The sequence below is a fragment of the uncultured Pelagimonas sp. genome (assembly GCF_947498515.1).
Lineage (GTDB): Bacteria > Pseudomonadota > Alphaproteobacteria > Rhodobacterales > Rhodobacteraceae > Pelagimonas.
This window is the reverse complement of sequence record NZ_CANMKO010000013.1, coordinates 57672-114681: the sequence shown is the minus strand read 5'-3', so window position 1 is coordinate 114681 and position 57010 is coordinate 57672. Positions and strand designations below refer to the sequence as shown.

General features: G+C 55.4%; 52 protein-coding genes, 1 tRNA gene and 1 pseudogene (1 of these 54 running past the window's edge). 37 read left to right on the top strand and 17 right to left on the bottom strand.

From position 1 onward, the window contains the following. Nucleotides 1-409: 409 nt before the first annotated feature. The 3 genes from Q1A43_RS20330 to Q1A43_RS20320 all read left to right on the top strand — a co-directional run bounded on the left by Q1A43_RS20330 (nt 410) and on the right by Q1A43_RS20320 (nt 3270). Nucleotides 410-1591: an aspartate aminotransferase family protein gene (locus tag Q1A43_RS20330; RefSeq protein ID WP_299927188.1), complete on the top strand. Its 1182-nt coding sequence runs from the start codon at nt 410-412 to the stop codon at nt 1589-1591. Between the two features lie 91 nt (nt 1592-1682). Continuing rightward, nucleotides 1683-2609, top strand: coding sequence for an ornithine carbamoyltransferase (gene argF / locus Q1A43_RS20325; protein WP_299927185.1), 927 nt, complete (start codon nt 1683-1685; stop codon nt 2607-2609). 109 nt (nt 2610-2718) lie between these two features. Next, entirely contained in the window at nt 2719-3270 is a 552-nt protein-coding gene (locus Q1A43_RS20320) for an isochorismatase family protein (protein WP_299938305.1), read from the top strand. On the opposite strand, the gene hrpB is transcribed toward Q1A43_RS20320, so the two are convergent. Then, on the bottom strand, nt 3267-5729 hold the full coding sequence (hrpB, locus tag Q1A43_RS20315; protein ID WP_299938302.1) for an ATP-dependent helicase HrpB: 2463 nt from the start codon (nt 5727-5729) through the stop codon (nt 3267-3269). The genes Q1A43_RS20320 and hrpB overlap by 4 nt on opposite strands. Nucleotides 5730-5782: 53 nt before the next feature. Continuing rightward, a complete protein-coding gene (locus Q1A43_RS20310; protein WP_299938299.1) occupies nt 5783-8020 on the bottom strand; it encodes a calcium-binding protein in 2238 nt (745 codons plus the stop codon). A 216-nt stretch (nt 8021-8236) separates the two neighbouring features. Here Q1A43_RS20310 and meaB point away from each other — a divergent pair, with 216 nt between their 5' ends. From meaB to Q1A43_RS20275, 7 genes are all read left to right on the top strand, one after another. After that, nucleotides 8237-9220 carry a methylmalonyl Co-A mutase-associated GTPase MeaB gene (meaB, locus tag Q1A43_RS20305; RefSeq protein ID WP_299938296.1) on the top strand — a complete coding sequence of 328 codons (984 nt, stop codon included), beginning with the start codon at nt 8237-8239 and terminating at the stop codon, nt 9218-9220. A 192-nt stretch (nt 9221-9412) separates the two neighbouring features. Continuing rightward, the gene (gene rpmB, locus Q1A43_RS20300; protein ID WP_299927176.1) at nt 9413-9703 is read left to right on the top strand and encodes a 50S ribosomal protein L28; all 291 of its coding nucleotides are present in this window, start codon (nt 9413-9415) and stop codon (nt 9701-9703) included. A 167-nt stretch (nt 9704-9870) separates the two neighbouring features. After that, nucleotides 9871-10368: a lactoylglutathione lyase family protein gene (locus tag Q1A43_RS20295; RefSeq protein ID WP_299927174.1), complete on the top strand. Its 498-nt coding sequence runs from the start codon at nt 9871-9873 to the stop codon at nt 10366-10368. Nucleotides 10369-10446: 78 nt separating this feature from the next. After that, nucleotides 10447-11337 carry an NAD(P)-dependent oxidoreductase gene (locus Q1A43_RS20290; protein ID WP_299938293.1) on the top strand — a complete coding sequence of 297 codons (891 nt, stop codon included), beginning with the start codon at nt 10447-10449 and terminating at the stop codon, nt 11335-11337. Nucleotides 11338-11431: 94 nt separating this feature from the next. After that, on the top strand, nt 11432-11776 hold the full coding sequence (locus Q1A43_RS20285; RefSeq protein ID WP_299927170.1) for a hypothetical protein: 345 nt from the start codon (nt 11432-11434) through the stop codon (nt 11774-11776). A 51-nt stretch (nt 11777-11827) separates the two neighbouring features. Beyond that, complete coding sequence (locus Q1A43_RS20280) at nt 11828-12313, top strand: copper chaperone PCu(A)C (RefSeq protein WP_299938290.1); 486 nt, start codon at nt 11828-11830, stop codon at nt 12311-12313. Nucleotides 12314-12456: 143 nt separating this feature from the next. After that, nucleotides 12457-12906 (top strand): low molecular weight protein-tyrosine-phosphatase, encoded by a 450-nt coding sequence (locus Q1A43_RS20275; protein WP_299938288.1) that lies wholly within the window; start codon nt 12457-12459, stop codon nt 12904-12906. On the opposite strand, the gene Q1A43_RS20270 is transcribed toward Q1A43_RS20275, so the two are convergent. Beyond that, nucleotides 12897-13076, bottom strand: a complete 180-nt coding sequence (locus tag Q1A43_RS20270) for a CTP synthetase (RefSeq protein ID WP_299927163.1) — start codon at nt 13074-13076, stop codon at nt 12897-12899. The two genes, Q1A43_RS20275 and Q1A43_RS20270, sit on opposite strands and share 10 nt — an antisense overlap. A 227-nt stretch (nt 13077-13303) precedes the next feature. On the opposite strand from Q1A43_RS20270, the gene Q1A43_RS20265 reads away from it, so the two are divergent. Both Q1A43_RS20265 and Q1A43_RS20260 read left to right on the top strand, forming a co-directional pair. Then, nucleotides 13304-14110, top strand: a complete 807-nt coding sequence (locus Q1A43_RS20265) for a DUF1353 domain-containing protein (RefSeq protein WP_299927160.1) — start codon at nt 13304-13306, stop codon at nt 14108-14110. Between the two features lie 205 nt (nt 14111-14315). Then, nucleotides 14316-14732: a hypothetical protein gene (locus tag Q1A43_RS20260; protein WP_299938284.1), complete on the top strand. Its 417-nt coding sequence runs from the start codon at nt 14316-14318 to the stop codon at nt 14730-14732. Nucleotides 14733-14859: 127 nt separating this feature from the next. Here the strand turns inward: Q1A43_RS20260 and Q1A43_RS20255 are convergent, their stop codons facing one another. Both Q1A43_RS20255 and lepA read right to left on the bottom strand, forming a co-directional pair. Continuing rightward, complete coding sequence (locus tag Q1A43_RS20255) at nt 14860-15693, bottom strand: DUF3800 domain-containing protein (protein WP_299938281.1); 834 nt, start codon at nt 15691-15693, stop codon at nt 14860-14862. A 296-nt stretch (nt 15694-15989) separates the two neighbouring features. After that, complete coding sequence (gene lepA / locus Q1A43_RS20250) at nt 15990-17792, bottom strand: translation elongation factor 4 (protein WP_299927151.1); 1803 nt, start codon at nt 17790-17792, stop codon at nt 15990-15992. Nucleotides 17793-18090: 298 nt separating this feature from the next. On the opposite strand from lepA, the gene Q1A43_RS20245 reads away from it, so the two are divergent. The 3 genes from Q1A43_RS20245 to Q1A43_RS20235 all read left to right on the top strand — a co-directional run bounded on the left by Q1A43_RS20245 (nt 18091) and on the right by Q1A43_RS20235 (nt 21577). After that, entirely contained in the window at nt 18091-18624 is a 534-nt protein-coding gene (locus tag Q1A43_RS20245; protein ID WP_299938278.1) for a hypothetical protein, read from the top strand. A 227-nt stretch (nt 18625-18851) separates the two neighbouring features. Further along, on the top strand, nt 18852-20297 hold the full coding sequence (gene xylB, locus Q1A43_RS20240; protein WP_299938276.1) for a xylulokinase: 1446 nt from the start codon (nt 18852-18854) through the stop codon (nt 20295-20297). 44 nt (nt 20298-20341) lie between these two features. Further along, nucleotides 20342-21577: a cytochrome c peroxidase gene (locus Q1A43_RS20235; RefSeq protein ID WP_299938367.1), complete on the top strand. Its 1236-nt coding sequence runs from the start codon at nt 20342-20344 to the stop codon at nt 21575-21577. 90 nt (nt 21578-21667) lie between these two features. Here Q1A43_RS20235 and Q1A43_RS20230 read toward each other — a convergent pair whose 3' ends face one another. Both Q1A43_RS20230 and Q1A43_RS20225 read right to left on the bottom strand, forming a co-directional pair. After that, nucleotides 21668-23173, bottom strand: coding sequence for a CRTAC1 family protein (locus tag Q1A43_RS20230; protein ID WP_299938274.1), 1506 nt, complete (start codon nt 23171-23173; stop codon nt 21668-21670). Then, the gene (locus tag Q1A43_RS20225; RefSeq protein WP_299927140.1) at nt 23166-24407 is read right to left on the bottom strand and encodes an ROK family transcriptional regulator; all 1242 of its coding nucleotides are present in this window, start codon (nt 24405-24407) and stop codon (nt 23166-23168) included. The genes Q1A43_RS20230 and Q1A43_RS20225 overlap by 8 nt, the downstream gene beginning before the upstream one ends. 201 nt (nt 24408-24608) lie before the next feature. Here Q1A43_RS20225 and xylF point away from each other — a divergent pair, with 201 nt between their 5' ends. From xylF to Q1A43_RS20200, 5 genes are all read left to right on the top strand, one after another. Next, a complete protein-coding gene (gene xylF, locus Q1A43_RS20220) occupies nt 24609-25622 on the top strand; it encodes a D-xylose ABC transporter substrate-binding protein (protein WP_299927138.1) in 1014 nt (337 codons plus the stop codon). A 159-nt stretch (nt 25623-25781) separates the two neighbouring features. Further along, complete coding sequence (locus Q1A43_RS20215) at nt 25782-27047, top strand: sugar ABC transporter permease (protein ID WP_299927136.1); 1266 nt, start codon at nt 25782-25784, stop codon at nt 27045-27047. A gap of 11 nt (nt 27048-27058) precedes the next feature. Then, nucleotides 27059-27817 carry an ATP-binding cassette domain-containing protein gene (locus tag Q1A43_RS20210; protein WP_299927134.1) on the top strand — a complete coding sequence of 253 codons (759 nt, stop codon included), beginning with the start codon at nt 27059-27061 and terminating at the stop codon, nt 27815-27817. A 60-nt stretch (nt 27818-27877) separates the two neighbouring features. Continuing rightward, the gene (gene xylA, locus Q1A43_RS20205) at nt 27878-29185 is read left to right on the top strand and encodes a xylose isomerase (RefSeq protein ID WP_299938272.1); all 1308 of its coding nucleotides are present in this window, start codon (nt 27878-27880) and stop codon (nt 29183-29185) included. A 222-nt stretch (nt 29186-29407) separates the two neighbouring features. Next, nucleotides 29408-29767, top strand: a complete 360-nt coding sequence (locus Q1A43_RS20200) for an arginine transporter (protein ID WP_299927131.1) — start codon at nt 29408-29410, stop codon at nt 29765-29767. A gap of 176 nt (nt 29768-29943) precedes the next feature. Here the strand turns inward: Q1A43_RS20200 and hisD are convergent, their stop codons facing one another. Further along, complete coding sequence (gene hisD, locus Q1A43_RS20195) at nt 29944-31239, bottom strand: histidinol dehydrogenase (protein WP_299927129.1); 1296 nt, start codon at nt 31237-31239, stop codon at nt 29944-29946. A 74-nt stretch (nt 31240-31313) separates the two neighbouring features. Between hisD and Q1A43_RS20190 the strand changes: the two genes are divergently transcribed. Then, nucleotides 31314-32279, top strand: coding sequence for a LysR family transcriptional regulator (locus tag Q1A43_RS20190; protein ID WP_299927128.1), 966 nt, complete (start codon nt 31314-31316; stop codon nt 32277-32279). Nucleotides 32280-32420: 141 nt separating this feature from the next. Here Q1A43_RS20190 and Q1A43_RS20185 read toward each other — a convergent pair whose 3' ends face one another. Genes Q1A43_RS20185 through Q1A43_RS20175 form a run of 3 tightly spaced genes read right to left on the bottom strand, consistent with a single transcriptional unit; the run spans nt 32421 to nt 34294 of the window. Further along, on the bottom strand, nt 32421-33179 hold the full coding sequence (locus Q1A43_RS20185) for an alpha/beta fold hydrolase (RefSeq protein ID WP_299938270.1): 759 nt from the start codon (nt 33177-33179) through the stop codon (nt 32421-32423). A 5-nt stretch (nt 33180-33184) separates the two neighbouring features. Then, nucleotides 33185-33886, bottom strand: a complete 702-nt coding sequence (locus tag Q1A43_RS20180) for an NUDIX hydrolase (protein ID WP_299927123.1) — start codon at nt 33884-33886, stop codon at nt 33185-33187. Between the two features lie 18 nt (nt 33887-33904). Then, on the bottom strand, nt 33905-34294 hold the full coding sequence (locus tag Q1A43_RS20175; RefSeq protein WP_299938269.1) for a DUF983 domain-containing protein: 390 nt from the start codon (nt 34292-34294) through the stop codon (nt 33905-33907). A 238-nt stretch (nt 34295-34532) separates the two neighbouring features. Here Q1A43_RS20175 and Q1A43_RS20170 point away from each other — a divergent pair, with 238 nt between their 5' ends. The 4 genes from Q1A43_RS20170 to Q1A43_RS20155 all read left to right on the top strand — a co-directional run bounded on the left by Q1A43_RS20170 (nt 34533) and on the right by Q1A43_RS20155 (nt 36649). After that, nucleotides 34533-35108, top strand: a complete 576-nt coding sequence (locus Q1A43_RS20170; RefSeq protein WP_299927118.1) for an EF-hand domain-containing protein — start codon at nt 34533-34535, stop codon at nt 35106-35108. 84 nt (nt 35109-35192) lie between these two features. Next, nucleotides 35193-35786, top strand: a complete 594-nt coding sequence (locus Q1A43_RS20165) for an RNA polymerase sigma factor (protein WP_299927116.1) — start codon at nt 35193-35195, stop codon at nt 35784-35786. Then, nucleotides 35770-36144 (top strand): hypothetical protein, encoded by a 375-nt coding sequence (locus Q1A43_RS20160; RefSeq protein WP_299938267.1) that lies wholly within the window; start codon nt 35770-35772, stop codon nt 36142-36144. Before Q1A43_RS20165 ends, Q1A43_RS20160 begins: the two co-directional genes overlap by 17 nt. Before the next feature lies 1 nt (nt 36145). Then, a complete protein-coding gene (locus Q1A43_RS20155) occupies nt 36146-36649 on the top strand; it encodes a periplasmic heavy metal sensor (protein ID WP_299927112.1) in 504 nt (167 codons plus the stop codon). 147 nt (nt 36650-36796) lie between these two features. On the opposite strand, the gene Q1A43_RS20150 is transcribed toward Q1A43_RS20155, so the two are convergent. Next, nucleotides 36797-38263 carry a diguanylate cyclase gene (locus tag Q1A43_RS20150; protein ID WP_299938265.1) on the bottom strand — a complete coding sequence of 489 codons (1467 nt, stop codon included), beginning with the start codon at nt 38261-38263 and terminating at the stop codon, nt 36797-36799. Nucleotides 38264-38369: 106 nt separating this feature from the next. Between Q1A43_RS20150 and Q1A43_RS20145 the strand changes: the two genes are divergently transcribed. The 7 genes from Q1A43_RS20145 to Q1A43_RS20115 all read left to right on the top strand — a co-directional run bounded on the left by Q1A43_RS20145 (nt 38370) and on the right by Q1A43_RS20115 (nt 44647). Next, on the top strand, nt 38370-38654 hold the full coding sequence (locus tag Q1A43_RS20145; RefSeq protein ID WP_299927108.1) for a DUF3572 domain-containing protein: 285 nt from the start codon (nt 38370-38372) through the stop codon (nt 38652-38654). Then, nucleotides 38651-39349, top strand: coding sequence for an HAD family hydrolase (locus tag Q1A43_RS20140; RefSeq protein WP_299938262.1), 699 nt, complete (start codon nt 38651-38653; stop codon nt 39347-39349). Before Q1A43_RS20145 ends, Q1A43_RS20140 begins: the two co-directional genes overlap by 4 nt. Nucleotides 39350-39447: 98 nt before the next feature. Next, nucleotides 39448-41016, top strand: a complete 1569-nt coding sequence (locus tag Q1A43_RS20135; RefSeq protein WP_299938260.1) for a trimethylamine methyltransferase family protein — start codon at nt 39448-39450, stop codon at nt 41014-41016. A 92-nt stretch (nt 41017-41108) separates the two neighbouring features. Then, the gene (locus Q1A43_RS20130) at nt 41109-42827 is read left to right on the top strand and encodes a DUF4153 domain-containing protein (RefSeq protein ID WP_299938258.1); all 1719 of its coding nucleotides are present in this window, start codon (nt 41109-41111) and stop codon (nt 42825-42827) included. Between the two features lie 66 nt (nt 42828-42893). After that, nucleotides 42894-43499: a heme NO-binding domain-containing protein gene (locus Q1A43_RS20125; protein WP_299927100.1), complete on the top strand. Its 606-nt coding sequence runs from the start codon at nt 42894-42896 to the stop codon at nt 43497-43499. Beyond that, complete coding sequence (locus Q1A43_RS20120; RefSeq protein ID WP_299927098.1) at nt 43496-44503, top strand: diguanylate cyclase; 1008 nt, start codon at nt 43496-43498, stop codon at nt 44501-44503. The genes Q1A43_RS20125 and Q1A43_RS20120 overlap by 4 nt, the downstream gene beginning before the upstream one ends. Nucleotides 44504-44572: 69 nt before the next feature. Beyond that, nucleotides 44573-44647 (top strand) — tRNA-Gln (locus Q1A43_RS20115). Between the two features lie 194 nt (nt 44648-44841). On the opposite strand, the pseudogene Q1A43_RS20110 reads toward Q1A43_RS20115, so the two are convergent. From Q1A43_RS20110 to Q1A43_RS20095, 4 genes and pseudogenes are all read right to left on the bottom strand, one after another. Continuing rightward, nucleotides 44842-44970: pseudogene (locus Q1A43_RS20110) on the bottom strand (IS30 family transposase); the annotation flags it as partial. A gap of 60 nt (nt 44971-45030) precedes the next feature. Beyond that, nucleotides 45031-46734 (bottom strand): hypothetical protein, encoded by a 1704-nt coding sequence (locus Q1A43_RS20105; RefSeq protein ID WP_299938256.1) that lies wholly within the window; start codon nt 46732-46734, stop codon nt 45031-45033. A 187-nt stretch (nt 46735-46921) separates the two neighbouring features. Further along, nucleotides 46922-50776 carry a hypothetical protein gene (locus tag Q1A43_RS20100; protein ID WP_299938254.1) on the bottom strand — a complete coding sequence of 1285 codons (3855 nt, stop codon included), beginning with the start codon at nt 50774-50776 and terminating at the stop codon, nt 46922-46924. Between the two features lie 154 nt (nt 50777-50930). Further along, complete coding sequence (locus Q1A43_RS20095; RefSeq protein WP_299938252.1) at nt 50931-52343, bottom strand: HET domain-containing protein; 1413 nt, start codon at nt 52341-52343, stop codon at nt 50931-50933. Nucleotides 52344-52543: 200 nt separating this feature from the next. Between Q1A43_RS20095 and Q1A43_RS20090 the strand changes: the two genes are divergently transcribed. The 5 genes from Q1A43_RS20090 (at nt 52544) to Q1A43_RS20070 (ending at nt 56232) form a co-directional block, all read left to right on the top strand. Continuing rightward, nucleotides 52544-53155, top strand: a complete 612-nt coding sequence (locus Q1A43_RS20090) for a TIR domain-containing protein (protein ID WP_299938249.1) — start codon at nt 52544-52546, stop codon at nt 53153-53155. Beyond that, nucleotides 53152-54312: a toll/interleukin-1 receptor domain-containing protein gene (locus Q1A43_RS20085; protein ID WP_299938247.1), complete on the top strand. Its 1161-nt coding sequence runs from the start codon at nt 53152-53154 to the stop codon at nt 54310-54312. The genes Q1A43_RS20090 and Q1A43_RS20085 overlap by 4 nt, the downstream gene beginning before the upstream one ends. Next, entirely contained in the window at nt 54312-54977 is a 666-nt protein-coding gene (locus Q1A43_RS20080; RefSeq protein WP_299938245.1) for a hypothetical protein, read from the top strand. The genes Q1A43_RS20085 and Q1A43_RS20080 overlap by 1 nt, the downstream gene beginning before the upstream one ends. A gap of 5 nt (nt 54978-54982) precedes the next feature. Next, nucleotides 54983-55609, top strand: a complete 627-nt coding sequence (locus Q1A43_RS20075) for a hypothetical protein (RefSeq protein WP_299938243.1) — start codon at nt 54983-54985, stop codon at nt 55607-55609. A 125-nt stretch (nt 55610-55734) separates the two neighbouring features. Further along, nucleotides 55735-56232 carry a TIR domain-containing protein gene (locus Q1A43_RS20070; protein ID WP_299938240.1) on the top strand — a complete coding sequence of 166 codons (498 nt, stop codon included), beginning with the start codon at nt 55735-55737 and terminating at the stop codon, nt 56230-56232. A gap of 441 nt (nt 56233-56673) precedes the next feature. Here Q1A43_RS20070 and Q1A43_RS20065 read toward each other — a convergent pair whose 3' ends face one another. Continuing rightward, a protein-coding gene (locus Q1A43_RS20065; protein ID WP_299938237.1) for a M35 family metallo-endopeptidase crosses the window boundary here: on the bottom strand, nt 56674-57010 show its 3' portion. The gene runs 263 nt beyond the window's last position; 337 of the gene's 600 nt are visible here — the last part of the coding sequence; its start codon lies off the right edge, out of view; it ends in the stop codon at nt 56674-56676.

Sequence of the window (57010 nt, the reverse complement as noted above, 5' to 3'; positions counted from 1 at the left end):
CGTGTTTACCCTGCAAACCGCCCAACGTTTGCAAAAACAGGCCCATCGATGCGTGCAAACGCATTGGGTGCACCTTTCTGAAATAACCTCGATGCGCAAAATGCGCATAGTGGAACATATTGTGTGACCCAAATACCCTTGGTCAGGCCGCAGATAGATCAACTTGTGCAATGCCATTGCACATATTTCGCTTGATTAACCCGCAAAACCCGCCTAAACGGCCCCTCATGATGATCAAAGCGACACTCCGACGAGCCTAACTTGCTCTTTTCCTGCGTGCCCCCAAAGGCGCGCCTTGCCTCTTTGCGTCACACCCACCCCAACATAACTTGACAGGCCTCTGCCAGCTTGCCACCAATCGGCTTTCGCCCTGTGTGGCCCCTGCATGCCTCAGACTAAGGACAAGGACATGATCTCTTCCGTCTTGCCGACATACAACCGCGCCCCTTTGCAATTCACCAAGGGTGAGGGCAGCTGGCTGACCACGGCAGATGGCCGACGCTTGCTTGATCTGGGCTCTGGCATTGCTGTGAATGTGCTTGGTCACGCCCATCCCGCGTTAGTCGAGGCCCTGACCAATCAGGCACAAAACCTGTGGCATGTGTCAAACCTCTATGACATCCCGCAACAACAAGCGCTGGCCGACAAGCTGGTCGAGACCAGCTTTGCCGACACGGTGTTTTTCACCAATTCGGGCACCGAGGCCTGCGAACTGGCCATCAAAATGGCGCGCAAATATTGGCACGATCAAGGCCAGCCGGAAAAGACCGACATCATCACCTTTGAAGGTGCGTTTCATGGCCGGTCATCCGCAGCGATTGCCGCGGTGAATACGCCGAAAATGGTCGACGGGTTTGGCCCGCTTTTGCCGGGGTTCGTCCAAGTCCCTTGGGCCGATTCCGAGGCGCTCAAGTCGGCGATCACCGAGACAACCGGTGCCATCATGATTGAACCGGTCCAAGGCGAAGGCGGCATTCGCGCCGTTCCTGACAACTGTCTAAAAGCACTACGCGACTTGTGCGATGAGAAGGGCATATTGCTCATTCTGGACGAGGTGCAATGCGGCGTGGGCCGGACCGGAAAGCTCTTTGCCCATGAATGGGCGGGCATCACGCCTGACATCATGATGGTCGCCAAAGGTATCGGTGGCGGTTTCCCTCTGGGCGCCGTTCTCGCCACTGAAAACGCCGCCAGCGGCATGGTTGCAGGCACCCATGGGTCAACCTACGGGGGCAATCCGCTGGGCTGCGCCGTGGGCAAAGCCGTGCTCGACATCGTCGCCGAACCCGCTTTCCTTGAGGACGTCAATGCGCAGGCAGGCCTGCTGCGTCAAAAGCTTGAAGGGTTGGTTGCCTCGCATCCGACGATCTTTGAAAGCGTGCGTGGCTCGGGCCTCATGCTTGGCCTTCGGTGTGTCGTTCCGGCGGGCGAGGTCGTGCAAGCCGGATATGATCAAGACGTCATCACCGTGCCCGCCGCCGACAATGTCGCGCGCCTTTTGCCCGCCCTTAACATCACCAAAGAAGACATCAACGAAGCCATCACACGTTTGGACGCCGCCGCAACCCAGCTTGAAACCACGGCCGCTTAAGGCTTCTTCTTTCCACAAATATCCCGGGGGAGTCTTTGGGATCAAAGACGGGGGCAGCGCCCCCATCCCCCCTCACAAAAAGCACATCGTCATGAACCATTTCCTAGATATCCACAAAACCGACAAAGCCGCTCTGCGTGGCATCATCGATCAGGCAGGGGCCATGAAACAAGCGCGCCTTGGCCGCCCCAAAGCGATGCCCGATGATGAAAAGCCTCTGGATGGGCGCATGGTTGCTTTGATCTTTGAAAAGCCATCGACTCGAACCCGTGTGTCTTTCGATGTGGGCGTGCGCCAAATGGGTGGGCAAACCATGGTTCTGTCGGGCAACGATATGCAGCTGGGACACGGTGAAACCATCGCCGATACGGCCCGCGTGTTGTCGCGCTATGTCGATATGATCATGATCCGCACCTTTGATGAAAGCGTGCTTGAGGAAATGGCCGAATTTGCCAGTGTACCCGTGATTAACGGTCTGACCGATCGCACCCACCCTTGCCAAATCATGGCTGATATTCTGACGTACGAAGAACATCGTGGGCCGATCAAAGGGAAAAAGGTTGTTTGGTGTGGCGACGGCAATAATGTATGCGCCTCCTTCCTTCACGCAGCTGGGCAATTTGGCTTTGACCTGACCTTCACCGGCCCGGTTCAACTTGATCCGGAAATGGAGTTTGTTGGTTTGGCGCGCAATGAAGGCAGCTCAATTACAATAGAACGGGATGCGTTCAAGGCCGTCGAAGGGGCCGATTTGATTGTCGCGGATACCTGGGTGTCGATGCACGATGCCCAATCGGCGCGGGAACGCCGCCACAACATGTTGCGCCCGTTTCAGGTTAATCAAAAGCTGATGGATGCAGCCAAACCTGACGCTCTCTTTATGCACTGTTTGCCAGCGCACCGCGAAGAAGAGGTGACGTCCGAAGTCATGGATGGTCCGAATTCGGTGATCTGGGACGAGGCCGAAAACCGTCTGCACGCGCAAAAAGCCGTGATGCGCTACTGCTTGAACGTCTAATCACCGGACGGGCGCGCCGCCCAAATTCCGTGCACGGAATTTGCAAAACCCTTGCAAGGGTTTTGGTGCGCTCTACCTGTCGGTTTGGTGTTTCATCGGGGGGTTAGACATGACCAAAACCGCGCTGCTATTGATCGATCTTCAAGAAGAGATGAACACCCGGATCACGGCAGGGCGCTCCGTTGTGTATCCAGATTTCGCTGATCAAGTTGCAAAACTTGTCACAGCGTTTCGTTCTAGAAATGCTCCCGTTGTTCATGTGTTGCACCATGAGCAAAGCGATCCGAATGTTCCCTTTCGCAAGGATCAACCCGGCGGTCAGCCCATGGTGTGCGCCATGCCGCTAGACGGGGAGGCGGTCTTCTGGAAACCTGGGTCATCAGGGTTTATTGGCACCGGGCTCGAGGCGCATTTGCGTGACGAAGGCATCAGTGATCTCATTGTTGCCGGTGGCGTGGCGGCGTTCTGTGTCGCCTCAACTGTGCGCATTGCCGCCAATCTGGGGTTCAACGTCACCGTGGCAGAGGACGCCTTGATCGCTTTTCCTCTGCCTGACCGGGATGGTGGTGGCATCGCTGCGGACCTTGCGCTCAAAGTCACCTTGGCAACCCTCGCGGCGGATTTCGCAGAGGTCAAAACCACGGCTGAAATCCTGTCTTAGCGTCCACGCGGTTTCGCGCGAAGGGTGGGATCAGCCTGCGTCGGGTCCTCGGGCCACGGGTGTTTGGGATAGCGGGCACGCATATCTTTGCGCACATCTGCATAGGAGCCAGACCAAAAACCCGGCAAGTCCATGGTGGTCTGAACCGGCTTACGTGCCGGTGATAGTAGGGTCACGCGCAAGGGGGTTTTGCCCACCATTGGGTGGGATGTTTGCCCAAATAGCTCTTGGAGGCGGAGCTGAATTTCCGGGTGTTCGCACGAGTAATCAATCGGGATATCATGCCCCAATGGAGTGGTGAATTTGCCCGGAATGCTGCTATCTAAGGCTTGCATTTGCCCCCAGTCTAGGCGGGCGCGCAAAGCGGGCAAAAGGTCAAATCGCTTCCATGCCTCGGCGGTTTTCACTCCGGCCAGATAGGGGAGAAGCCAGTCTTCGACCTCATCAATCAAACAGTCGAGCGACATATCGGGAAGGCCCAAGCCACCGTCGCGACCAAGCGCGACACGGGCGCAGAAGCGCCGGCCGGCGTCCGAAAGAGTGATGCCAAGGTCGCGCACCCCATCCAGCATTGCCCGTGCGATAGCATCCTCTGGGGCGTCCTTCCAAATGCGATCCTCAAGTGCGATAGCCCCAAACATCTCCTGCCTACGGGCTACAACACGGCGTTCTCGTTTACTCCAAGAGCAGCTTTCATGCCATTGAATTTGATCGTTAAACAGGTTTCGAACCTCCGCCTGAGAGATTGTGATCGCCTGCCTAATTTTTGCTTCTCGAGGGTTGCCGTCAGTGTCTGTAACCACGATCAAACGTTGATTGGCCAGCGGGTCGGCTTCGTCCATTATCGCGCCTTTGCCACCGGAGAGCTGAAATCGTGGGGCGTCACCCTTACGTCTTAGTCCAATGCGATCCGGGTAAGCCATGGCTGCCATTTCAGCATGGTTAACAAAGTGTTGGGAATTGTTCTTTACGCTGTCCCTAACAAGAGAGGTTAGCCGTCTCGCTTCTTGTTTGATGCGCTCTAGGGCCGGTCGGTTTACGCCATATTGTCGAGATTGTGTAAATTGTTTGACGTTGCGGATGACCTCTATTCGCAGTGCTAGATCTGTGGGTGCAGATATGATTGGATCGCGATCGGATAAAAGTGAGGCCAATGTTGCCCCTTCTGATCCAGATTTAAGTATCATATGTGCAAGTCTTGGGTGGGTAGGTAGGCGTGAAATACGCTTTCCGTGCTCTGTGATTTGGTTTGATTTGTCCAAAGCGCCCAGCATTTGCAGCAAAGCACAAGATTCTGCGTAAGTTCCTTCCGGAGGTGGCGTCAAAAAGGGTAGCTGTTCCGGGGTCGCCCCCCAAACCGCCAATTCCAAGGCAAGTCCTGAAAGATCCGCAGCCTCAATTTCCGCAGGGGGGTAAGGGCTTAGCGCCCCTTCTTCACCTTTTGTCCAGAGCTTGTAGGCGATGCCCGGTGCAACCCGTCCGGCGCGCCCAGCCCGTTGAGTTGCCTCAGCTCGGGTCACCCGTTCGGTGACCAGCCGCGACATTCCAGACCCGGGATCAAATCGAGCGCGGCGGGCCTTGCCGCCATCCACCACAACACGGATGTCTTCGATGGTCAGCGAGGTTTCTGCGATGGAGGTCGCCAGAACCAACTTGCGCCCATCACCTTCGGGACGGATGGCGGCGCGCTGAGCACCGATCTCCATCGCTCCAAATAACGGTCGCAGGTGAACATCCTCGGGGAGGCGTTTTTTCAGCTGTCCTTCGACGCGACGAATTTCACCTTCACCGGGCAGGAAGGCAAGGACCCCGCCTTCGGTTTCGGTGAGGGCAGTGAGGATCAGATCCGTCATCGCGTCTTCGAACCTGGCGCGCTTGGGCAGCGGGGCCGGGAGCCAGCGATCAGTGACGGGGAAGCTGCGACCTTGGGATGTGATGATTGGGGCGCTCATCAGCTCGGCCACAGGACCAGCATCCAACGTGGCGGACATGGCGAGCAGGATCAGATCATCGCGCAATGCGTCGGCGATTTCCAAGCACAAAGCCAAACCAAGATCAGCGTTGAGAGAGCGTTCATGAAATTCATCAAACAGAACCGCGCCGATCCCGGTGAGTTCGGGATCGGATTGGATCATCCGGGTTAGAATACCTTCGGTGACGACTTCGATGCGTGTTGCGCCCGAGACCTTGCTGTCGCCCCGCATGCGGTAGCCGACGGTTTGGCCGGGCTTTTCACCGAAGTGCTCGGCCAGCCGCGTGGCGGCGGCACGGGTGGCAAGTCGGCGCGGCTCGAGCATCAGGATCTTGCCATCCGTCAAACCGGCCTCGAGCAGGGCGATTGGAACGCGCGTGGTTTTCCCGGCACCGGGCGGCGCTTGGAGCACGGCACGGCCAGAAGCGCGAAGCGCGGCGACAAGTTCGGGCAGGGCGTCATCGATGGGCAAGGTAAATGCAGTCATGCGCCCCTTATTGCTAAGGAGCGCATGCAGGTCCATGCTAGATTGTGATCGACTTACAAGATGAAGTCGTCGCTATCGAGAGTCACGACATCGCGCATTTCCACGATCATGTCAGCGGCTCCATTGCCGTCTTGGTCGATCTCAAGCAATCCGCCTTGGAAGCGCACTTGACCCTCTCCGTTGTCGTCAAAGGCGGCGTCGCCATTGAAGCTAAGGTTGCCAAAACTGGACAGATCAATTTGATCTTCGCCGCTTTGGAAGTTGTAAACAATATCCATATCGGCAAACGTCGCGCCGCTGTCGCCTTCGTTAAAGATAAACACGTCGCGAACGCTTTCGTCGTCGGCAGCGTCCATACGATCAGCCCCGGCACCACCTTCAAAGACATCACGACCGGCACCGCCATAAAGCGTATCGTTGCCCGCTCCGCCGTCTAGAAGGTCGTTGCCATCGCTTGCGCTCAGACGATCGGCCCCGCCGTCGCCATATAGACTGTCGTTGCCTTGGCTGCCCCAGATCATATCGTCGTCGGCACCGCCGTGGATTTCATCATCACCATCATTGCCGCGCAAGGCGTCCATGCCAGACCCGCCAAACAGGCTATCGTCGCCATCCTGACCGACGAGATAGTCATTCCCAGCGCCGCCTTCGATTTCGTCGTGGCCGTCCTGACCAAAGGCAGTGTCATTGCCGCCACCGGTGGACATGACGTCATTTCCGTCGCCACCACGCATCACGTCGACATCATCGCCCGACACGATGGTGTCATCACCATCATAGCCGGCAAGGTCATTCATCCCGTCGCCGCCGTTCAAACTGTCATCGCCTCGACCACCGTTTAGCCGGTCATCCCCGTCGCCGCCGAGAAGCGTGTCGTTGTCATCCCCCCCTGATAGATAGTCATCCCCGGTGCCGCCTTCGAGAAGATCATGGCCGTCTTGACCATAAAGCGTATCGGCCCCTGCGCCGCCATCAAATGTATCATTGCCATCACCGGCAAGAAGGCGTTCGTCGCCCGCTCCGGCGTCGCCAACGTCATTGCCATCGCCGCCACGCAGAGTATCGACACCATCGCCGCCAATCAGCGTATCATGGCCGCTTCCGCCCGAAAGGTAGTCGCCACCGCCGCCGCCTTCGAGGGCATCATTGCCGTTGCCGCCAATCATGCGGTCGCTGTCGTCGCCACCGTTTAGGTCATCGTTGCCCTCACCACCGGATAGGTAGTCTTCACCGTCGCCACCGCTGATTTCATCGGCATCGTCACCACCGGACATACGGTCCGCACCGGCACCACCAATCAAAGTGTCCTCTCCGGAGTGGCCATAAAGGCTGTCATTCCCGGCACCGCCTTCTGCAAGGTCGTCACCGTCGCCGCCTGATGCCCTGTCGTTTCCGGCTCCGCCATCAATGTCGTCGTTCCCGTCTTGTCCATAAAGACGGTCGGCATCCGCGCCGCCAAACAAGCTGTCGTTGCCTTCACTGCCAAGCAGCAGGTCTTCTCCGTCGCCGCCATAGGCGACATCATCGCCCTCACCGCCACGCAGCTTGTCTTCGCCTGTTCCGCCCTCGAGCGTGTCATCGCCATCGCCACCAGACAGATAGTCGTTTCCGGCCCCCCCCGACATGTCATCATCACCATCGTGGCCCATGGCGTGGTCATTGCCGTCTCCGGCGTCGATGGTATCGTTGCCATCACGGGCCCAGATTGAATCATTTCCGTCGCCGGCAATGAACAACTCGTTTGCGGCATCGGGAATGGTAAAGGAATAATTGCCGCTTTTCAGGCGATCCGCCTCTTCGGTTCCGAACACGATGTTCTCTTCGTTGATGAAGTAGTTCAGCCACCCGGCAACTTCGGCTGTTGTTTGGTTGGCGTTGCCATCTTCGTTCACAAAGCGCCCGTCGGAATAATTGAACCCGATATGGTAGATTGAGTCAGCAATCTTATCGATAAAGTTGCGCCCCTGAAACCGAAGGGCCGAACCGTCGTTCTGGACCAGATGAAATCCGGTTTCTTCTTCACCCTCATCATCGCCATGGGCGACGATGAACTCTTCCAAAAGTTCCGCGTCGGCGCGAATGAAATCGCTGATCGCTTCGACATCTGCGGCCGTGATCCGCCCATCTTCGTTCAGCTCAAGCGAGGTGATGGCTTGGGCAATAATGGCGTTGATCGCTTCGGCGGCCCGGGCGGCTTCTTCGATTTGCTCGGGGTGCACATTGATGGCGAGGCCGGGATCGGTACGAATCCAGGTTGCGATGGTCGACAGCTGTTCTTGAACGGTGGGCATGCGGGCCTCCTTGGCAGACATGAAAAAGCTAGGTTCACCACTTGGGATGCGCCGCGAATGTGGCGCCAATACGACGTTTTCAATTGTCCGTTTTGATCCACAAACTGTTTCCCAGAGCCTAAAATTTTCGACGAACACGACAGGCTGCGGCGGGGCGTCACTGGACAAAAGGGGCGGGTTGCGGGCACAACACGGCGCGAAGACGGGAGGCGCATCATGCAGGATACAAAAGCCATGGCCGAACAGGTGCTGGCGGGCAACCGACGGGCGCTGGCGCGGGCCATTACATTGGTCGAGAGCGGCCGGGACGATCACCGTGTACAGGCGCTGGCATTGCTGGAAGCCCTGCGCGGTCACAATCGCACGGCGCTGCGAATTGGTCTGTCGGGTACGCCGGGGGTCGGCAAGTCGACCTTTATCGAGGCCTTTGGCATGATGCTGACAGGGCAGGGGCTTCGGGTCGCTGTTCTGGCGGTTGATCCCAGTTCGGCACGTTCTGGTGGCTCGATCCTTGGCGACAAGACCCGGATGGAGCGGCTAAGCCGCGATAAGAACGCCTTTATTCGCCCTTCACCATCGCAAACTCAGCTTGGCGGTGTGGCGCGGCGCACCCGCGAAGCGATTGATCTTTGCGAAGCCGCCGGATTTGACGTGATCCTGATCGAAACCGTGGGTGTGGGGCAATCCGAAACCATGGTGTCGGAAATGTCGGACTTGTTCTTGTTGCTGCTGGCCCCCGCCGGCGGTGATGAGTTGCAAGGGGTCAAGCGCGGCATCATGGAGATGGCCGACATCTTGTTGGTCAACAAGGCGGATGGCGATCTCAAACACACCGCCATGCGCACCTGTGCCGATTATGCCGGGGCGTTGCGTTTGTTGCGTAAGCGCCCGCAGGACCCTCAGGAGTTCCCCAAGGCTTTGACCGTCTCCGCCGTCGAGCAGAATGGCCTTGATACGGCGTGGGAGGCGATGACCGAGCTCAACAGCTGGCGTCAAGAGAACGGCCATTTCTCGGCCCGTCGGGCGGCCCAAGCGCGCCATTGGTTTGAGGCCGAGGTGCGCGAACGTTTGTTGGCGCGATTGGCCAAGGAACCAATCCGTGGGATCATGACGGACCTTGGGTCACAGGTGGAAAATGGCCGGTTAACACCCTCTGCTGCGGCGCAGGCCCTGTTGAAAGAACATCTTTATCTGGAATAGCCCCGCATGCCCTTGACGTGGGGCGGGCGTGAGTCTATGCCACCCCGACCAGATTCCGGGTGCCACCTCGGGCAGGGTGTTTTGGGGAATCACTTTGGGCTATGCCCGGTGACCTTGATACTTTTGCTTCGAATGGCGCCCTTTGACATTGGCAAGGCCGCATCCTTGCCCTGATACGATGAGGATGAACCCATGTCGCGCGTTTGCGAATTGACCGGTAAGGGCCCGATGTCGGGCAACAACGTAAGCCACGCTAACAACAAAACAAAGCGTCGCTTTCTGCCCAACTTGAATGACGTAACTCTGCAGTCCGAGACATTGGGCCGTGGCGTTAAGCTGCGCATCTCTGCGCACGCTCTGCGTTCTGTTGACCACCGTGGTGGCTTGGACAAGTTCCTGGCCAAAGCCAAGGACGTTGAACTGTCCGACCGCGCTCTGAAGGTCAAAAAAGAGATCGCCAAGGCCCAGACCGCCGCAGCCTAAGCTGTTGCTCTGAGACCCTGCCAGATCGGCACTAGATTTGTGAAACCCCTGCCAAGGCACCTTGGCGGGGGTTTTGCGTTGCACACGTGCCGCCGTGGGTTTGGAAAAGGGGCGGTGCGCGCTACATCTTCAATCAAGCCGTTGTTTTATAGCTGATTGGAGCTCTCGTGACGCAATACCCCAGAACGTTCTCACATATTGGTCTTTCGGTTCCCGACGTGGACAAGGCCGTTAAGTTTTATTCTGACGTGATGGGGTTTTACACCATTATGGCACCGACTGATGTGGTCGAAGACGACAGCGACATCGGCACAATGTGTACGGATGTTTTCGGGCCAGATTGGAAGAAGTTGCGCATTGCGCATATGGCAACCGCTGACCGTATCGGGATTGAGCTTTTTGAGTTTGATGGAAATTACGCACCCGACAACAACATTGATTTCAGACGCAACGGCACGTTTCATTTTTGCATTCAAGACCCCGATGTCGAGGGACTGGTTGCAAAGATCGTCGCGGCGGGCGGCAAACAACGTATGCCCATTCGCCATTATTATCCCGGCGAAAAACCCTATCGCATGGTCTATGTCGAAGACCCCTTTGGCATAGTTTTTGAACTCTACAGCCACTCTTACGAACTGACCTATTCATCCGGAGCTTATAGTTAAGCGCGAAATTCGGGCCGCAATGCATTTACTTTGTGATGTGATCAGGTCAGCCTGACCCAGCGTTTTGGGGAGGGAAAGATGACAGAGGCAATTGGATTTTTTGGCGTCGGCCTAATGGGGCACGGCATGGCCAAGAACATCATGGCCAAGGGCTATGACCTAACGATTTTGGGCCACCGCAATCGCGAACCGGTCGATGACCTTGTTGCGCTTGGCGCATCCGAAGCCGGCTCGGTGGTCGATCTCGCCAAGGCGAGCGACATTGTTTTTTTGTGTCTGCCCGGATCGCCTCAGGTCGAAGCTGTGGTGTCGAACTTGGTCAAAGGTTTGCCCGACGGGGCGATCATTGTGGATTGCTCAACCTCGGACCCGGTCTCGACCTTGAAACTCGGCGAAACGCTTGAGGGCAAAGGGTTTCATCTTGTCGATGCGCCATTGGGTGGAACGCCCATTCAGGCCGAGGCGGGCAAGCTGACGGCGCTGATTGGGGCGACGGATGTGGTGTTCAATCGTCTCAAACCGGTGGTCGATGCTTGGGCCGAAACGGTTGTCCATGTTGGCGGGCCGGGGGATGGCCACAAGATGAAGCTGCTCAACAACTTCTTGTCCTTGGGCTACGCGGCGCTTTACTCCGAGGCGCTGGCCTTGGGGGAAAAGGTCGGAATTTCGACGCAAGTTTTCGACAACGCTATCCGAGGTAGCCGCATGGATTGCGGGTTTTACCAGACCTTTATGGGGTATGCGCTTGAGGGCAACCGCGAGTCGCACAAGTTCACACTGACCAATGCACTCAAGGACCTGCGCTATCTCGAAAGCATGGCGGATGCCGCTGGCATGGCCAACCCGATCGGCAATGCCGCCAAGAACAGCTTTGCCATGGCCTGTTCTGCCGGGGGCGACGGGGATCAGGACTACATCCCTCATCTGGTTGATTTTGTTGCCAAGCGTAATGGTGTGACGCGCACATAGGTCGGGTTTCGGCAAAGATCGGCAGGATAAAAACCTGCCGCCATTTGTCACTTTTACGTGCCGTCTATTGGGCCTATACCAGCGGGTGATGAATGTGATCCTACGATCTCTGAGCGCGCTTGCGCTGGTCCTGATCCTTGCGTTGACCAGCCAGACAATGGTTGTCGCGCAGGGGCAGGCTATGGCCGTTGGCGAGATCGAGATTTGTCATGGGCTTGGCGTTGTATCACAGCCTGTGGACGCCGAAGGCAACCCAACCGGCCCGCCGGTGATTTGCCCCGATTTCGCCACAGCAATCAGCCTTGAAGGCGAGAGCGCCGCGCGCGTTCCGCTCCTGGCGCGTCTTTGGATCACCTCGGTATATGTCCTTGAAACAACAAGAGCATATGGGCGCTCGGCCCCTGCGGCAAGCGCCCGCGGGCCTCCGGTTCTGGTCTGAACCTAGCCGAAATCCGACATTCACGATCTCAAGACCAAGGAAGTTTTTCCAATGAAACTCAATGCGATTCTCGCAAGCGCAACTGCGTTTGCCCTCCTGTCCTCCGCTGCTTTTGCTGACATCATGGTTATGGACTCTTATGCGCGCTCAGCAGGTAAATCCGCCAAAGCTGGCGCGGCCTTTATGGTGATCGAAAACACTGGCGACGAGGGCGACCGTCTGGTCTCCGCTGCCTCTGATATTGCCAAAAAAGTCGAACTGCACACCCACAAAGACATGGGCGATGGCGTCATGAAAATGATGCATGTCGAAGAGGGTTTTGAAATCCCTGCGGGTGGCAAACATATGTTGATGCGCGGTGGTGACCACGTGATGTTCATGGGGCTAAACGGCCCAATGGAAGAGGGCGCGACCGTCAAGGTGACCCTGACCTTTGAAAAGGCCGGTGACATTGTCGTCGACATTCCCGTGGACCTGAAACGCCAAGACAAACATGGCGGTATGGGCCACGGCATGATGAAGAAAAAAGACAACTAGTGCTTTGGGCGAAACTCTTGGTATCCTTGGGTTTCGCCCTCACGTCTCTGTTCGGATCGGCCGGCTCTAAACGCCATGCGTCGCGATCCGTTTCACCCTAGGCCCATCTTGTGTCGTCGGCCCCTGCGCGGTAGGCAAGGGGTATGACCACACGTATCCTCTTTGTCTGTTTGGGAAATATTTGCCGCTCGCCCTCGGCCGAAGCAGTCACGCGACGCATGGCGGAAAAACGCGGTGTAGATATCGACATCGACAGCGCCGGTACCGGGGCTTGGCATGTCGGTGAGCCGCCCTACGGGGCCATGCAGCAAGCCGCATTGGCGCGCGGATACGATATGTCATCCTTGCGCGCCCGGCAGGTGAACAAGGCGGACTTCACTGATTTTGATTTGATTGTCGCGATGGATGCAGACAACCTTGCCAACCTTCGGCATGAGCAGCCACCCGGCGCAACGGCAGAGCTTGTTTTATTCACCGATCACGTGCCGCAAACAGGGGCAGACCATGTGCCTGACCCCTATTACACGCGTGATTTTGACGGGGCACTTGATCTTATCGAACAATGCGCCGTCGCGTTTCTAGATCAGTTGTAGATTGCTTTGGTGACGAACCAGGTCGCCGGCAGCGCCAAAACAAATCCAACCAAAGCAGCCGCTAGGATGGGCGTGAGCGTGTCATGCCCTGCAACCAAAACCGCGACGATGAATGTGCCAGCCAAGCTGGTTGAAATCAATGAATACAAGATACCGGCCAAGCGCAGCATTGTGATTTCTCCTTAAGAATAACGCTGTAGATCACATATTTTGATTTAGCTATGTGATCTTTGATCTGGGTCAGAAACCGAGCAGGTTTGCCCATTTCTCCACCATCTGGTAAAATTGACAGGCTCCTCTGGGGGGAGTCGCGCAGTTCATCAACCAAGTGCACTTGATTGGTGTTTTGGATTTCTTTTAAGTCTGGCGCGTATTTTAGTCTTTTTGGGATCAAATGATGTTGAGATTTGGAATCTTTGGGGCCTGCGCATTGGCATTGAGCGCATGTGACCCCATTGCGGTGCTGCAAAAAGCGCAGAACACCGACCTGCCGGAAGTGTCCTGTTTCACCCGCCCAGAAGGGGGATGTAGCTTTGATCAGGATCCGCTGCGGGTTGAACCAAAGCCGGTGACAATTCAACGCCGCCCCTACAAGTTCTTCCCAACCGCGGCGACAATGAATTTCGTTGATTCTCAAGGGCGTAACTGGGTAGCGCCGCGCGGAACCTTGACCGATGGCGCATCTATTCCCGAGATTTTCACCACGATTGTGGGCAAGCCGACATCGCCGGAATACGTCAATGCGGCGGCGGTTCATGATGCTTATTGCGGGATCGGCAATGAGGCCGGTACGCGGTGGCATGATGGCCGTTGGGAAGACGTGCACCGGATGTTCTATGACGGGTTGATTGTCGGTGGAACACCAGAGTTTCGCGCCAAGTTGATGTATGCCGCCGTCTGGCTTGGCGGTCCTCGTTGGGAAATCACCAACCGTTGGGACGAGGTGGACACGGCGGAACTTCAAACCGCAATGCGTGCGACAAAGTCTTATATTTCAACGTCTAAGCCGACGTTGCCGCAGTTGGATGCCTATTTGCGCAAATGGGAATTCCATTTGCTGACAACCATTCCGCGTCTTGAAGATAACCCATCAGAAGCGGTGGAAGAACCGCATGACTACTTCGAAGAGCCCTATGAACCCTATGACCCTTACGATCCCTATGATCCAGTAGATCCAGGGTGTGGAACGGCCTGTCAGATCTGACCTTGCAGAATTTGTTAATGGAACGCCCGGTGGATTAACCTCTGGGCGTTTACCATTGCGTAAGGTGCAATCTGTCCGAAACAGGGTTTGTTTGGGGGAGATTGCATCGGGGTTCGCGGAGGGAACTGGGGCCCCGGATCACGCAATCTGTCTGATTCTAGCCCTGTTTCGGACAGATCGGGAATAGACATCTGGGGCTGCCACCATGGAGCATGAATATCAGCGTATCGCCATCTCACAGTTTCGTGAGGAGGCGGGAAAGCGGCTGAAATGGGTCGAAGAGCAGGGCGGGCATTTGTGGCTCACCCGGCATGGCAAACATGTGGCGGCGGTGATCCCGTTTTATCAACTCAAAATGCTGGAGGCTTTGTTGGGCAAGGTCGAGACGCAAAAAGCCAATGAGTTGGAACGGGAATACTCGCGCTGGCGCGCGGCGAAATCGGTGCAAGCGGCTGAGGAGTTGGCGCGGTTGACTGCGGGGCAATCGGTGGGCGGTGAGGATCGGACGGATCGGGTTTTGGACCAAGCGGCCCGCGGGCGTGACCCATGGGCGGACGATCCGGTGCTGATCACAACACAGCCGTGGAAGTTTTCGAAGCGGTTTAAGGTGGAGCGGGAGTGACGCGGCACTAGGAAGACCAGTGTCATTGGTGCGGCGATGTGGTTAGGGCAAACCCCGGCCGCGGGTGGGGGAGAAGCCCCCGCCCATGGGGGCGGTCGGGGGCTGCCCGGCTTTGCCGGGCGGAGCACTAATTTGTGGGCTTGTTTTCACGGTAGAACTTCAAAACAAATTCGAGGTGGCTGCCTTTGAGAGCCATTTGATATGGGCCCTTAATAAACTTGATTCCATGGTTTGCAATTTTCCCAGTTTCGGGGCATTTGTAGAACTTACCCTTGAGCTCCCTAAGGTACCGTTGTTCGGTCAACTGAAGGCGATTGTTTTCAGAGCAAATTGCCTTATGTAGCCCATATGCGACGCAATCTGCGATTGCCAAAAGAGGCTCTGCATCTTTTGGTTTTGCATCAATTATAAATGGCGAAAGATGGTTTAACTTAGCTGCTCTCTTGTCAATTGGTTTGTTTGCAACAGCGTTTAGATAGCGAGCTTGCCTTTGATAGTCATGCCCTCTCTTTTCCTCAAATACAATTGAGATGTCTGAGGATTTAATATCATTCAGTGCCATGAAGCCACAAACTAGTTCGAATAGATATTGGCTGCACTTGTTGTAATAATCCTGTGCCTGTGCGGTTTCCGACAACTCGTCTTTGTAACTGCCCAGAGTCAATTTTTTGGAAACAACTCCAAAGCATAGCATTCGCAGTTTAGCTATTTCTTTTGCCAGATAGGAAATTTGAGAATGGTTTAAGTCGACACAGTGGAGTTCCTTGGCCCCAATAGTGTCGGAGATAGCACTTAGTGTCTCCCGAAAGCTATCTAGAAAATCGGTGGGTACTAGGGTGGCTCCCATGGTCAAATAGGATGACGCACCATAAGGGTTTCCATCAGTCATAACTCTTTCAAGACCTTGGTCACCGCTTTCATCGATGAGAAGCACGTATTTTTTGGGACTGTAATCTGACATTGAAACAACTTAGTTCTTGTTATTTGACCGGGTTCCCCCCCCGGAAGAGTGCAAAAGCGACTTATCGCTCCGAAGCTAAGTGTTGGATGTGACGCTGTCTAGCGACAAATGATAGGGTGCGAGCGCCCACCCAGGGTCGGGCGCGCGCCTTTATCGTTGATCTTAAAAGAAAAGCCCCGCTGTTGGCGGGGCTTGGGGGCGTATAGTAGACGTTTATGCAAGTGCCTCACCGGGTGGGCACGCAGAGTTTGCAGGCAAACTCGCTTTCGCCCACGCGTGCTCGAAAATGAACAGCTTTAGCTGTCCATTTTGAGGGCGGAAATAAACGCTTCTTGTGGGATGTCGACTTTGCCGAATTGGCGCATCTTTTTCTTACCGGCTTTCTGCTTTTCGAGCAGTTTCTTTTTCCGGGTTGCGTCGCCGCCATAGCATTTCGCGGTCACGTCTTTGCGCATCGCGCTCAACGTTTCACGCGCGATGACTTTGCCGCCAATCGCCGCTTGGATCGGGATTTTAAACATGTGGCGCGGGATTAGGTCCTTGAGCTTTTCAACCATGGCGCGGCCCCGCATTTCGGCGCGGTCGCGGTGGACCATGGTCGAGAGCGCGTCGACCGGTTCTTCGTTCACAAGGATCGACATTTTCACGAGGTTATCCTCGCGGTAGCCTTCCATGGAATAGTCGAAGGAGGCGTAACCCTTTGTTACCGATTTCAGGCGATCATAGAAGTCAAACACCACCTCGTTCAGAGGCAGGTCATAGACAACCATGGCGCGCGACCCGGCATAGGTGAGGTCAAGCTGGATGCCGCGACGGTCTTGGCAGAGCTTGAGCACGTCACCGAGGTATTCATCGGGTACAAGGATCGTCGCCTTGATGCGCGGCTCTTCCAAATGGTCGATGGTCGAGGGGTCGGGCATGTCGGCGGGGTTGTGCAGCTCGTGCTTGGTGCCGTCACGTTGGTAGATGTGATAGATCACCGAGGGTGCGGTGGTGATCAGGTCGATGTTGTATTCACGCTCAACACGGTCGCGAATGACCTCAAGGTGCAAGAGGCCAAGGAAGCCGCAGCGGAAGCCAAAGCCAAGTGCGGCCGAGGTTTCCATTTCATAGCTAAACGAGGCGTCATTCAGCGCCAGTTTTTCAATCGCTTCGCGCAGGTCTTCGAACTGGGCGCTATCGACGGGGAACAAGCCACAGAAGACAACCGGCTGGCTGGGCTTAAAGCCCGGCAGCGGCTGATCGGTGCCCTTTTTCTCGTGGGTGATGGTGTCGCCAACCTTGGTGTCGCGGACCTGTTTGATCTGTGCGGTGATAAAGCCGATTTCACCGGGGCCAAGGGCGGGGACATTTTCCATCTGGGGACGGAAAACGCCAATGCGATCAACGCTGTATTTGGCGTCGGTCTGTAGCATCTTGATGTTATCACCCTTTTTCAGAGTGCCGTCCATAATCCGCACAAGAACCACAACACCGAGATAGGGGTCATACCAGCTGTCCACCAGCATCGCCTTGAGTGGCGCGTCAGGATCGCCGGAATGTGGCGAGGGCAGGCGGGTTACGATCGCCTCAAGCACATCGGGGATACCGATGCCGGTTTTGGCGGAAATCAGGCAGGCATCAGAGGCATCGATACCAATAACGTCTTCGATCTGTTCGGCCACCCGTTCGGGTTCGGCGGCGGGCAGGTCGACCTTGTTCAAGACCGGCACGATTTCGTGGTCGGCCTCGATGGCGGTGTAAACATTGGCCAGCGTCTGCGCCTCAACCCCTTGGGAAGCGTCAACAACCAGCAAAGAGCCTTCGACCGCACGCATCGAGCGGGAAACCTCATAGGCGAAATCCACGTGACCGGGGGTGTCGATTAGGTTCAAGACGTAATCAAGCCCGTCATTCGCGGTGTAATCGATGCGAACGGTGTTGGCCTTGATGGTGATCCCGCGTTCGCGTTCGATATCCATACTGTCGAGCAGCTGCGCCTGCATGTCCCGCTCGGCGACGGTGTTCGTGGATTGAATCAACCGGTCGGCCAGGGTGGATTTCCCGTGGTCGATATGGGCGACGATGGAGAAGTTGCGGATGCGATCTAATGGGGTCATGGATGGCATATGCGGTGGAATCTTGGGGTGGTCAAGATGAGTTGTGTGCTTAAGGTATATAGCGCTGGGTCATAGGGCGAAAAGGAAGCTGTTTTGCAGTGGTTTTAGTGGCGGTTGTGTTTGTTTCGCATCCCATAGCCGATTCTCGAAGAGCGGTGGAGTTTGTGGTGCTATGACCAGTTAGGGTTTGGGTTGCTAACCAGAGAGCGCTTGGTGGGAGGATAGCGAGTTGAGGCAGGTAGCAAGCCGGATTTTTTACGATTTTGACAGTGTCGCCAAGGCTTTGTTTGCTTTGGTTGTGATCGTTATTTTTGGAGCGCCGGTACTCTTACTGATTTTGGCACTGGTTTTGGCGCAGTTTCCCAATGATTCTGACAACGACATTTTCACTTTAGAGTTGATGCGGTCTCTGGGGGACAAGGGTGCAATCCCAATGGAAACACTGCTCTCACCATCGATGGAAATCATGTGTCTTCTTCCTCAATACGCGATCCTTCCAAGGGATATAGCCAAGGTCACAGAGTTTGATTTGATGACCGGCGAGGATTTTTTCTTTGTTGGAGAACATGGAATCCTGCTGATGTATTTTGATAGCGAAGGGCAGAACGTTGGTTCTGACCCAATGCGTTCAAGTACAAACCGGACAGAGCCTCATAGCTCACGGAATGGAGTTGTCAGGTCTGTTGCGGCGGAGTTGAACGGCTGTGCGCTCGTTGAGGAGGTGACATTTGTGTTCGAACATGTCCCAAGAGAGACATGGTGGGGACGCGACGAGACCCATGTTTGGTTTACTGTTCCCAAGGCGGATCTGGACACCCTGTCGACCAATTAGAGTATTAGGGTTTCAATGGCTTGGCGCAGGTTTAGCGATGCGTGCTGTCATTCAGAAAACCGAGATCGGAGCGTGGGAGTGCGCGGGTGCTCTGGAACGAGTGACGCAGGTTCTCACCGAAATCCCAACCTAGAAAACCTTTTGACAGAGCTCGCTCCGCCGATTAATTTCTATCAATAAAATAAATGGCGATGGGAGTCGCCGCTGACTTTCCGTGGGAGGAAATCATGTATCTTGGGCTTGATCTGGGCACATCGGGGCTGCGCGCCCTTTTGGTGGATGAAAACGGTGCGCCGGTGGGGTCATCTGAGGCGCATTATGATGTTTCGCACCCGCATTCTGGCTGGAGCGAGCAGGACCCGGCGGATTGGGTAACCGCTTGTAAAACAGTGATTTCAGAGCTTAAATCCACCCAAAGCGCCGCATTTGCCAAGCTAAGTGGCATCGGGATCAGTGGCCATATGCATGGCGCGGTTCTGCTTGGGACCGACAATCAGGTTTTGCGCCCCTGTATCTTGTGGAATGACACACGCTGTGCCGATGAAGCGGCGGTGTTGGATGCGACGCCGGGGGTGCGCGAGCTATCGGGGAATATCGTCTTTCCGGGCTTTACGGCACCCAAATTGCTCTGGGTTGAAACCCATGAGCCAGAGATTTTTGCGCAGGTCGCCAAGGTTGTGCTTCCCAAGGATTATTTGCGGCTGTGGCTGACCGGTGAAGTGGTAGGCGACATGTCGGATATGGCTGGCTCGAGCTGGCTTGATGTTGGCGCGCGGGATTGGTCAGACGACTTGTTGGCACAGGGGCATATGCGCCGCGATCAGATGGCCCGCCTTGTCGAAGGCTCTGACATTTCGGGATATTTACGCGATGATCTGCGCGCGGATTGGGGCGTTGACGAGGTCGCGGTGGCCGGTGGTGGCGGTGACAATGCCGTGGCGGCCTGTGGTGTTGGCTGTTTCAAAGAGGGGCAGGGGTTTGTGTCGCTGGGCACGTCCGGCGTTCTCTTGGCGGCGAAGGATAGCTTTGCACCCGATCCGGCGACGGCGGTGCATACGTTTTGCCACGCGGTGCCCGGACGCTGGTATCAGATGGGCGTGATTTTGGCGGCCACCGATGCGTTGAATTGGCTTTCGGGGCGGTTGAAACAAAGCCCGGCGGAGTTATCGGCACTGGTGAGCGAGGTCGCGGGGCCGGGACAAGCGATGTTTTTGCCGTATCTGTCGGGCGAGCGCACGCCGCACAATGACGCCGACATGCGCGGCGCGTTTGTGGGATTGGACGTTGGCGGCGGCGATGCAGCCCTTGTTCAAGCGGTGATGGAGGGCGTGTGTTTTGCCCTGCGCGATTGTCTAGAGGCATTGCGCGCCACAGGAACCGAGTTGGAGGAGGTTTTGGCCATTGGCGGCGGCACCAAAAGCCGGGTTTGGACCGAAATGCTGGCCACTGTTTTGGGCCTGCCTTTGGCGCTCCCCAAGGATGGGGAGTTTGGCGCGGCATTGGGCGCGGCACGCTTGGCGATGGTGGCGCGCGGTGCGGATGTTGAAACGGTGATGACCCAGCCAGACATTGGTGAGATGATTGCGCCAAAAGCAGAGTTGGTGGCGGCATATGAAGCGGCATATCAGCGGTACCGGAAACTCTATCCGGCGATCAAAGGGGCGCTTGCATGAGGTTGATATGGCTCGGATTTTTACCCGTCGCCGCAGCAGCCGAGATGGCGGAACCGGTGTTCGAGGCACCGGATGCCGCGCGGGTAAAGCTTGGCTGGAAGTTGTTTTACGATCCGATCCTGTCGGGCAACCGCAACATCAGTTGCGCCAGTTGCCATCACCCGAAAATGGGCACGGCGGACGGTGTGTCGCTAAGCCTTGGTGAGGGGGCGATGGGCTTGGGGCGTGATCGCAAGGTTGGGGCCGAGAACCTGCCCGAACAACGCATTCCCCGCAACGCCCCGGCGCTTTTCAACCTTGGAGCAAGCGAGTTTACGGTGATGTTTCATGACGGGCGTCTTGAGGCGGATGCCGATGAACCCGACGGGATGCGCACCCCCTTGGGGGCCGAAATGTTGTCGGGGTTTGATGGGGTCTTATCGGCGCAGGCGATGTTTCCAGTGTTGTCGGGCGATGAAATGGCCGGGCATTACAGCGAGAATGAGGTCGCACAGGCGGTGCGCCTTGGGTTTTTGTCAAGCGAAGGCGGAGCCTGGGACCGGATTGCGGCGCGGGTGGCCGAGGTGCCAGAATACCGCGCGGCGTTTGACAGTGTTGCTCCGGGAGAGCCGATTACCTTTCCACAGATTGCCAATGTGATTGCCGATTTCATTGCGGTGGAATGGCGCGCCGACGATAGCCCGTTTGATCGGTATCTGCGTGATGCCACGCCATTGGACGCAGGAGCCGAGCGCGGTCGGGAGCTGTTTTACGGTGTGGCGGGTTGTTCGGGGTGTCATTCCGGCTGGTTCCAGAGCGATCATGATTTTCACGCCATTGCCATGCCGCAAATCGGGCCGGGCAAGGCGGCGCGGTTTGAAAACCATGCCCGTGACGTTGGCCGCATGCGGGTCACCGGTCTGGCCAAAGACGCCTATGCCTTTCGCACGCCGTCGCTACGCAATGTGACAGAAACCGCGCCCTATGGGCACAACGGGGCCTATGCGACTTTGGAAGCAGTGGTGCGCCATCACCTTGATCCAATTGCATCTTTGCAAGGTTATGACCGTCGTCAGGCGGTGTTCCTTGGGTTAGACGGGGCGGCGGATTGGACCGCCACGGATGACCCCAACGAAACGGCTCGGATTGCTGCGGCGAACAGTTTGGAACCGGTGGCGTTGCGTGATGATCAAGTGGAGGATTTGCTGAGCTTTCTAGAGGCGTTGACCGATAGCAGTTGGAAGGCCGGCCGGCTGGGAGTGCCCGAAACGGTGCCAAGTGGATTGCCGGTGGATCGATAGGAAGACGGGACCCGTTGGCAAACACCCGTCCCCGGTTGATCTCTCACGCCGCTTGTTGGCAAGGAAAACCCCGCCCAAAAGCCAGCCGACCTATCGGTTGACTATGACCTTTTCGTTTACGGAAACGTCCTGCCAATCGGTTTTTGACAAGTCCGGCCAAATCACCTGCAGCCGTGCGGCACTCAAATCGCCCAAACCAAAATGATGGTTGCCGAGAATGCCACCGGCATGTCCACCGCCAACCGTGACTTCGCGGGTCTGGCAGTCGGTGCCATGGGGGGCGCAGACCTCAATATGGGCGCCGATGGCCGAGGTGTTTGGGTGTGCGCCAGTCAGTTGCACCGAAAGCCAGTTGCCGCCATCCGTGACGTTTTCGTAGATTTCCATCGGCACACGGCGGTTGACGACGGCGAGATCAAGCAACCCGTCGCGGTTGAAATCCGCCAAGGCCGCGCCTCGGCTACGCGCCATCGACGCGAGGCCAGCCGGGCCAGCCATTTCGGTAAATACTCCATCGATCCCTTGGATCAAAAGCGTGTTGGGGTCTTGCATCGCGGCATCGGGCATTTGTTCGACGTTGCCCTTGGCGACAAACACATCGTCGCGCCCATCGTTGTTCACATCGCCAAAAGCGGCGTGCCAGCCGGTCGAGGGGCGGCCATCTTCGCCCAGGTGCGGGCGATGGGCGGTGGTGCCGCGGGCATAGGTGGCGTCGACATAGGTGGGGCCGCCGGTTTCGGGATCGAAATATTGGAACTTCTGATCGCCCATCGAGGTCAGATAGACATCGGAAAACCCGTCGCCATTCATATCGCGCGACGCGATGCCCATGCCCCAAATGCTATAGGGTTTCCAGCCCTCTTCGGCGGTGTAAAGGCGCGGGGTGTCCTCCATCGCCCACATCTGTTCTTGGCCGCCGCGCACATAATAATGCCGGTCGTTTGAGACGCGCAGATCGGCGCGCCCATCGCGGGACCAATCGGAAAACAACATGGAAAGCGCGCAATATCCGGGGCTTAGCGTCTCGGGCGTGCCATAGACATCGCCATCGGGGCGGTAAAGCAGCGTGTCATCACAAGTCTGAAACGGCCCCTTGGGGTCGGCGCGATCGACATAGGTGCCAAAGGCCAGCGTCGGAAGGGTTTGACCCGTTTCCCATGTGGCGGAAAAGGCGGTTGTCCAGTGATCGCCGCTTTGAAAACCAAGATCGAAGGGCTCGAATTGGCAATCGCCAATGCCGCGCATTATCGCATCCGGCCCAACGCGCAATATCACCAAATCCGCGTGTGTATCACCATCAATATTGAGCGGATAAGCGCCAATAACCCCAGTCAAAGCCAGCGTATCCGGGGTGTCGGCGACAAAGCTTACCGAGGGTGAGGAGGTGTTGCGCATCAATTGCGCCGGGTTGTCTCCACCGGCGACATAGAGGTCGGGCAGGGCGTCAGCGTTGCAATCAATGGTCGCGACACCGCCGCCGACAAAATGTTCCCAACCACCGGAATAGACGTGATGAGGCGCGTCGCGCGGTTCAAAACGCGGGTCACCGGCGATGGCCGTGCTGCCAAGCAGGCAAAGGATCAGAGCGCTACGCATCAACGGGGACCTCACGGACAGATAGGGCAGAGACTTGTTCGATGGCATAGGCGGCGGCGCCTTTGGCCCACATGTGATCGCCCCAGGCGTGGACGCGCACGTCGGGCAAGGGTGCGTCGACCTGAACCACCGATTGACGCATTGATTCGAGGACGGTGTCCGCATGCAAATAGTCAAAAGACAGCCGTTCCCCGGCCAGAATAATAAGTTTTGGATCAAAAATATTAACCAGATTCGCCAGCCCCATGGCAAACATCCGCCCGGCGCGGTCAAAGATGGACCGGGCCATGGTGTCGCCCGATTGGGCGCGTTTGAACAGGGTAGGGACATCGGTCAAAGGCGTTTCGCGATCCATGATATTGGCCTCGCGCAGGAGCGCGTAATTGCCAACGTAAGCTTCGAGGCAGCCACGTTGACCACATTGGCAAAGCGCGCCTTCGAGCTGTACTTTGGTGTGGCCAAATTCCGCGCCACAGCCACGGGTGCCGCGATAGATTTCGCCGTCGATGACGATACCCATACCAACGCCGTGTTCGATGGTGACCACGATGAAATCGTCGATATTGCGGCCTTCGCCAAAGAGGTGCTCGGCCTTGGCAACAAGGTTGGCATCGTTGTCCAAAAACACCGGACAGGGCATGGCAGCGTCCAGCGCCGCGCCAAGATTGACGTTGCGATCAGTGAGCGATGAGGACCAATAGATAAAGCGGCGCTTGGCATCGACAAGACCGGCCAGAGCAACACCAATTCCGGATAAGTCATTGATAGATAAGCCACCTTTGGCGCAGGCTTGGTTGACAGCCTCATACATGGTGTCGCAAAAATGCGGGGTGGCCATGCGTGGTTCGGGCAGGGGCATTTCATGGGAGAGCACGTCCTTGCCCTCAAAATCGAGGATCAGAACGGAGACCATATTATGCGCCACTTTGAGACCGGCGATCAGATGGGCCTTGCCCCGAAGGCGGAGGGCCACGCGGGGACGGCCACGGCGAGTCGAGGGCTTGGCATCTGTACTTGGCTCTGGGGTGATCTCTTCGATCAATCCGGTTTCCAAAAGCTGGGATGTGATCACTGTGACGGTGGCCGGGCTAAACCCGGTCGCTTTGGCAATATCAATGCGGGCGATGGTGCCCGCCGCACGGATCACATCGAGCACCTGAAGGCGACCGGCCTCTCGCTGATCGCTGTTATGATTGCTTTTTTCTGTTAGCGCCAAAACTGTCTCCCCCCGCATAGATCCCCCGCCTGTGACATTAAGGAATGCCAAGAAGCGGGTGAGCGACTCCCTGTCAAACACAATAATTATTTTTAGACTCAAAAAAAGTATTTTTTAGTGAGTAAAAAATTGTTATACCCGATTCCACAGGCTGGCCCGGATCGCTTCGGTGGCGGCTTAGAAGATAAAATATTGATTGTTTCGATAGGGAGGAGAAACATGAAACTCGTAACAGGTATCTCAGCGTTGGCCATGACCATCGCAATGGCAGGCGGCGCATTGGCCGAGGGTCTTACCGTTGGCGTCAGCTGGTCCAACTTTCAGGAAGAGCGCTGGAAAACTGACGAAGCCGCGATCAAAGGTGTTTTGGAAGCCGCTGGTGCATCCTACATCTCTGCTGACGCGCAGTCTTCGTCGGGCAAGCAGCTGGCAGACATTGAATCGCTGATCGCTCAGGGCGCAGACGCGTTGATTATTCTGGGTCAGGACACTGCAGCGGTTATCCCAGCGGTTCAGGCCGCAGCGGACGAAGAAATCCCCGTCATCGCCTATGACCGTCTGATCGAAGACGACCGTGCGTTTTACCTGACATTCGACAACGTCGAAGTTGGCCGGATGCAGGCGCGTGCCGTTCTCGAAGCCATGCCAAAAGGCAACTACGTTATGATCAAGGGCTCGCCCACCGATCCTAACGCCGATTTCCTTCGTGGTGGTCAGCAAGAGGTCATCCAAGCGGCGGTTGACGCCGGTGACATCACCATCGTTGCCGAAGCTTACACCGATGGCTGGGTTCCTGCGAACGCACAGCGCAACATGGAGCAGATCCTAACCGCGCAAGACAACAAAGTTGATGCGGTTGTTGCGTCCAACGACGGCACCGCCGGTGGTGTTGTTGCGGCTCTGACAGCGCAAGGCCTTGAAGGTATGCCGGTATCCGGTCAGGACGGCGACCATGCCGCTCTGAACCGCGTTGCCACAGGCACCCAGACCGTTTCGGTTTGGAAAGACGCCCGTGAGCTGGGTAAAGCGGCGGGTATGATTGCTGTGGCTTTGGCCGAAGGCAAATCGGTTGACGGTGCGGTTGAATGGACGTCGCCCGGTGGCACCACCATGAACTCCATGTTCTTGGCGCCGGTTCCGATCACGGCTGACAACCTGAACGTTGTGGTTGACGCAGGCTGGATTGAAAAAGACGCACTCTGTGCCGGTTCGACCCTCGACTTCTGTAAATAAGCTAACGCTTTGTCCCTCCGGTCCAGCCTTGTGGCCGGGCCGGGGGGACGCCTCAAAATTTCTTCTCAAAAGCGTCACCCTTAAAACACCTGATGTAGCCGCGCGGCCGCATGAGCGTGATTGGCGTTTTTCACAACTGCGATCCGGGACGTGGTTCACATGCAAAACAATGCGAAAAACTTCTTTTCAAAGCTTGGGTTAGACACCCGGCTTTTGGGCATGATCGGGGCGCTTGTCGTTCTGTGGATCGTGTTCGACGTGATCACAGGGGGGCGGTTTCTAACACCGCGCAACCTGTTTAACTTGTCGGTGCAAACCGCCTCGGTGGCCGTTATGGCGACGGGCATGGTGTTTGTCATCGTCACACGCAATATCGACCTGTCGGTTGGCTCGATGCTGGGCTTTATCGGCATGGTGGTCGCCGCCCTTCAGGTGCAAGTGCTGCCTGATATGCTGGGGCTTGGCAATCCGATGATTTGGATCATTGGTGTGCTGGCGGCCATATCGCTGGGCGCGATGTTGGGCGCGTTCCAGGGCTGGATCATTGGCTATCTGACGGTGCCTGCGTTCATCGTGACACTGGGCGGGTTCCTTGTTTATCGCGGTGCGATGTGGTGGGTCACCGAAGGGCAGACCCAAGCGCCGCTAGACGCAACATTCCGCCTTTTGGGTGGGGGCGCTGAGGGCACTTTGGGTGTCACACTTAGCTGGGCCTTTGGGGTGATTTCAGCCGTTGCTGCCGTTGCTTTGATGCTGATGAGCCGTCGCCGCAAGGCCGGTCATGGCTTTACCGTCAAACCGATCTGGGCCGAGGGTATCTTGATGGGTCTCGCCGCTGGTTTGATCCTCTGCTTTGTTTGGGTGATGAATAGCTATCCGATTGCCAAAGGCGCGATGAAACGCATCGCCAAGGCCGATGGGATCGAGCTTACCGAAGGTATGGTTTGGTATCACGGCGTTGCTATTCCGGTGGTGATCCTGCTGGTGGTGACCGTTGGTATGACCATCGTGGCAAGCCGCACGCGCTTTGGCCGCTATGTGTACGCCACCGGGGGGAACCCAGAGGCCGCAGAGCTTTCGGGCATCAACACCCGCTTGCTCACGGTCAAGATTTTCGCCCTGATGGGTGCGCTTACGGGCATCGCGTCGATCATCGCTTCGGCACGTTTGAACGCGGTGGACGTGGGCCTTGGCACGCTAGACGAGCTGCGGGTGATTGCGGCGGCGGTTATTGGCGGCACGGCATTGTCGGGCGGTTTCGGCACCATCTATGGCGCGGTTATCGGCGCGTTGATCATGCAATCGCTGCAATCTGGTATGGCCTCGGTCGGCGTTGACGCCCCGTTGCAGTCGATTGTTGTCGGTATCGTTCTGGTCTTTGCGGTGTGGATCGACATCGTCTACCGCCGTCGCACCGGCCAATAAGGAGAAAGATTATGGACAAGCAAACTCCTTTGGTGGAAATGAAAAACATGGGCATCTCCTTTGGTGGGGTCCATGCGGTGGATGACGTTTCGGTCGATCTGTATCCGGGTGAAGTTGTCGGCCTTTTGGGCCACAACGGCGCGGGGAAATCGACGCTGATCAAGATGCTTTCGGGCGCCTATCAGGGCACCGGGGATATCTATGTGAATGGCGAAAAGGTCGAAATTCACAACCCACGTGATGCGCGCAAACACAACATCGAGACGATCTATCAGACACTTGCGCTGGCGGATAACCTTGATGCGGCGGCGAACCTGTTTTTGGGCCGAGAGCTGATGACGCCAGCGGGGACGCTGGATGATGACGCGATGGAGGCCGAGACCCGCAAGATCATGGGCCGGTTGAACCCGAACTTCCAAAAGTTCAGCTCGCCCGTATCGGCCCTGTCGGGTGGTCAGCGCCAATCGGTGGCGATTGCCCGCGCGGTCTATTTCAACGCGCGCATTTTGATCATGGATGAACCGACGGCGGCCTTGGGGCCGCAGGAAACCCAGATGGTGGCCGAGCTGATCCAACAGCTCAAGGCCGAGGGTATCGGGATTTTCTTGATCGACCACGATGTACATGCGGTTTTGGAGCTATGTGACCGCGCCAGCGTGATGAAAAACGGCAAGCTGGTTGGCACGGTGAACATCCCTGATGTGACTGATGATGACCTTCTGAGCATGATTATCCTCGGCAAGAAACCGGGTGAGAAAGCCGCAGGATAACACCAAATTGGCCCCGGGAACGGCCGGGGTCACAACCTATATGTTTCAAGGACCTCCGAGATGAGCACTGGTTTCTTCGACGGTATCGAAAAAGTAAAATATGAGGGTGCGGACAGCACCAACCCAATGGCGTTTCGTCATTACAACCCGGACGAAATTGTCATGGGCAAGCGCATGGAAGAGCATCTGCGCTTTGCCGTGGCGTGGTGGCATAGCTTTGCCTGGGAGGGCGGCGACCCGTTTGGCGGCCAGACCTTTGTGCGCCCGTGGCACCCCCAAGACGATATGGAGCGCGCCAAGCTCAAGGCCGATGTGGCGTTTGAGATGTTCGATATTCTCGGCACGCCCTTTTATTGCTGGCATGACGCGGATGTGCGCCCTGATCAGGGGTCGTTTGCGGGCAACCTGAGCACGCTGAACGAGATCACCGATTATATGGGTGAGAAGATGGAAGCCGGCGGGCCAGACCTGTTGTGGGGCACGGCCAATATGTTCAGCGATCGCCGCTGGATGGGCGGCGCAAGCACTAACCCAGACCCCGATGTCTTTGCCTTTGCGGCGGCGACGGTGAAATCCTGTTTGGATGCGACCCACAAGTTGGGCGGTCAGAACTATGTGCTTTGGGGTGGTCGTGAGGGCTATGAGACCCTTTTGAATACCGACATGGGCGCCGAGCTTGACCATATGGGCCGGTTCTTGAACATGGTTGTCGATTACAAGCACAAGATCGGCTTCAAAGGCGCGATTTTGGTTGAGCCAAAGCCACAAGAACCAAGCAAGCATCAGTATGATTACGATGCCGCGACTTGCATCGGGTTCCTGCGCAAATATGGCCTTGAGAACGAGGTGAAGCTAAACCTTGAGCAGGGTCATGCGATTTTGGCCGGGCATTCGTTTGAGCATGAAATCGCGGTGGCGACTTCTGAGGGTATGCTTGGCTCAATCGATATGAACCGCAACGATTATCAGTCGGGTTGGGATACGGATCAGTTCCCCAACAACACGCCCGAGGTTGCGCTGGCCTATTATCACATCCTGAAATCGGGTGGGTTTGATACCGGTGGTACGAATTTCGACGCCAAAGTGCGCCGTCAATCGATTGATGCCGAGGACCTGATTGCTGCGCACGTCGGTGGTATGGACATCTGTGCGCGTGGCTTTAAAGCGGCGGCGGCGATGGTCGAGGATGGCGGTTTGGATGAGGCGCTAAGCGCGCGTTATGCAGGCTGGGACAGCGACAGTGCCAAGGCGATGTTGGGCAGTGATCTAGGTGCGATCACCCAACGTGTGTTGGATGAGGGCATCAACCCAGAGCCAAAATCCGGCCGTCAGGAAATTTTGGAAAACTACGTTAACCGCTTTGTCTAAAGCGCGTTGAGTATGGATTTTACGCCCTCCGGGAAACCGGGGGGCGTTTTTGTTTGGCCGCAGATAGTTTTGCCGGGTTTTCAGGAATTGATTCTAGGGCTTGAATGGCGCATGATGCTCCTGAGGACAGTAGGCCGGAGCAGACGGGAAAACCCGCACCGACCCTTGATGCAGGTTCAGAAACGGGACGTGCGTCAAGACATAGGCAGAGACAGGATTGTTATGAGGAACGCAGCACTTTTGGTTGTGGTTGTTTGCACGCTGGCAGCATGTGGCGGCGGCAAAAGAGAAGACGTGTCGCGCTATCGGGGCGGGGCGAGTGTGAACTTTGCGACCGGGCCGATTTCGAAGGCGTGCCTGAGCGCAGATCGCAAAGCGGCGAACCGCCGGTTGTGTGGTTGTATTCAGGGCGTGGCGAATGGATCGTTGTCGTCGGGTGATCAGAAAATGGCCGCAAGTTTTTTCCGTGATCCGCATCGCGCACAAGAAATTCGACAGTCAGACAACACCCGCAACGAAGCCTTTTGGAAGCGCTACAAGGCGTTTGTCGCCCGCTCTGAAAGCAGCTGTAGCGGCTATTAATTGTAAGTGTGATCCCCAAGGGGATCACGCGCCTGCCGCGGGCGGTGGCCAAAATCCGTGCACGGATTTTGAGGGGGATCGCCCGCTCTTGGTTGCAAGCAACAAATTCACCCCGAGAGTTTCAAGGCGAGATGAATAGGGCCCCAGCCGTGAGCCGGGGCCTTTGTTGCATGGGATTAAGCACGCGCTTTGAGCGGCGGTGGCGCGAGGTCGGCCATGCGGTGTTCAGCGGTCAAAGCATGCCCAACCATGCCCTCGGCACGAGAAATGGTTGAGGTGGCTTGTGCGAGGTCTAAGAGTGCCTCGTCGGTGACCTCTTGCCATGTGGTGGTCTTCAGGAACTTGTGAACCGAGAGGCCGCCGGTATAGCGCGCGGCACCAGAGGTCGGGAGCACATGATTGGGACCAGCGGCCTTGTCACCAAAGGCTACGGTGGTTTTTTCGCCAAGGAAAAGAGACCCATAGGCGTTGAGATTGTCACGCCACCAATCCAGATCGTCACATTGGACATGAAGGTGCTCAGGGGCATAGTGATCCGCTTGGGCCAGCATTTCATCGCGGGTGTCGCATAGAACGACCTCGCCCATGGCGTCCCATGAGGCACGGGCAGCGGCGGCGTTTTCCTCTGGGAGCGTGGCGATGGTTTGGGCAATATGAGCCAGAACGCTCTTGGCCAAATCCGCCGAGTCAGTCACAAGCCAGCAAGGCGACGTTGGGCCATGTTCGGCCTGACCAATAAGGTCAAGCGCGACGCGGGCCGGGTCGGCGCTTTGATCGGCAAGGATCAGGACATCGGTTGGCCCCGCGAACATATCGATGCCCAGAGGGCCAAAGAGTTGACGTTTGGCTTCGGCCACAAAGGCGTTACCGGGACCAGCAAGCACATCGGCGGCGGGGCCCCCAAACAGGCCAAAGGCCATGGCGGCGATGCCCTGAACGCCACCCAGCGTCAGGATTGTATCGGCCCCGGCCAAGTCCATGGCAAACAGGGTCGGAGCGTCAATGCCGGTGCCACGCGGCGGGGCGCAAGCGGTGACGTGCCGCACTCCGGCGGCGCGGGCGGTGGCGATGGTCATCAGTGCCGAAGCGATATGAGCGTAGCGGCCTCCCGGCACGTAACACCCCGCCGAAGCGACCGGCAAAAGACGCTGGCCGGCGATCAATCCTGGGCGAATTTCGGTGCGAAACTCTGTGATCGAGGCGCGCTGAGCCTCGGCAAAAGCGCGAATATTGTCATGGGCATAGCGCAGCGCATCTTGGAGCTCTTGCGGGGTTTGTTTGCGCGCGGCTTCGACCTGCTCGGGCGTCACAACGATGTCTTGCGTCCAGCCATCCAACCGGCGGGCATAGTCGCGCGCGGCCTCTTCGCCCTGCGTGCGCAGGCGTGTCAGCATGATCTGAACAGTGTCCGTGACATCGGCCTGAGCGGTCTCTGGCAAACCGGGGGCAGTTTTCAAATGTTTGGGCGGCATGAGTTGGGAATCCTTGACGCGGAGGGGGGAGTTTTGGAAAAGCTTAATGTGGAGCGGCGCGAAGAGGACCTGATATGCTGATCAAAGGTGTGACCCTTCGGGGCCTTGAGGTATTTGAGGCGCTGGCCTCGTCCGGGTCGGTGGCGCGCGCCGCTGAGATCACCGGGCTGAGCCAACCCGCCGTCAGTCAACAAATGCGCAATCTCGAAACGGCGCTCGGCACTGATCTGGTGGATCATGGTCGACGACCGATGCAGCTTACTCCGGCGGGGCGCACCTATTTGCAACGCACCCAAACGGTGTTGGCGCAACTGCGGCTGGCCCAAAGCGAATTGACGGTGATGGATCTGACCCATCTTAGCACCTTGAGCCTTGGGATCATTGATGATTTTGACAACGACCTGACGCCGCGATTGGTGACCATGCTGGCCGAAAGCCTGAGCCGGTGCCGGTTCAAACTCACCACCGCACCAAGTCATGAGATTTCGGCAGAAATGGAGGCGCGCCGGTTGCATATCGCCATCGCAGCCTCGAGTGGTGGCGTGGCCAAAGGGATCATTGAATACCCGCTGGTACGAGATCCTTTTATCCTTGTTTGTCAAAGGGGTGCGGCGGCCAAGGCCGGTGGGGTTGCCGCGTTGATGAAGGCCGAGCCTTTGTTGCGCTATGACCGGGAACAACGCATCGGGGCCCAAATCGAGGCGCATCTTGCCCGTCAGAAACTGGAATTTGCAGAGCGATTTGAAATTGGCGCACATTTGTCTTTGATGACGCTGATTGCGCGCGGCATGGGATGGGGGCTCACGACGCCACTGGGATATATGCGCGCCGGGCGGTTGCACGATCAGTTGGAAGTGCACCCTGTGCCGTTCAAACCTTTTTCGCGTACCATTTCGTTGTTCGCCGGATCGGATTGGGCCGACACGGTGCCGCGCGATGTGGCGCGCACAACGCGCATGTTGGTCAGCGAGATGGTGATCAGCCCAGCCTTGCAAAACCTGCCCTGGCTTGAGGGCGAGTTGCGAGTGCTCGAGGCGTGATGATTTGGGCGCGCGGATCATAGCGGCTGAGTGTGCCTGACCCGCCTGTTCAATCAAGGGGAGCGGGTCAGCATTTCAGATCAGCGGCATGCAGTTTCAAAGAGTTGAAAACTATGGGCCGTGTTTGCGGCACCCCGTGTGTTAAATAGGCAAAAAGGCGCGTAGGCTTGCCTCAAATTCGCGCGGCTTTTCGGCATGGAGCCAATGGCCAGCACCGGGCAATTTGGCAAAGCGGGCCTTGGGGAAATGGGCGCGGATTTTGTCGCGGTATTCCGGTTTAACGTAATCGGAATCAGCCCCGGACAAAAACAGGGTCGAGCCGTCATAAGTGCCTGTAACCTCTGGAAAACCAAGAATATGCGGCATCTGATCCGCCAGCGCATCAAGGTTGAGCTTCCAGCTTTGGTTTTTGATGTCCAGAGACTGGGTGAAAAACGCCTGAAGGGTTTTGTCTTCGACATGTTCGGCCAGTTGTTCGACGGCGTCCGAGCGTTTGGCGACGCGGCTCAGGTCGACCTTGCGCATGGCGTCGATGAACTGAATTTGGCTATGGGTATAGGTGACCGGGGCGATGTCGGCGACGACCAACCGGTTGACCAATTCGGGCCGGGTGAGGGCCAGAACCATCGCCGCCTTGCCGCCCATGGAATGACCAACCACATCGGCGCGGCCGCCGTGGGCTTCGATCACCTCGGCCAGATCGGAGGCCATCGCGGGGTAATCATGTACGTCCGAACGGAAACTGTCGCCGTGATTGCGCATGTCTGGGGTGAGAACAAGACGCTCGTTTGACAGGCGTTTGGCAATCACGCCCCAGTTGCGCCCGGACCCGTAAAGGCCATGAATGATCAGCATCGGCGGCGTGGCGCCGGGCTGGCCAACGGACAAAGTATTGAGCATCAAGGTCAGTCTTTCATCGGGGTGCCGCGCAGGCGCAAGAACAAGCTTTCTTCGTCATCGTTACGAAAGAAAGGCACGGATGCAGGCGGTGTATCATCCTGAATTCGGGCGGTCACTTCGGCCAAGACAACTTCGGTGATGAAGGGCAGGTCGAAGTGGCGCACCCGTTCCAGCGGGATCCATTGCAAGTGCGAAAGCTCATCCGTGGCGTGGGTGAAATCATCCGGATCAGAGGCCAAAGCATCCGCGTCCAACAGGAAGAACCGCGCATCAAAGCGACGCGGGCGCCCGGGGGGCGTAATGGCGCGGAACACAAATTGCAGCCCATCGGCGGCCGGGCGATGACCGGTCCCGGCAAATGACAGCCAATCAACCGGTACAGCTCCGGGCCACGGCGCAGGCACCCCAAGGATTTGGCCGGTTTCTTCCCACAACTCACGCACAGCAGCGGCGGCCAAGGCGCGGGCCATGCCAGCGGGCGCACTTTCGTTTAGCCGGGCGGAACAGAGTTGGGGCAGGGGGCGGGCCAAGGGCACCTTGGCGTCATCTTCGTCAACTGCGCCACCGGGAAACACGAACTTATTGGGCATAAAGGCGGCCCGCGCCCCGCGTTGCCCCATCAAAACCGACGGTGTCGTCCGCCGATTGCGCACAACAATTATCGTGGCCGCGTTGCGGATAGCTGTCTTGTCTATGGTGGTTGTCATGCAGTCCCCAGCGCCAAATTAATCAGAACGCGCAAAGCCATATTGGCGACGCGCCCATTGGAAAGCCACAATCGCGCCTTTCATCTTGGGCAGAAGGTAAAGCGACAGGCCGACACATCCAACCGTAAATATGGTGAAAAAGATCAGCGGATCGGGATGGAAGGTTTGAAAGACATATGACAGCAGCGGCCCCATGATCGCGGTGACAATCACCATGGTGACATAGGCAGGTCCATTGTGGGTGTCATGGTGGCGCAATTGTTCGCGGCACACCGGACAATGATCGCGCACCCGTAAAAACCCCGCCAAAAGCGGCCCAGCCCCACAATTGGGGCATCGCCCGCGCAATCCGCGCAGCACCGCAGTGCGCACATCACGGGTATCGGCAGGTTTAGGTGTGAGCATCATTCAAGTTTTTTCCGTCGCTGGAGTAGCATGTGGGTGATTGGGTGGTTTGGAGAAGGTCGCAAAATGTCCTTGCGTCGGGATGTCGCGAAAATCGACTTCACGGGGGCGTGATGTGCTGTGATGCGATTTTTCGAATTTGTGCGACGGAAGTTCGAAGCTGGCCCGTGGAAGTTTACAGAGACGCCCAGAGAGTTGGGTGTTCCTAGTAAGTAAAGCGAACAGGAATGGAGACCTGAACATGAAAAACGCAACAATCCTCGGCGGTGTTCTGATTTTGGCTTTGGGCGCAGGTAGCTTGGCATCCGCAGCAGGCATGCAGCATGGCAAAGGTGGCATGGGCATGGGCGGCAAAGGCATGCGCGGCATGGGCGTCGAGCAGATGTTCGAAATGCTGGACGCAGACAATGACGGTCAGATCACCAAGGAAGAGGCACAAAACGCTGGCAAAGCCCGTTTTGACGCGACCGATACCGACAAGGATGGTTTCGTCAGCGCCGAAGAGCTTAAGGCTGCTGCTGAAAAGCGCGACGCCGAGCGTGCCAAGAAACGTGGTGATCGCGTGGATGCGATGCTGGAAAAGCTGGACACCGATAAGGATGGCAAGCTGAGCCAGGAAGAAATGGAAGCCCGCGGTGGCATGGGCAAAGGCAAGGGCAAAGGCGATCGTGCCATGAAGATGTTCGACCGTGCCGATGCCAATGACGATGGCGTGCTGACCAAAGAAGAGGTCGAGCAGGCGGCAGCCATGATGGGTAAAGGCAAAGGCCGTCATGGCAAAGGCCACGGCAAAGGTCATGGCCGCGGCAACAACTGATTGCCTGTCTAAGAAATCGGGCCGCAGCAGATGCGTTGCGGCCCGGCTATTGCACCGCGTTCCTCAAACAGGTAGCGCAATGGAATGGACCAAATGCCCTATGATGCCATGAATGATCGCGGTGACGAAGAATTGCTGCTGGCTTTTGCCGGTGGGGATGCGGCGGCGGCGCGGGCGTTAACGGGGCGGCTTGGGCCGCGGGTGTTTTCGCATGCGATGCGTATGCTGGGCGACCGTGCTGAGGCCGAAGATGTGGCGCAAGACGCGCTCTTGAAGCTTTGGCGTATTGCACCGGGGTGGCGAGTGGGCGAGGCCAAGGTGACCACTTGGCTGTATCGAGTGACGGCAAATCTGTGCATCGACCGTATGCGCAAACGTCGGAACGGGCCGGATTTGGATGCGGTGCCGGAATTGGCCGATGAGGCCCCTTCAGCCGCACAGAGACTGCAACAAAACGCGCGGGCTGAGGCCCTGCAAAACGCGTTGAACGACTTACCAGACCGTCAAAGACAGGCGGTTATTCTGCGCCATATCGAAGGGTTGTCGAACCCGGAAATTGGCGAGATCATGGACATAGGGCCACGCGCTGTGGAAAGCTTGACGGCACGCGGAAAACGCGCGCTTGAGGTGATTTTAAGCGGACGACGCTCTGAGCTGGGGTATGAAGACGATGACTGATGGCAATAAGACAAACACCCCCGAAGGGTTTGAGCTGGATAGCTTTTTCGCGGCTGCCCGCGACGAGGAGCCGATGCCATCGGGTGATTTTATGGCGCGGATCGAGGCGGATGCCTTGTCAGCCCTACCTGAACCAACGCGTGTTTCGACATCCCGTCCTGGTCTCTGGCAACAGTTGTTGCAAGCGATCGGCGGTGTTCCGGGCGCGGCGGGTTTGGCGGCGGCCTGTGCCACTGGGGTTTGGATCGGTGTTGCGCCGCCCGAGACCCTAACCGAGTATTGGGAGCAATCCGCCGAATCCGAGTGGTACGAGCTTGACCCAAACAGCGGCTTTGATTTTGCGATGTTGGAAGGCTGATATGACCGAGAACTCTAAAAAACCACCTATGGGTCGGCGTATCCGGTTGGTTTTGTTTGTGTCTTTGGCTTTGAACCTTGTGGTCATCGGTTTGGTGGCAGGGGTGGTTTTCAATGGCGGGCCACCGCCCCGTGGGGCGTCGCGCGGCTTTGACACGGTCCTTCCGTATTCGCGCGCCTTTACAGAAGATCAACGTCGCGATTTGCGTCGTGAGTTACGCAAATCCTTTGCGCCAAGCAAGGGTGACAAGCGTGGGGCCGGGATGGTTGAAAGCTACCGCGAAGCGCTTGATGTGCTTCGTCAGGACCCTTTTGAACGCGCCCGTTTTGACGGTGTGGTTAACAAGCAAAGAGCCTTGGCGGAAAAGCGTCATGGCACCGGGCAGGACCTTTTGGCCAAGTTTCTTGAGGCAATGACACCTGAGGAGCGCGCCGCCTATGCGGACCGTTTGGAAACCGAAATCACCAATATGTCCAAGCGCCGCAAACATTGGGGCAAGGATTAAACGGATACGGTTGGAGCCGATCGTCGAGCGGTCACCCCAAACAGGTTTGCGATCTGTGTCAGAGACAAATATACCGGGCGCTGTCATGGCGGCCGGTTTGTCGTTTAGGCTAGTGGAAAACATTGTTTTCCTATGTAGCGGATTGTCTCAGATAGGTCCCCGACCAAGGTGACGCCGGTCGTCCGCGCTGCCATAGGGCGTCTTGGAGGCCGGGCCGGTTGGTTGGGTGCGCCGAGGCAGAGGTGTGGACCGGTCGGACATGACGACAGTGTTGCGGCCCCGGTCCTTGGCGACATAAAGCGCTTTGTCAGCTCGTTCGATCAAATCGGCGGGGGCGCAATCGCCCTGACGGCTGGCTGTGGACACACCGATGCTAAGGGTGACGGTAATCCGATCCCCCCCCGGCAGCATAACAGGATGTTCTGACATGATCTGACAAAGCCGTTCAGCGGTGCGCTGAGCGGCAAGACGTCCGGTATCGGGCATGGCAATCAGGAACTCTTCGCCGCCCCAGCGGGCAATCAGATCCGCGGCGCGCAGGTTGTCCTTGAGCCGTTGAGCAAAGGCCACAAGCACAGCATCGCCAGCGGGGTGGCCAAACTCATCATTGACCTTTTTGAAGTGATCCAGATCGGCCACCAAGAGAGCATAGGGGCGCCCCTGACGCGAAGAGCGTTCGGCCAGACGCGCCAGATGCGGAAGGGTGTAACGGCGGTTGTAAAGCCCGGTCAGCGGATCGGTCACCGCTGCGCGCAAACCATCCTGCATATTGGCACGTAGCCGGTCCGCAGTACGCTTGCGTTCAATCTGTTTCTTAAGGCGCAGGGTCAGCTCTTGAAGGTCCAAACCACCCGCAAGCAAGTCATTGGCCCCCATGTCCAAAGCGCTCGCCGCTTCGCGACGTTGATGGGGTTGGGCCACATAAATGAGCGAGGCATGGCGGGTCAGTGTGCTTGCCCGCATTTGCGCCAAAAGAGTCAACCCTTCGCCCTGACCGCCGGGTCCTTCGGCGATGACAATGACATCGGGTGTTGGGCGGCGTTCGCGCAGGGCATCATCGGGATCAACCAAAACAACCCGGTCGCGCAGTTCTGCGCTCAGATCAGAAACGATTTTTTCCGCCTCGGGCTGACGCCCTGTGGCGATTAGGGTGATATTGGCAGGCGTGGTGAATTCGGCGCTTTGTTCGGCAAGGCCAAGGGCGCGGCGCGTGTCGTCACGTAGCTGCAGCTCAGCCTCGGCATCGCGGGCCCGCAACAATGAACGCAGACGCGCCAGCATAACCAAATCATCAATCGGGCGGGCAAGCACATCATCGGCCCCAGCCGCAAGCGACGCAATGCGTTCACCCGGATCATCATCACTATGCAACATCACAACAGGCAGGCGCACACCGGTATCAAAACGGCGCAAGGCCGTGACCAGCGCACGGCCGGTCATATCGGGCAGATCAGACGCAGTAATGACGAGGTCAGGTTTTGACTTTTTCATCATTGCAAGCGCCGCCTTGCCAGACGCCGCTTGGACCACTTCGTAAAATGCAGCCGACAGTTTGACCCGAAGAATGATTCGGTTCGTCGGCACCGCGTCGACCACTAAAATTCGGCCTGTCATATAGAACATCCTTGCGCTTGGGCACAGCTACGCGCCTGCTTGCACTTTCTCTTGGTCTCAGATTTGATGAACATTGGTTAAGAAACCCTTTCGGGATTTAATAACAATGACACTTTCTCTTGAGGCGGCCGAAACAATTGGCCTGCAAGCGGTGGCCTGGTTGGCCGCAAATGATGAGCTTTTCCCGGTGTTTACTGGGTCTACAGGCGCGTCAGAAGCGGATTTCCGCGCCAATTTGCAGGATCCAGTTTTTCAGGCCTCGGTTTTGGATTTTCTGATGATGGACGACGCGTGGGTGGTGGCTTTTTGCGATATGCAAAATATACCTTATGACAGGATCATGCAGGCGCGGGCCGCTTTGCCCGGTGGTGGAGAGGTGCATTGGACATGAGTTTACGTGCCGATGCTGTGCTGTTCGACAAAGACGGTACCTTGTTTGATTTCGGGGCAACTTGGGATGTTTGGGGGGGCGAGGTTATTGCCGAGCTGTCCGAAGGCGACCGCGCTTTGCAAGAGGCCATGGCCGCCTCAGCCGGGTATGACCTTGCGCGCAAAAGCTTTCGACCTGATAGCCCGGTTATTGCTGGCACCAATCGCGAGGCCGCAGAATGCCTTGCCCGTGAATTGCCGCACCGAACGCTGGAAGAGGTCGAAACGCATTTGATGCGCGCCGCAGCGCAGGCCCCCTTGTCCGAGGCGGTGCCGCTTGTGCCGTTTCTGGCGCAACTGGCGGCGATGGAAATGGCGCTGGGCGTGATGACCAATGACACCGAATTTGCAGCGCGATCACATCTGCGCACGGCGGGTGTCGAGGGCATGTTCGATTTCATCGCCGGGTTTGATAGCGGCTACGGGGCCAAACCAGACCCGGATCCATTGCTGGCCTTTGCCGTGGCCACCAATACGCCCCCTGACCGCGTGGTGATGGTCGGCGATAGCAGTCACGATTTGATCGCGGGGCGGGCCGCTGGCATGCAAACCGTCGGCGTTTTGACGGGCCCGGCATGCGAAGCTGATCTTGCCCCGTTGGCGGATATTGTTCTGCCCGATATTGGCGGATTGCTGGGTTGGCTGACTTCCGTCTGACGGGCGGCACGCTCTAAACACGACGAGAAGTGTCGCAAACGGGCAGGCGGGGGCGGTTTTCTGGATGTGTCATGGACGGCAGAGCAAGGAGCCCTGCCATGTCTGACGCTGATACTGCCCCAACAGGACGCCGACGCGGCGGTGGTCGCGCCGGCAATGCGGCGCGCCGCGGAATGAAAGCTGTGGAACAACAGCCGTGGTGCCCGCCGGTCAATCGCGACAAACCGACCGAACCGTTAAGCCCTGAGGGGGTTGAGCGGGTTCACACTGCGACGATGCAAATCCTAGAAGAGATTGGGATTGAGTTTCTCAATCCGGATGCGGTCAAGGTTCTAAAGGCCGCGGGCTGTGAGGTACGGGGCGAGAACGTTCGTATGGACCGTGCCTTGGTGATGGAGCTTGTCGGCAAAGCGCCCCGCAGTTTTACGGTGACGCCTCGCAACCGCGATCGGCAATTGTCACTTGGCACCGGGCATATTCTTTTTGGGAATGTATCCTCGCCGCCCAATTACTGGGACCTTGAGATCGGGCGCAAAGTTCCGGGGACGCGGGAAACCTTTCGCAACCTGCTTAAATTAACCCAATACTTCAATGTCATGCACTTTTGCGGTGGCTATCCGGTGGAGCCGGTCGATTTGCACCCACGGGTGCGCCATCTCGATGCGATGTTTGACAAGCTGACGCTCTGCGACAAGGTTATGCATGTCTATTCGCTTGGCAAAGAGCGGGTCGAAGATGGTATGGAAATGGTGCGCATCGCCGGTGGTCTGAGCCATGAGGAATTCGACGCGACGCCGCGCATGTACACCAACATCAATTCGACCTCGCCGTTGAAACATGATCATCCGATGTTGGATGGTTGGATGCGAATGGCGAAACGCGGGCAGGCCTTGGTGGTGACACCGTTCACCTTGGCGGGGGCGATGGCACCGGTCACCATGTCAGGCGCGGTGGTGCAATCGCTGGCCGAGGCCTTGGCGGCGGTGGTCTTGGCACAGGCGATCAAACCGGGTGTGCCCTGTATGATCGGGACGTTCACGTCAAATGTGGACATGAAAACCGGCGCACCAGCCTTTGGGACACCGGAATACATGCGCGCAACCCAGATCACCGGGCAGATGGCGCGCTTTTACGGTTTGCCGATGCGATCCAGCGGGGTGTGCGCCGCCAATGTCCCCGATGGTCAAGCGATGTGGGAAACCGAGCATAGCCTTTGGGCCGCGATTCAAAGCGGCACCGATATGGTCTATCACGCGGCCGGGTGGCTTGAAGGGGGGCTTATCGCCAGCCCCGAAAAGTTCGTCATGGATTGCGAAGTCCTTAGCCAGATGCAGCGCTATATGGAGCCTGAGGTTTGGGACGTGTCGGATGAGGCCTTGGCGGTGGAGGCGATCCGCGAGGTTGGGCCGAACGGACATTTCTTTGGCATCGAACACACGCAAGAGCGCTATGAAACCGCCTTTCATCAGCCATTCTTGTCGGATTGGAAAAACTTTGAGGCCTGGGAGGCCGCCGGGGCGGTTTGGACACCGGAGCGCGCCCATGGGATTTACAAACAAATTTTGAATGAGTTTGAGGCCCCGGCGCTTGACCCGGCTATTCACGATGAATTGGCAGCGTTTGTTGCCAAACGCAAAGAAGAGGGCGGGGCACCCACCGATTTCTAGGCGCAGGCGGGTCGCTCTGAAAGGCGACGCAGGGGCTTGCTTGCCTTCACCTTTTGACTGCGCAATGCTGCGGTCGAAAGAAGGTGTTAACCATGTCTGCGTCCTCCCCAATGTCCCGACTTTATCTTCCTCTCTTGGTCTTTGGCGGTTTGGCTGGATTTGGGTTCTGGGTTTTGAGCGAAGCCATGACCAGCAGCCTATTGAATGAACGCAACCTGTTGTTTGTCGGCAGCGCTGGGCTGGCGCTAAGTTTCTTCGTGCTGTCTCTTTATGGCGGGCGTGGCGGCGTAAAAGCCTGTCTATGGTCGACCCTCGTGGCGCTGGTACTTGGGGCGGCGCTCTGGTGGGCGGCTGGCCGTCATGACACGGTCACGGCGTTTTTCAACCTGCTCTACCCACAAATCAGTTTCCTTGTGATCCTGTTGATCACAACTCCGTTTCTGGCTGCGGGCGGGGAGGGCGCGCCAACGCGTTATGCGACGCTGTTCCTAAACAGTTGGCAAATCGTCGTGCGCCATGTGGTGGCGATGTTCTTTACCCTGATGTTTTGGGGTTTGCTGACGATGTCGGACGCGATTTTACGGCTGGTTGGCCTTGAGCTGATTGATCTTTTCGTTGCGCAGTCCTTGGTGTCTTGGGTGCTGACTGGCGCGGTTTATGGCTTGGCGATGGGTGTTGCGCGCAGCTTTTCGGATGATCTCTCTCCGATGCTTGCTGTGCAATTGCTCCGGTTTTTCTTGCCTCTGGTTTTGGGTGTGTCCTTGGTGTTTGTAGTGGCCGTTCCGCTGCGCGGTTGGGAAGATGTGTTACAGGGCCTATCGCCAGCGTCGATCCTGATCGGGTTCTGTTTGGCGGCACTGTTGATGATCAGCGCGGCGGTGGATGCCAGCGCGACCTCAGAGGTCAAAGCCCGGTTTATGCGGATATGTGTGGCGTTGATGGCTTTGGTGTTGCCCGCCTTGGCCGGATTGGCAGCTTGGGCCATTTGGTTGCGGGTTGGTCAATATGGCTGGACCCCGGAACGCTTGATGGCGGCGACGGTGGCGGCTGTCTTGCTGATATACGGGATCGCCTATGCGTTGTCGGTGGTGTTGCAGGGCGACTGGATGGCCCGCATCCGCGAGGTGAACACCGGTCTGGCGGTGGCGTGTTTGGTTGTGGCGCTGATCTGGCTGACGCCTTTTGTGGTGCCTGAACGCATTGCTGCGCTGTCGCAATCCTTGCGGGCCGTGGAAGGGGAGAGCGCGTCAAAATTACCGTTGGACGCCATGGCACAAGATTGGGGCAAGCCCGGTCGAAAGGCGCTTGACCAGCTTTCAGAACTGCGGCCGGATTTGGCCTATGCCGTTGACGACGCGTTGGAACAAACCCCGGTTGCGGAATTGGAGCAGACACAGGCGCGCAGCGATCTGGCCAAACTGATGGCCGTTAACCCGGAACAAGAGGTTCCAGACACTACGTTTGACGCCCTGACCCAACAGGATGTGCAGCGCTGGTTGCTTGCGTGTCAACAACCGGTGCCCGGCGGAGCGGGATGCGCGCTGCTATTGGGGAAATTGCAGCAGAATAAGGATTATCTGACGGGCGTTGTCCTATTGCATGAAGCCCCAAATGTGACGGCTTTGCCGGTATCGCTCCGGAATGGGCGGCTGCGGATTGAGGTCGGCCGTGTCGGCGAATTAAATACCAGTGCGGCAGCGGGGCTTGGTATCGCGGATTTGATTGCAGTACACAAAGGCGAGGCCGAGTTCGCCCCAATTGAGGTGCCAAGCCTGCAATTCAATGGCCGAAGCTTATTTGTGCACAATTGAAGATGTTACCTCAAATTTAACTCCGCAAAGCCCATCTTTCCCCAAAGGCAAGAAGGCGGAGATACCATGCACGGACTGATTTTGAAGACCCTTCAGGTTTTCGTGCAGGACACATATGGTCCGGAACCTTGGCGGAACATCGCGGCGCATGCGTCATTGGATGGAACCGAGTTCGAGGCGATGTTAAACTATGATGAGGACATCTTTACAGATGTGGTTTCCTCGGCCAGTTCGGTGTTGGACAAACCCAGCGACGCCATCCTTGAAGATGTCGGGACATACCTTGTCTCGCATCCAAATTGCGAAGGGTTGCGGCGGTTGCTGCGGTTTGGTGGCGTGGATTTCATTGAGTTTCTGCATTCTTTGGATGATTTGCCAGATCGTGCCCGTCTGGCGGTAGCGGATCTTGATCTGCCTGATCTTGAGCTACGCGATCATACCATCAACCAGTTTCAGTTGAAAATTGACGGGCATTTGCCTGGTTTCGTACATGTGATGACCGGATTGTTGCGGGCTATGGCCGATGATTACGGGGCCTTGGCCCTATTGGATCATTCCGGCGATGGCGGCGCAGGATTGCAGATGATCGACATCACCGTTGTCGAAAACGCATATGCGGAGGGCCGTGATTTCGAGCTTGCCGTCAGCCCCCAAATGGGAGAGGCGTCGTGACCGAATTTCCGATTGAAATGCTCCATCGATTTTGCCCGATGCACGCGGTCCTTGATTCAACGGGTCACATTGTTCAGGCTGGCCCGACGCTTCACAAGGTTGGCGGGTCCGACCTTGACGGTAAACGGTTTCTCGAAATCTTTGAAATTTATCGGCCCCGCTCGGTGTTGAGCATGGCGGATTTGCTCAAGGCCGAAGGTCGCAAATTGCACATTCGTCTGCGTGGTGGGGTTCGCACACCGCTCAAAGGGGTGTTGAGCGCCAATGGGCGCGGTGGCGGGGTCATCAACCTATCCTTTGGGATTTCGGTCATTGATGCGGTGCGCGATTATGCCCTGACCAGCACAGATTTTGCGCCAACAGATTTGGCCGTTGAAATGCTCTATCTGGTCGAGGCGAAATCGGCGGCAATGGATGCGTCGCGCAGTTTGAATACGCGCTTGCAAGGGGCCATGGTCGCCGCTGAAAAACGCGCCTTTACTGATACATTGACAGGGCTCCATAACCGACGGGCCGTTGATCAGGTACTGGATCGTATTTGTCGGAGTGGCCAACCCTTTTCGCTCATGCATATCGATCTGGATTTCTTTAAACAGGTCAATGACACGATGGGGCATGCGGCGGGCGATCATGTCTTGCGTTGCTGTGCCCGCGCCATGGCGGACACGTCGCGTAAGGATGACACAGCAGCCCGAGTGGGGGGCGACGAATTCGTCATCATTTACAGTACTTTGACCAATCGAAACCGCCTATCTGATCTTGCCGGACATTTGATTTCACGTATCGAACAACCCATTCCGTTCGAGGATCAGGTCTGCAACGTATCGGCCAGTATCGGTATTTATTGTAGCAACGGTAGCGAGCAAGATCCGGCACGGGTCATGGAACAAGCGGATGTTGCGCTCTATGCCGCCAAACGCGCGGGCCGCGCTCAATACTGCTTTTTTGAAGACCAAGAGGACCGTTCAGTGACCGCAGACCCAAGCGCGATCGCCGGTGAATAAAAATCATGATTTTTTTCGAAAGAGGGGCTTGCACCCCGTGATTTTGCATCGTAGATAGCGCTCCACGGTTGGGGTGTAGCCAAGTGGTAAGGCAGCTGTTTTTGGTACAGTGTATCGTAGGTTCGAATCCTACCACCCCAGCCAGTTTTCTCTCAATTGTGCCGTCCGGTATGAATCGCAACTTGTCCGGCTAGAAACCCAACTTATGTCAGGTAAGAGCGCAACTTTGTGCATTTTCTTCGGATTTTTAGACTTATGGGCCGTGTATCGTGCGTTTCCGAGTTTTTGAAAAACTCCTCAAGCGAAAACGCCGTCAAAGCTGCCTATCGGCGGCGATCTCAACGGATCGACGCAACACACTCGGCGAACTTCTCTGCTGGGGTTTGATATTGCAAGGTCTTACGAGGCCGTTCGTTTAGGTGTCTGGCAACTGCGCTGAGTTTCACTTGTGAATGAACAGACAGATCGGTTCACCGCAAGCTCCAATGCCGCAGCGCAGCTTACCCTGAGCAGACATTGATCATCAGCTATGTTTCATCTGCAGCAGGTTTCTCCGTGAGGATTTCGCGCCAAAAAATGGGTTTGTTGGTTTCCAGCTTAGTTTCGAACTCCTTCAAGCCTTCATGTCCCGGATGACACTCAACCGCCTCGGCAATTAGTTTCCTACAAAGGTTGTCATGGCCATTTTGCCTGTAACGCTCTGCCAAGGCGAGGGCAGCTGCAGCTTCGAAGAGACGGGGCGCGTGCAACCCTAACCTCGTTGACCGTTCGCGCCAATATTGATCGTACGCCTCCTGATGCGTTGAGAGCGGCCACCCGTCCGTCGATCCGAGCAGGGTGCGACCAATCAGAACATCTCCTGATGGCCCCTCAGCTATTGCGGCATGCTTTTCCATAAAAAGTTGCCAGTCGGGGCGCTGAGAAGTTTCAGGCACCGAGGCATTGAATGCGACATAGAGCACGTAAAGAGCCGGCTTGATTGGCTTGCTGGCTTGCGGGAATAATCTCTCGATGTCACCCAACATTTCCCGAAGATCAGTAAGAGTTGCATTGGCATCCCCGCGTTCATGAGCGGCCAATTGACTAAGAAATCCTTCTAGCCGTCTGCGAGCTTGTTGGGCATCTTTGAGCGGATGCCCAACCCAGTACTGAGGTGCCATCTGAATACTAACAACGCCCGCGCGTTCTAAATTGTAGTCATACTCTTCGGTCTCAACTTTTGGTCCGTCTGCTACGAAACATCGAATAGCGTGCCGCGTGATCCGTGCAAGACCTTGCATTGTTAGAACAGGTTTGCGTTCGACTTCGGCGACCTCTCCGTGACCATGTGACATAGTTAATGCGTCCGGCAATGGCTTTGCAGAGTGTATATATTGAGAACGCAGGCCGTAGGCTTGCCGTAAGGCGAGCGGTAGCTCGCGTCTGGTGACTGGATGACTGGAGGCGACACTGACGGCCCTAAAATAGGAAGCTTCAGTCTTCGACATGATAAAATCACGGTAGCGTCGTGCCATCGAAATGTGCTCCACTTCTACGATGGCAGCACGGACCGCTTCCGCTGTGTCGATGGGCGCATCTAACAGTGCTGCGTCCACGGCTTTTCTCTTTCGTTCATCGACATCCGGCCAATTGGACTGAAATCCATCGAAATCCTGTACGAGCGTTTCAACGGCTGAAACAAGTAGGGTGTATGATAGGCCCAGATCATCCGGGATGCTGTGGAGGGCTGCAACATAGGTCTTGATGGCTCGCATCGCTGCAAGAAAATGCCGTCTTTCGAGAGCAAGAAGATCGTCTACGAACTCGACAAACGCTTCACATTCGGCGGGACTGGTGACCACTTGCGGGTCGAAGAAGCGGCTAACAAAATCCTTCGGTGGGCTGTTTGATGCAAATCCGATCTGACTATTTGTAAGTCTTCGAACCACATTTACGTCTGTTGATACGATAAGATCTAACCCAAAAGAGGCCAGGACTGCAAAGTCACGGAGGTAAGGGGTGACACTGTGCGAGACTAGAACGCCGGGCTCCTCTTTCGCTTCCTCGATCCGTTCTTCCAGCTCATAGACCACCGCAAGATCACCGCGTTCGCCACCAGTCGCACGAAGGATTCCAGCTGCCGTTTCAAGGTCATCGAGGTAAAACCATCCGTTAGAATATAGCACGCCTCGAAGTGCATTGGTGCGTCCAACCCCACGAGTAAATAACTTGCCACTATTGATCTGAAGCATACTTTTAGGCCCTCCGTCTATTGGAATTTACGGTAAGTTTTGCATCTTACAGTTTGCCGCTCATGTCGCGGCTACTCATCCAGGCGGACCCAAACAAAAAAACGTACTGGCCATCCCGATGACAGCGCAGAAGATAGATACGAAACCAAAAAGTCGCTATAATTCAATAAGTTGATCTTCAGCCCCACTATTCGAATGTCTGTTCACGTTCTTCAGTTCGACGTTGTTCTCTGCGCCGAATATCTTCAATCCGTCTATTTGCCTCGACAAAGACGGCTTCCGCTGCTTTGGCGATGGTTGTGTTTTCTCTGTTGGCTAGTGCACCAATTGCATTTGCTCGGGGCTGCATAGAGTCTGCTTGGTTCCCGGATGATCCACTACGAGGTTCCAGGCGGCTGGCATAACTGCTCAAAACGGCACGAGCGTCAGGGGCCGAACCTAGGAACTTCATTGCATCTTCACTAAGTGCGACTAATTTTTTCTTTTGATCGGTCTCCCAGAGGTTGATGCTTGCTCCGACCATTGCCCAGACTCCTGAGTCATCCTGCCTCTCACACCACGAGATCAGGCGGTCCACATTGATCTCAGTCAGTGGTAGGCGGTCCATCCCGCCGCTTTCGATAAAGAAACGGCGTCGCTGCCGCGCCTCCTCATCACCTGCAAAGGCTCTATCAAGGAACGCATCAGGCATCCGTGCGGCAGTTGTCTGAATTGATTTGTTAAACCCATGAAAAGACCCGTATCTCGCATCAACGAGGTCAAAAATGGTGTTCAACCATGCATGTTTCTTATCCTCATTGCCTTCGAACAAGAGCGCAGAATCGATAACATTCTCCATGCTGTGGTCGGTCGATCCTCCAGGGTCGTTTTGATCGCGCAAGATACGCTTGGTTGCTGCATCCAATCCGATATGTCGAAGATCTAACCCAAGGGTGTCCTCGGCACCGTCTTTGCCGTGCAGCTTCATGCTAAGCCCTTCTAAGACGACGTCATCTCCATGTGGCTTAGCCAAGATTCGCTCTGCGAGACCCACGATCCGATCATGTGGCAATGCGGCGTACTCGTCACGCCACAGCATCGCTCCATACATCCACCCAGGCACTTCGGGTTTGTCCAATGCGGCTAAACATCGATCTAGATCGATCTCTGTAAAACCGTGTGATGGGTGCAATCCGACTAGTGTTCGGCAAAGAAGATGATGATTAGCGCATTGGTCCAATAGTTTTTGCGCCGACGCCGGATCACTAGACGCTATTTCCTCAATGAAGCCTGCATGGACTGAATAGTTGAAACTTGGATCAGAGCGCTTCTCAAGCTGGGCGACAAGTTCGTGCCAAGTAGAATCTTGATCGTGAGCACCTTTCGCCAGTCCTTGACCAAAAGATCCGCGATAAGGCATCCAATCATTGCTGAATAAGTTGGGACCCAAGGCGGCTAATTCTTGCCCTGAGGCAGCAAAGTCCTCCCCCAGCTTTTTAGCCTTGGCTTGGAGCCGCTGTTCGGCTTCGTGATACTTCTTTGGGTCGTCGTTATCGAAGTCACTATCTAGAGACCAATAGTCAGCGCCTTTGCTTAGCACATAAGTCATTATTGTCGGGAGCAAATCGCGAGGCTCGAGATCGGCTTGAAGTGCTGCCAGAATGTCTGGAAGCGGTTCTGGATCTTCGTCTGGTTTTCTCTTCGTATAGTCAAAATAAATAGTTGAGCGGATGGCTAACCAGCCCTCTCCCCACGGCTCATGTGTATGAAGTACCCGTGCGGCATCGACTAATCGGTCTCGCATTGCTTCTTGGTGCCACATCCCGCGAAACTCATTTGCAAGTGCTAGCCTTGCAGGGTTTGAGAGGTCGATATTATCGGTTGTTCCCAGCTGTACGGCCACATCCAAAAATGCACTTCGCCAAGCGACCAACTGATCGTGATTGGGCCTAAATCCAAAGTCCCTTGGGCGGGCACCAAATTCGTTCATACCCGACCCCATCCACGGTGGACCATCGAGCGCGGCAGACAACATTCTGAACCCAAGTGCTTGGCGCTTTGGATTATCAGACTGAATGCACTCCTGCATCAGTTGCAGTCGTTGCTCTAACGAAGCATGTGTCCCGGACAGATAGGCTTGGAAGAACCTGACGACCTTATCGCGCACGGCGTCATAGTTGTTCGATTCATCTTCGAAGTCCGCGACACGAACAAGTAGTCTCACGCAGCGGTCAAAAGCAACTGCTTCATAAGCCATCGACTGCAACAGGCCAAGGATCGTCGTCCTGCGAGGGTTGTGGCCTAGTTCCATGCCATCAAAGTTAGCGCCATTGATCTCGGCTTCAATTCGGTCGAGGAGCGCATCTGGTGCTACAGGGCCGATGTAGTCCAGCATTCTTGCGCCGGTGTCGTTCAGCGCCGATATTTGCCCCAGCAATCCATTTGGTTGAAGCCAAGCCTCGACAATCTCTTTGGCTACATCGTGATCGTGCATCAAGCCAAGTCTGTGCGCAAACGACATCAGGAGCCGCTCACAACCAGGAGCTTCAAAAGTCTCCCTGAGCGTCTCAATTGGGATGCTGTCCAAGGCAGATTGAGCTAATCTGTTGGCGATTGCATGGGGCAGAATGGCCCGCCAGTGCGATCTCTTTTGTACAATATGCCGGTCGAGAAGTTTCTTATGTGAGCGGAACAATTGCGATCGTAGAATTCCTGACACGGAGCCAAGCACATCTAGCTCGTCCATTCCAACTTCTGGCTTCGTTATTGAGAAGGAATAGACAAGGGAGAGTATTTCTGCGTGTTCGCGAAGGTTTTCGTCAGGTTGATTGCGCTGCTCGAAGAGCCGATCAAACAACTGGCTGTCTGACAGTTGGGCTAAGGACTCTCCTTCTTCAACTCGCTCCGCGACAGCTAACGAGACTCTCGCGTTGCCGTCAGCAAATTCAGCGATTTTCCTTGCGTTCGTTTGGCCAATGCCCGGGAATCGGCGAATAAGAAGCTGTTCGGCTACATCAGGACCGTCCGCTTCAATATGGATCACTTCAGTAGTTTGGGGCTTGTCGTCTCGAATGTCATACTCGACAGTGACCAGAGCCACGTCTGTCTTTGAGGCTGACACTTTTCCTGCAAGTGCTGAGTGCAATTCTGAAGGGCAGTTGTCGAGAACCATGACTGCGCGCCTGCCTTCGGCCAACAACCTGTCCAACATTGCGGTAGCTGATGGGTCCGGCTCCGCTCCAGTATCGACGTAAACGGCAATGGTCCTGTCCAGTGGAAGAGTTCCAATTGTCTCATCGAAGAGAGCCTGCACGATCCTTGTCTTTCCCACACCAGAAAGCCCGGTAATACGAACCGCCTTGTTGGTAGAGCGAATGAGCTCGCGCATAGGTCCGATGGCGTCATCAATTTTGAGTTTTTCGCCTTTTCTGGAAGGAAGTGTGACTACGACGCCAGAGGCAGAAATCAGCGTATCATCTGCATCCCTCGGGGGATTGCTCCAAGCCGCATATGGTTGCCAGCCAGAGTATCCTTGGCCTAGCTTACTTTTCACCCAAAGCAAAACAGAAGGATGTTGACGTAACCACTGAAGTAACTTGGACCGATCAAAGAAATCTAGGTGAAGATTGGATTTCTGCGGATCGTGGTCAATGGCATCGCGCATCGCCTTCAGACGATCCTTTTTCATCGGCGGAGAACAGTCATCGGCCAAACTGACTATGATATAGCTGCCGCCCTTCGTTGCCTGTTGTGATATTGTTGGCGACAACTTGCCTCCTGCGGTCATTTCCGATGATATTTCGGACTTGGGCATCGAATGTTTCTTGGCCTGAAGAACCGTATCTGGCCTTGCTAAGAAACCAGTGTCCAAATTTGGGGCAGGTACTTCTACATGAATGTCAATGCCCTCATCGGGAGCGTTGATAGAACCAGACCAGCTCACTCTAGCTGGGCTATGACCCTGCATCGCAACCTCGGCTTCGGATAGGCGGGCAATCAATTCTTCGAGTTGCGTGTCAGACAGCCGCAGCAAGTCATCTTTTTCGAGATCAAAAATCGCCATAGCACCAACTCAACACAGCATATGTTCGCAGAACATTTAGCTAGGACTTGATGGGAACTCAACTCATCTGCCCAGGCCCATAGGCAGAACCGAAATGTGCGAGATCAAGAAAAATCGTTGTGATGGTGTTTATGCATTCACCGTCAGATTGTTTCTAACCCAATTTGATCCCGTCTCCAGACTTCGGTCTCCGTCCGATAAAAGCACCAACATCACAAAAATCATTGATGTTAGAGTTGGTCGCTCGCAAAAGCAGCCCGGGACCTCCGGTGACCCAATGAATGTCATGCGACACGACAACGAACGTATCATTGGATTTCAAAGGTTCTGATTGCGGGAAAAAAAAACCAGCTTCGAACTCCAGATAATTGCCACACCCGCTAAAACCCAAAATGCGCAATCTCTTAAGAACTTGCGTTGCAACGTCTTCTGATGAACTAGTGTCACTCTTGTCTTCTACGAACCAGCGTGCTGCTTTTAGCCCGTCCGATGTGATTGCTCCTGGGACCAAACGGTACATGTTGTCCAACTGGAGGTGAGTTAGTTCTTTCCGTCCAGTCTCAATGCTTCCAAGCGTGATCAAATCTGGCAGTAAGGCAGGAAATCGTCCTTGTCTGGGCCGCCACCGCCTCCCCGCTGTTTTGTCGCGCGGGGCCGCGCCATAGAGAAACGAAAAGTCGCCCTTTCGCTCACAGACCCGCATAAAGTACTCTGAAGGGTCCAGTTTTTCATCACCGTCAACCAGCTCAGCCTTGGTCGTTATGGAGCCTATCATAGCGTAAAAATGGTCATTCGCTCGTTCTGAAATTCGTTGGTCCATCACGGACATGACTTGGTACGCCGATCGTGTTGCGAAGTCCGAAATGAGATAATCAGCGAGAAGTCTTTCTAAACTTCTTAGTTTCGGGCGCTGTTTTTCCCAGTCAAGTTTGCCAAGATTATTGGCCTCTTTGAACGCATCAATAGCTGCCATAATCACGTTCAAGAAATCGTGCCCTGACACTATCGCATCTTCGTCGCCTTCAACCGCAAAATACAACCGTTTGCTGTTTACGGCTTCTTGGTATGTCCAAGCACGACTGACCCAGTCTTCTTTTTCAAGTAAACTGAGATCAGACGAAACGAGCTTTCCGTTCTGACTTGTTTTTCGAATTGCCTCCGAACATTGCTCCCCTAGAACAACTAATACTTGAAAGGCAGAACTGAAGATCTCACCCATACTCTGCAAGCAAACATTACGAGCAGGATCTTCTGCAGGAACACACAGTGCATCCACCCAGAATGCTGGCGACGCATTGACCGCCGCCGTCTGCCCTGCGGCTTCCTTAAGTGAATCACCGTTGTGGCTAAACCTAATACTTTTGACCCAATCTTCTTGTGACTGCGAAACGCCAATTGCTGTCTCTATGGCACGGATAACCCTTGCGGACATCGGTTGCTCAACACAGAGGGGGTTTTCAATTTTTTCTTTACCCCAAGCATATGAGATGCATGTGTAAGCGGGTGCGTCCGCTAGCTCAGAGTACTCAGAAATTGCCCACTTTTGACCGGAAATTTCTAGATGCACTACATCAGGCGGCGACAGGAGATTTACGGGTTCAAGTAGTCTAATCATGGATCAACACTTTAAAAAATAGCTTCACATGCTGGGAAAGGGCTCGCAAAGTAGGTGTTCGGGTTCAAGAATGAGATACTATCCGTTTTCATTGACCTTCCTAGATCGAAAGGCCATCATTTGTTATTCATCAAAAATTCGGAATGAGATTTATGGCCAAACACAAGGTTTTCATCAGTTATCATCATGCTAATGACCAATGGGCCAAAGACGAACTTCAAAGCTGGAACGACCAAGAGAATTTGTTCATAGATTTATCCGTGAATAGTGACGATGTCGATGACTCGCTGCCCACCGAAACTATCCGAGAAGTCATTCGGGACGACTATCTTAGAGATTCCACAGTTTCGATCGTTTTGGTTGGCACAGAAACCTGGGGACGGAAGCATGTGGACTGGGAGACTTACTCCAGTATGTTCGACGGTTCGGTGAACAAAAAGTCCGGCATACTTGTTGTACAGCTACCTTCGACGGACCCGAAACACATCACTGCGGCCCATGACATAGAGAAAAAGGCCATCTATCCCGAATACACGAGCTGGACCACTATCAACGATCGAACCGAATATGATCGGCGTTACCCTTTTCTTTCAGACCGACTTAAGGACAATTTAATGGAGTCCGGGGCAAAAATGTCCGTCACGAAGTGGGATACGATCGCTGCCAATCACGGGCATCTTTCAACAATGATTGATGCTGCATATGAAGATCGATCAAGTTGTACGTATGATCTATCGCGATCTTTGCGCCGAAAAAACGCATGAGCATCTATGAACTAGCAATCCTCGGCTCTGTGACACCAGAGCAAAGTGAAACGCTGACGAACACCATAAACAGCATGGTCAGCGATTTTGATCTCGAGCTTGGTACAGATGTAAGACTACACGGACAAGACACTCTGGGCGACCGGGATATCCACGCCGCTTTCTCCGCTGCTTTCTTCGGTGGAGACAATAACGGAGACCTGAACACAGTTCGACGACTAGTTGACGCTAGTTTGCCAATCATTCCGACAGTTGGTGCGAAGGGTGATTTTGGAGCCGACATTCCAGATTTTCTTCAGTTCTCAAATGGGTTGAAGTTGGCGAATGAAGATGCCGAGATGACTGAACTCGCTGCGGCAATGTTAGAGTGCGTTGGGCTCTTGCGAAGGCAGCGTCGTGTATTTGTGAGCTATCGACGGACTGAAGCTCGCTCCGCCGCCGTGCAGCTTCATGACACGTTGAGTGCCAAGGGATTTGACGTTTTCCTTGATACGCATGACATCTTAAAGGGAGAGCCTTTTCAGGATGCTTTGTGGCATAGACTTTGCGACTCTGACGTTATGGTCATGTTGGACACGCCAACATATTTTGACAGTAAATGGACCCGCCAAGAGATCGGCCGTGCAAGAGCGAAAGACATTCAAGTGCTGAGAGTCATTTGGCCTGAGCACAAACCAAATAGGATGACTGATCTTGCCGAGTCAATTTACTTGGAAGCAGCTGAGCTTGCTGGCGCCGACGGCCCAATAGTCGAAGCAACAGTTGATGTGATTTCACTTGCGGTTGAAAGATTAAGAAGTCGCAGTATCGCGTCAAGGTATATGGCGATAACTGGACGCCTCCGCGCAGATGTAGAAAAGATTGGCGGGACTTTTGAAGGCATCGGTGCCCATCGAGCTATTTCTATCCTATTACCTGACGAACAACGAATTTGGGCATACCCTGTGGTAGGTGTGCCTTCGGCAGAAACCTTGAACGACATTGCCGAAAAGGCACAGCGGTCTGACCAAGTTGGAACGCCGGTTTTGGTGTACGATCACATTGGAATCCGTGACGCTTGGGGTGCACACTTACAATGGTTGGATGATCACATTGCGGCCGTACGCTCGATCAAGGTGTCAGAGGCGGCATGGTCCCTGTCTGGTTGGGAGGTGTAATGTTGTCTAACGCAATCTTTCTCTCGGCAGGGGTTCCGGATCCAAAGCGCGGCCCCGAGTATGCAGCCACAGCAGACACAGTCGCCATCAATGCCGCAGTTTCTGCTCTTGTCCACGTCACGCTTGGAAGGCGACCGCTAGTTTGGGGTGGCCATCCCGCAATTACTCCCATGGTATTGGAAGTAGCAAAGAGCCTGGATGTGGACTACGGAAAGTGGGTCACGCTGTACCAAACGAATTTTTTTGATGATGAATACCCCGAAGACAACGAACAATTCAAAAACGTTGTTTTCACGGACAGGGTCGAAGGCGATTTAGGGGCAAGCCTGTTAGAAATGCGCCGCCGGATGTTCTCAGAACATGAATTTAGCGGCGCTGTATTCATTGGTGGAATGGGTGGCATCCTTGAAGAATTCGATCTATTCAATGAGCTCCAACCGAAAGCGTCTCTAATCCCCGTGATTTCAACGGGTGGCGCTGCTCAACTGTTATCCGATAAGTTCGATAGCACTAGTGATGACCTATCTACAGACCTAGACTATGTTGCATTGTTCCACCGTCACCTCGATATTTCTACGAAAGAAATGCGTTTTGAGATACCGGAAAAGCAACCTTACAAGTTGGAAGATCGCTTTTGGAATGATGCAAAAGTTGATCATAGGTAGCTCGAATGACATTTCTGCGTGATTCTGACATGCGTGCTCGTGCGCAGCGGCGCGCCAAACGCGAAGGCGTATCAATCAACGAGGCGCTGCGAGGTGCGTCACAAGAGCATCAGTCTCGGTACGATATATTCCTATCTCAAACTATCCGCGACGCAGAAATTGTCCTTGGGGTCTATGATTATCTGACCGACAAGGGGTTTGTCGTTTTTTGTGATTGGATTGATGAGCCCGACGTAAGCAGAAACGAGGTCACCCCTGCAAACGCCGCATTTATCCGAGAAACGATGGAGCAGTGTGACACATTGCTTTTCTTGGATACCGAGTCTGCCGATCAGTCTCTTTGGATGTGTTGGGAACTTGGTTGGTTCGACGGCAGGTGTGGGTCAGTAGGAATATTGCCGGTATTGAAAGGTGATCAACGCTTTTACCGAGGGCGCGAGTTTCTTGGGTTGTATCCTTACATCGAGGAAAGTTCCGATGGTGAGTTGAAAGTTGTTCGTCCAGTTGTGCCTAGTCCAGAAGGCTTAATGATCTTTGAGGCACCGAACTCGAGAAGCTTCGAAAGCTGGAGCAAAAATACCCAAGATTACATGCGCCCAAGAGCGTATAGTTCATGGCGGGAGCGAACATGAGCTTGTTCTGTTCAGAACAATGATTAGCCATGCTTTGAAACCATGGCATGTTGACTGGTCTTACCAATCTGCATCAGCCACAATGGTTATGACATTGCCCACCAATACTAAGAGGATCAACGGAAATGGTACGTAAGTGTTTTTACAGCTTTCAATACAAACCTGATAACTGGCGTGTTTCACAAGTTCGCAACATTGGAAGTGTGGAAGGCAACAAACCCGCGCCTGACAATGATTGGGAAACGATTACCGGTGGGGGCAATGCGGCAATTGAAAAGTGGATTGCCGCACAAATGAAGGGCCGGTCATGTACTGTTGTTTTGATTGGTGCCGACACGGCGAACCGAAAATGGATAAATCATGAGATCGTTAAGTCTTGGGACGGGAAAATGGGAGTAGTGGGTATCCACGTGAATGGACTACTCAACACCGATGGGAAAACCTCTCCAAAAGGAAAAAACCCTTTCGATTTCATCAACTATGGCGACACCGGAAAGAAGCTGTCGTCCATCGTGAAATGCTACACTCCAAGCGGCTCCAATAGTAAAGAACGGTACGCTTGGATCAAAGAGCACATTTCAAATGCCGCTGAAGAAGCCGTCAAAATTAGGAATGACAACTAAATCAATGCCGCCATCATTGGTACCGCAACAGCAACATGCCTCATTGCAGCAGCCCGCAACTAAATTACTTGGCTGGGTAAAACGCTCAAACAAGCCACCTTCGGCTGACTTAACTTATGCACCTGATATTTGCACCAGCCCAATTGCCTAGTTTTTATGATCGTGCCATGCCGTTGCAAATATCATGAAATTAGCACCGCACCGCGAAGCAACCATTTGATCTGGACGCGTCTACATTGCCATCGATTGGTCTTCGTTGATTAGTGTAACTAGGAAGGAATTCATGGCTTCAATCAGGTAAGTTACTAGCACTTCTATCAATTCGCCCCTGCACATACACATGCAAGGTTAGCTACATTTTTCTAATTTGTCTTGAGACAAACCTTTAGGTAATTGAACATTCCAACATTGCCTCGCAACAAAATTGTTTATGCGAACGACTTAGAGGCCATAGAGAAGATCGGTTACTAAATACTCAAGGCTTTGAGCGTTCCGACGAGCCCTTTCGGGATTGTTAGCAGCAAGTGCCTCTAGTTCGTGTGTCAGGTAAACTTCTGGCTGCAAATTTGCACCAACTTGGTGCAGTATTTCATGAATTACAGTTGAAGATTGGCTATCAATACCAGTGGGGCTGATATCGAAGTAGTCATCAACGAAAAATATGTCAGTTACACTACTTGGATGAACACCAGCTAAATCACCATTCTCCCAGCTCAAATCACTGGTGCTAGAGTTTGGACACCAACTTTGCTGGAATCCTGCGTAAGCACGTGCCTGT

Bases quoted from the DNA above. Each gene is read 5' to 3' on its own strand.
- Q1A43_RS20235 (WP_299938367.1), top strand. From the start codon at position 20,342: ATGGCGGAACCGGTGTTCGAGGCACCGGATGCCGCGCGGGTAAAGCTT.
- Q1A43_RS20155 (WP_299927112.1), top strand. From the start codon at position 36,146: ATGACCGAGAACTCTAAAAAACCACCTATGGGTCGGCGTATCCGGTTG.
- Q1A43_RS20160 (WP_299938267.1), top strand. From the start codon at position 35,770: ATGAAGACGATGACTGATGGCAATAAGACAAACACCCCCGAAGGGTTT.
- Q1A43_RS20140 (WP_299938262.1), top strand. From the start codon at position 38,651: ATGAGTTTACGTGCCGATGCTGTGCTGTTCGACAAAGACGGTACCTTG.
- lepA (WP_299927151.1), bottom strand. From the start codon at position 17,792: ATGACCCCATTAGATCGCATCCGCAACTTCTCCATCGTCGCCCATATC.
- xylF (WP_299927138.1), top strand. From the start codon at position 24,609: ATGAAACTCGTAACAGGTATCTCAGCGTTGGCCATGACCATCGCAATG.
- Q1A43_RS20330 (WP_299927188.1), top strand. From the start codon at position 410: ATGATCTCTTCCGTCTTGCCGACATACAACCGCGCCCCTTTGCAATTC.
- Q1A43_RS20090 (WP_299938249.1), top strand. From the start codon at position 52,544: ATGGCCAAACACAAGGTTTTCATCAGTTATCATCATGCTAATGACCAA.
- Q1A43_RS20100 (WP_299938254.1), bottom strand. From the start codon at position 50,776: ATGGCGATTTTTGATCTCGAAAAAGATGACTTGCTGCGGCTGTCTGAC.
- meaB (WP_299938296.1), top strand. From the start codon at position 8,237: ATGCAGGATACAAAAGCCATGGCCGAACAGGTGCTGGCGGGCAACCGA.
- argF (WP_299927185.1), top strand. From the start codon at position 1,683: ATGAACCATTTCCTAGATATCCACAAAACCGACAAAGCCGCTCTGCGT.
- Q1A43_RS20230 (WP_299938274.1), bottom strand. From the start codon at position 23,173: ATGCGTAGCGCTCTGATCCTTTGCCTGCTTGGCAGCACGGCCATCGCC.
- Q1A43_RS20275 (WP_299938288.1), top strand. From the start codon at position 12,457: ATGACCACACGTATCCTCTTTGTCTGTTTGGGAAATATTTGCCGCTCG.
- Q1A43_RS20270 (WP_299927163.1), bottom strand. From the start codon at position 13,076: ATGCTGCGCTTGGCCGGTATCTTGTATTCATTGATTTCAACCAGCTTG.
- Q1A43_RS20290 (WP_299938293.1), top strand. From the start codon at position 10,447: ATGACAGAGGCAATTGGATTTTTTGGCGTCGGCCTAATGGGGCACGGC.
- Q1A43_RS20190 (WP_299927128.1), top strand. From the start codon at position 31,314: ATGCTGATCAAAGGTGTGACCCTTCGGGGCCTTGAGGTATTTGAGGCG.
- xylB (WP_299938276.1), top strand. From the start codon at position 18,852: ATGTATCTTGGGCTTGATCTGGGCACATCGGGGCTGCGCGCCCTTTTG.
- Q1A43_RS20320 (WP_299938305.1), top strand. From the start codon at position 2,719: ATGACCAAAACCGCGCTGCTATTGATCGATCTTCAAGAAGAGATGAAC.
- Q1A43_RS20125 (WP_299927100.1), top strand. From the start codon at position 42,894: ATGCACGGACTGATTTTGAAGACCCTTCAGGTTTTCGTGCAGGACACA.
- Q1A43_RS20180 (WP_299927123.1), bottom strand. From the start codon at position 33,886: ATGACAACCACCATAGACAAGACAGCTATCCGCAACGCGGCCACGATA.
- Q1A43_RS20310 (WP_299938299.1), bottom strand. From the start codon at position 8,020: ATGCCCACCGTTCAAGAACAGCTGTCGACCATCGCAACCTGGATTCGT.
- Q1A43_RS20130 (WP_299938258.1), top strand. From the start codon at position 41,109: ATGTCTGCGTCCTCCCCAATGTCCCGACTTTATCTTCCTCTCTTGGTC.
- Q1A43_RS20260 (WP_299938284.1), top strand. From the start codon at position 14,316: ATGGAGCATGAATATCAGCGTATCGCCATCTCACAGTTTCGTGAGGAG.
- Q1A43_RS20280 (WP_299938290.1), top strand. From the start codon at position 11,828: ATGAAACTCAATGCGATTCTCGCAAGCGCAACTGCGTTTGCCCTCCTG.
- Q1A43_RS20080 (WP_299938245.1), top strand. From the start codon at position 54,312: ATGTTGTCTAACGCAATCTTTCTCTCGGCAGGGGTTCCGGATCCAAAG.
- xylA (WP_299938272.1), top strand. From the start codon at position 27,878: ATGAGCACTGGTTTCTTCGACGGTATCGAAAAAGTAAAATATGAGGGT.
- Q1A43_RS20085 (WP_299938247.1), top strand. From the start codon at position 53,152: ATGAGCATCTATGAACTAGCAATCCTCGGCTCTGTGACACCAGAGCAA.
- Q1A43_RS20075 (WP_299938243.1), top strand. From the start codon at position 54,983: ATGACATTTCTGCGTGATTCTGACATGCGTGCTCGTGCGCAGCGGCGC.
- Q1A43_RS20200 (WP_299927131.1), top strand. From the start codon at position 29,408: ATGAGGAACGCAGCACTTTTGGTTGTGGTTGTTTGCACGCTGGCAGCA.
- Q1A43_RS20170 (WP_299927118.1), top strand. From the start codon at position 34,533: ATGAAAAACGCAACAATCCTCGGCGGTGTTCTGATTTTGGCTTTGGGC.
- Q1A43_RS20225 (WP_299927140.1), bottom strand. From the start codon at position 24,407: ATGCGGGGGGAGACAGTTTTGGCGCTAACAGAAAAAAGCAATCATAAC.
- hrpB (WP_299938302.1), bottom strand. From the start codon at position 5,729: ATGACTGCATTTACCTTGCCCATCGATGACGCCCTGCCCGAACTTGTC.
- Q1A43_RS20265 (WP_299927160.1), top strand. From the start codon at position 13,304: ATGTTGAGATTTGGAATCTTTGGGGCCTGCGCATTGGCATTGAGCGCA.
- hisD (WP_299927129.1), bottom strand. From the start codon at position 31,239: ATGCCGCCCAAACATTTGAAAACTGCCCCCGGTTTGCCAGAGACCGCT.
- Q1A43_RS20135 (WP_299938260.1), top strand. From the start codon at position 39,448: ATGTCTGACGCTGATACTGCCCCAACAGGACGCCGACGCGGCGGTGGT.
- Q1A43_RS20105 (WP_299938256.1), bottom strand. From the start codon at position 46,734: ATGCTTCAGATCAATAGTGGCAAGTTATTTACTCGTGGGGTTGGACGC.
- Q1A43_RS20070 (WP_299938240.1), top strand. From the start codon at position 55,735: ATGGTACGTAAGTGTTTTTACAGCTTTCAATACAAACCTGATAACTGG.
- Q1A43_RS20165 (WP_299927116.1), top strand. From the start codon at position 35,193: ATGGACCAAATGCCCTATGATGCCATGAATGATCGCGGTGACGAAGAA.
- Q1A43_RS20175 (WP_299938269.1), bottom strand. From the start codon at position 34,294: ATGATGCTCACACCTAAACCTGCCGATACCCGTGATGTGCGCACTGCG.
- Q1A43_RS20145 (WP_299927108.1), top strand. From the start codon at position 38,370: ATGACACTTTCTCTTGAGGCGGCCGAAACAATTGGCCTGCAAGCGGTG.
- Q1A43_RS20215 (WP_299927136.1), top strand. From the start codon at position 25,782: ATGCAAAACAATGCGAAAAACTTCTTTTCAAAGCTTGGGTTAGACACC.
- rpmB (WP_299927176.1), top strand. From the start codon at position 9,413: ATGTCGCGCGTTTGCGAATTGACCGGTAAGGGCCCGATGTCGGGCAAC.
- Q1A43_RS20210 (WP_299927134.1), top strand. From the start codon at position 27,059: ATGGACAAGCAAACTCCTTTGGTGGAAATGAAAAACATGGGCATCTCC.
- Q1A43_RS20185 (WP_299938270.1), bottom strand. From the start codon at position 33,179: ATGCTCAATACTTTGTCCGTTGGCCAGCCCGGCGCCACGCCGCCGATG.
- Q1A43_RS20255 (WP_299938281.1), bottom strand. From the start codon at position 15,693: ATGTCAGATTACAGTCCCAAAAAATACGTGCTTCTCATCGATGAAAGC.
- Q1A43_RS20150 (WP_299938265.1), bottom strand. From the start codon at position 38,263: ATGACAGGCCGAATTTTAGTGGTCGACGCGGTGCCGACGAACCGAATC.